We start from the raw sequence: 56,272 nt of genomic DNA on the forward strand, positions 1-56,272 counted from the left end.
CCCCGGCGCTGGCGCAGGCCGATGTCGGCATCGCCATGGGCACCGGCGCCGACGTGGCGATAGAGAGCGCGGGGATCACGCTCGTGAAGGGCAATCTCGACGGCATCGTCCGCGCCCGGAGGCTGGCGCGCGCCACGATGCGCAACATCCGCCAGAACCTGTTCTTCGCGTTCTTCTACAATACGCTTGGCGTGCCGGTTGCCGCTGGCATTCTGTATCCCTTCTTCGGCTTGTTACTGAGCCCGATGATCGCGGCGGCCGCCATGAGTTTCAGCTCCGTATCTGTTATCGGCAACGCCTTGCGGCTGAGAACCCTTAAACTCTAATTTTCCGGAGCACAGACATGTCCAGACCACTTGCTATGAGCGCGCTCGGTGCGCTGATGATTGCAGCCCTGATAGCGGGCGTGATGCTCTTCTCCGCGTCACCCGCAGCCAACGCGCAAACAGTCACTGTACACAAGACGCCATGGTGCGGTTGCTGCGCCGCCTGGGTGGACCACCTGCATGACGAGGGTTTCTACGTCATCGTGAAAGAGGAAGAGGACCTGACACCCATTCGGTCACGGCTTGGTGTTCGGGATGAACTGATGAGTTGCCATACCGCAGAAGTCGACGGATATGTCGTTGAAGGTCACGTTCCCGCTCGGGAAATACGACGCTTGCTCGAAGAAAAGCCTGACGTCAACGGCGTCTCGGTGCCCGGCATGCCGCAAGGCTCTCCCGGCATGGAAACACCGAACGCGCCAGATCGGTATGATGTCATCATCTTCTCTGGAGAGGATGCCAGGACATATGCCTCCTATCGGGGAACGCAATTGGTCTCCGAACAGGCAAGACCATGAGTGAGGATGACTACAAGCAAGGGTCACTGACGCTGGCGGGCACCGTCGCCATGGGGACGGGCGTGATGATCGGTGCCGGCATCTTTGCCCTGACCGGTCAGGTCGCTGAATTTGCCGGCGACCTGTTTCCGCTCGCCTTCCTCACGGCAGCCATCATCAGCGGCTTCAGCGCCTATTCCTATATCAAGGTCTCCAACAAGTATCCTAGCGCCGGCGGCATCGCGATGATACTCCGCCGCGCTTACGGCCCGTCTACCGTGACCGGAAGCGCCGCCCTGCTGATGGCGTTCTCGATGATCATCAATGAAAGCCTGGTCGCCCGCACGTTCGGTACGTACACGCTGCAGCTGTTTGGCGTCGAGGGCGGCATATTCGTCCCCTTGCTGGCAATCGGACTGATTATCCTGGCTTTCGTGATAAATATTGCCGGTAATCAGGTGATCGGCGGCGTATCGAAGGTCACGGCTATTCTCAAGATTGGTGGCATACTGATTTTCGCGCTTATTGCGATCTGGGCTGCCGGATTCAGCTTCCAGCCAGCAGCAGACGGTTTCGCTGACAGCACATCTGCCGGTGGGTTCCTGGCCGGCGTCGCGCTCGCCATCCTGGCCTATAAGGGATTCACCACCATCACGAACAGTGGCGACGAGGTGAAGCAACCGACCCGCAATGTCGGGCGGGCCATCATGATCTCACTTGCGATCTGCACTTTCATCTATCTCCTTGTCTGTTTCGCTGTCGGATCAACCCTCACTGTCTCGGAGATTGTTGCGGCGAAGGACTATGCCCTCGCCGAAGCGGCCCGGCCAGCACTTGGAAACTATGGATTGTGGTTCACAGTAACGATTGCGATCATCGCGACAGCTTCAGGCCTGCTTGCCAGCTTGTTTGCCGTCTCCCGCATGCTCGCCATGCTGACCGACATGAACCTGATTCCGCATAGACATTTCGGCATGCCCGGAACGGTACAGCGTCATACGCTCGTCTATACGGTTGTGGCTGCCGGATTGCTCGCGGCTTTCTTCGATCTCAGTCGCATCGCTTCGCTTGGCGCAATCTTCTATCTGGTCATGGATATCATCATCCATTGGGGCGTCTTCCGGCATTTGAGAAAGGATGTCGGCGCCGCACCCGCAATCCTTATCTGTGCGATAGCGCTCGATGCCGTCGTCCTGATCGCCTTCCTCCTCCTGAAGTGGCAAGCCGATCCAGTCATCATCCTGATCGCGGCTTTCGGCATGGCTGCAGTCTTTTCATTCGAGCATTTCTTTCTGAAACGTCTCCGCGACAATCCTCCCGGAGAGGAGTCCGGAAACGACCAGCACAAAGCCCATTCATGATCATCGCAACCTTGATCGGACTGCTCACTTTTGTGCTGGCAAGCACGGTGCATTATCTCGCACTGGCGCATCTGCACCGACGCCTGAACCATGAAGCGCGTTCAGGTCTCCCGATCGTTGTTTCGGGTATCGTAGGTGCAGGCCTGGCGCACCTCGCTGAGGCAGCGCTCTATGCAACCAGCTTTACGCTACTGGATGCCTTTGACTTGGGTGGTTTCAAGGGCGGCGAAGCGGACGGGTTCATGGACATATTCTATTTCTCCCTCGTCAACTACACATCGCTTGGGCTGGGCGATATCTATCCAACCGGACATTCGCGGTTCCTGGCGGGACTGGAATCACTCAATGGTTTCCTGCTGATTTCGTGCTCGGCATCCTTCATTTTCCTCCTGATGCGAAACCAAATGGATGGTCCAACTTCAGGCGGAATTCAAGCATCGGATTAACTCGGAACCTGTTCACACACTTCTCCGTTAGTCGTGGAAATACCCCACCACTGTATAAGGAGGATGTTGAAAGTGGATATGAAGAACAGTTATTGGCGGTTTGGCGCAATGATCATCACATCGATGATCGTGATGTTTGGGCTGATGTACCTCAACACCTATGCGTGGGAGCATGTTCGCTGGAGCGAAACGCGCTTCTACATGGCCTTCATCATGGGCGCCGCGATGGCCGTCGTGATGCTGAGCTTCATGCTCAACATGTACAAGGACAGCCGGATCAATTTCGGCATTTTCATTGGCGCTGCGGTCGTGTTCGTCCTGGCCCTCTGGCTGGTGCGCAGCCAGAGCACTGTCGACGACCGGTCCTACATGAAAGCGATGATCCCCCACCACTCCATTGCCATCATGACAAGTGAACGCGCCGGCATCGAGGATGTCCGTGTGCGCGAGCTTGCCGACGAGATCATCACGGCGCAGCGCCGCGAGATCAAGGAAATGGAATGGCTGATTTCCGACATCGCGGAAAATGGACCGGCATCGACGGAAAGCGAGGCGGCGAGCCGCCCCGTTCCCCCCTTCGAAGGCACGCTCAATCCAGACGACGCTGCCGGGGCAGCCATCGCGGAGGACTAACGCGCCTTCCACGTCCAGTCAGACCCGTTCGATCCCGAAAAGGAGCGAAACAGAACGAGACTCGAAAAGATCAAGACACAGGGCCTTGCCCACCTTTCCTACTTCCTGAGCGCCGATGGCGAAGCTGCGGTCATTGATCCGCGGCGCCTTCGCGGGCTGGTTGCTGCCAGGCGACAAACCGGTGCTGCTGGTAGCGCGCGATGACGACCAGGCGGTCGATGCGGCCACCACGCTTCAGCGGATCGGCTTCGACAATGTGAGCGGATTTGTCAGCGGCGCCATGCCCGTGGCGGTCCAGAACGGCCCGCTCGACACACTCGACTTCGTCGATACCGAAACCGTCGCCGCGCGCGTGGACAACCCGCCCGCTGGCTGGACCCTGCTCGATGTCCGGGCCATCGACGAATATGAGAGCGGCCATATCAAGGACAGCAAGCACGCTTATGTCGGCAAGCTGCCTGATGCGGCCAGTGACCTCGACCCGGACAAGCCCGTCACCGTCATGTGCGGAAGCGGCGCCCGGGCCACCATTGCCGCCTCGCAGCTCATGCGGAAGGGCTTCTCGAACGTCGATGTCTATATCGGCTCGATGAAGGCGTGGAGCGCAGCGGGAAATGCCATTGAGTGATGACTGTCAGTCCATCTTGGGCTGAACCTTTCGTTTCTGACGCATAAAGAGACTGGAAATTGCTTCACGAGGTCCCCATATGTATACCCTGTATGGGGTATTTGCCATGAAGACTGAAACCAAAGAGGCCGCGACCCGGAGGCTTGCCCGCATCGAGGGACAAGTGCGCGGCATCACGAAGATGGTGTCCGACGACCGGTATTGTATTGATGTCATTCGTCAGGTGCAGGCTGTGAAGGCCGCGCTTGTCGGCCTCGAGGCCGTTATCCTGGATGACCATATTGCAACGTGTGTGGATCATGCCCTGACCGGAAGCAATGTCGATGACCGGCGTGAAAAGGTCGAGGAACTTGTTGCTGTGCTTGGTGGCCGCAAGAAGTAGCGGCCTCACAGTTTGTTGAAATGAAAGTTTTAATCTTTTCACGTATTTGAACAATGATGCAGTTTGTGACCCGCCTCCTGACACTGTTTGCCGCTGCCTTCATGGCGGCTCATCCGGTCATGGCGTGTCCATTGATGGTCGGGGCCTCCGAAACCGCGCCGACTGAAATGAGCAGCAATCATCCCTGTCATGACATGGCGATGGAAGCCATGGCCGACACCGGGCATACAGATCAGGCGTCATCGTCTGATTGCCCCGCGGGATACGACTGTGCACCCATGCTTATCCAGGCGCACAGTGACGCCAATCCAGTTGCACCTGTTGCGAATGTAGACGCAGAATTTGCTGCGGTTCTCGCTAACCCACCAAAGGCATTCCTGCCAGAGCGCGAAACACTAAAGACCGGGCCTCCACCTCGGCTGGATATCGTCCAGCACACGCCAATATCGCTAAAGCAGCGCTTCCTGAATTGAGAGCGATGACCTGCGGCTGCCACAGCAGCCCGTCGTCATCGTCTCACACAATTCAGAAGAGCCTGTTTTATCATGCCCCACATTTCGAGAATGCTGCTGGTCGCAGCGTTTGCCGCTGTGCCCCTTGCGGCGGTTGCCAGCGCTCAGAGCTTTGCCGAGCTTGAAGCCCGTCTCGAGGCCCATCCAAGCCTCTCCGCTCTCGGTTACGATGCCGAAGCCGACCGGGAGCGTGCAGTCGCCTCAACCGCACTCCCGGACCCGGTCGTATCCCTCGGGATCAACAACATTCCGATTTTCGATCCCTCATTCGACAGTTACTTGCCGACCAATAAAGCCGTTGGTATCCGGCAACAATTTCCGAGCTTCGCGGGCCGTGAAGCCCGCGCCGGTGAAGCCCGGGCGATGTCAGCACAGACCGAGGCGGTTCGCGATGCCCGTTATGCGGCCTTGCGCGCCGAACTCATCGCTTTTCTCGCTGACAAGACTAGACTGACCAGGCAGAGATCCCTCGCCGAAGCGCGAAACGCCAAATATGACGAGCTTGTCGACATTGTCGAGGCCGAGATCGACGCGGGCCGCCCGGCCGTCTATCGCCTTGCCGAAATTGAAAGCGAACGGGCAGAAGTTTCCCGGACGCTTGTTGATCTTGATCGGCAGGAAGCCGAGACCGATGCGCGCCTGATCGAACTCGTCGGACTGGTCCCTTCGACCGGCCTCCCTCCCCTGACTGAAAGAGACTGGTCCGGCGCAGCGCTTGAGTTCCATACCGTGCGTGTTGCCGACGCGGCCGTCCGCGTTACCGATTACGGTATCGACGAGGCCCGCGCGGCCTGGAAGCCAGAATGGGGGGCCCAGCTCACTTATCAACAGCGCGATGAAGGCGCGATGTTCGCGGGGGATGACTGGGTCTCCGGTATGGTGACTTTTACGGTTCCGCTCTGGGCCGAAAGGAAGCAGGCGCCGAACTTGCGCGCCGCAAAGGCCGAGCGGGCCGGCGCCGAGCAACGCTACCAGGCCGCCGCACGGAATGCGGCGACCCAGTATGCGTCCCGGGACGCCATTATCCGCGCGGCCGATGCCAGTATCGACGTCCTGCAGGTCAAGATCGCTGCCGTCGAAGACGAAGTCGAGGCCCAGCTGATTACCTATGAATCCGGTGTTGGCGGCTATGCGCCGATCATTGACGGCGAGATCGCCATTCTCAAACTCCGGGCGGAAATCGAAGCTGAAACGGCCCGCAAGGCCGCTGCGATCGCACGCCTGAATGCCCTCCTGGTGACACAATGAAAAAGACATTCCTGATAATGGGCACCGCATCTGCCGCCCTCTTGCTCGCCGCATGCGGCGCACCGGGCGGATCACCGGGCGGCCAGGGTGAAAAGCCGAACGCCTCGAGCGAGACGCAACGATACACCTGCCCCATGCACCCTCACTATATTTCGACCGATCCGGACGGCACCTGCCCGATCTGTGGCATGGACCTGGTGCCTGCCGACAAGGCCCAGGAACCAACGAGCTCAGCAGGCGAAATCCTTTACTACAAGCATCCCATGGGCAAGCCGGACACCTCGCCCGTTCCGAAAAAGGATTCCATGGGCATGGATTACATCCCGGTTTATGCCGATGACACCGGATCGGGCGTGGCCGTCTCGCCGGAAATGATCCAGACCATGGGGATCCGGACAGCACCTGCCGAGACCGGGGATTTCAGCCGTGTACTGAGAGCCTTCGGCACGGTCGAGACCAATGAACGGCTCGAAAATGTTACCGTCTCGCGGCTAGAAGGCTGGATTGAGAATCTGGCGGTCAATGCCGAGGGCGACACCGTCCGCCCCGGCAGTCTCCTCTACCGGATCTACAGTCCGGACCTGATCGCCGCGCAGAAAGATTATCTGAACTCGTTCAAGATCGGCAACGAAGCGCGCATCGCGTCGGTTCGCCAACGCCTGCGCTCCCTTGGCATGCAGAATGCGGCCATCGACCGGCTGACCGAAACCCGCCAGGTCATTGAACGTGTTCCAGTTTACGCAGAAGCCGGCGGCACGGTTGCCGAGCTTCAGGTCCGCAATGGCGACTATGTCAAACCCGGTACACCCATACTGCGCCTGCAATCCTATGCCGATGTCTGGGTCATTGCCTCTGTGCCGGAGAGCGACCTGCCGCTAGTGCAGGCAGGCATGCCGGCCGAACTCGATTTTCCGAGCGCGCCCGATGCCCCCGGTAAAGGCCAGGTCGACTATATCTATCCGACAATCGACCCGAAAACCCGTACAGCCGACGTCCGGATCGAAGTGGACAATGTGTCGGGCTATCTTCGCCCGGGCGCCTATGCGGACATAAGGCTGAATATCGGCGGCCGACCGCGTCTTTCGGTTCCAAGTGAAGCCATTCTGCTTGGTAGCGAGGGCGCCCGTGTCGTCATCGCCGAAGGCAATGGCCGCTTCTCCGGACGCGCCGTGCAAACCGGGACTTCGGCCAATGGCCGGACCGAAATCCTGTCGGGTCTGGAAAGCGGCGACATGGTCGTCGCCAGCGGGCAGTTCCTGCTCGATAGCGAAGCCAACCTGAAAGAAGGCCTTGCTAAGCTGGAAGCTCCAGATGCGAGTGCGGCCAGTCCGGAAACACCGCTCTTCGATATACCGGTGGACAGTAAAGCCCTCGCCGAAGTCGATCACTTCACTGACATGGCGCTCTACTTCCACGAGGCCCTGACAGACGGGTATGACATCGATCCGCTATTCGTGGATCCGGCGCTCGCCCTGGTGCCAGTGCTGCGGGACCGTTACGCGAACACGAAACTGGCACCGGTCATGGATGCTACGCAAACCGCTCTCGCCGCCGCGCAAAACGCCACGGACCGCGAAGACCTTGCCACGCAACTCTCAGACCTGGTCGAGGCCTTGAAACCCTGGCTGCTGGAAGGCGCACCTCAGCATTACAGCGAGGCTGGTCTGGTGCTCTACCGGGACATGGCAACGGGCCGGTACTGGCTGCAGGAAGAAGACAAACCGGCCAATCCGTACAGCGCAGATGGAGCCGAACGGATTGACTGGCCCAACCCGATGGCCGGCATGTCGATGACGACCAATGACGGCGAGACTGGCGCTGACCAGGCCCCTGGGCATTCGGGGGACAGTCATGACTGAACGAAACGACAGAAACCTCGCGGGGCAAGACCCCTCCAAATCATGGGTGGCAAAGCTGATCTCCTGGTCGGTTTCCAACCAGCTCATCGTCCTCATGCTCGCCGCTGCACTGGCTGTGACCGGGTGGATGGCGATCCAGCGCACGCCGCTCGATGCAGTGCCGGACCTGACAGATACCCAGGTCATCATTCGCACCGATTTTCCGGGCCAGAGCCCGCAGATTGTCGAGGACCTCGTCACCTATCCACTATCGACGAACCTTCTCGGTCTGCCGAAGACCAAGGACGTGCGCGGCTCCTCAATGTTCGGCACCAGTTTTGTGTATGTCATATTTGACGATGATGTTGACCTCTACTGGGCCCGCTCGCGCGTTCTCGAAGCCTTGTCCCGGCTGGGATCCGAACTCCCGGAAGGCGCCGTACCCCAGATCGGACCGGATGCAACCGGCGTTGGCTGGGTCTATCAGTATGCCTTGGTCGACAAGACCGGCAAGACCGATCTCGCCGAGCTGCGTTCACTGCAGGACTGGTTCCTGAAACTTGAACTCGCCGGAGTGGAAGGGGTCTCTGAAGTCGCTTCGGTCGGCGGTTTTGTCCGGGAATACCAGGTGCTACTCGATCCCAATCGCCTGAGAAGTTACGACCTGTCGATCACCCGTATCCGTGACGCGGTCCGCGCCGCCTCGAGCGAGGTCGGTGGCCGCGTGCTCGAACAGGGCGAAACGGAATATGTCATCCGCTCATCAGGCTATGTCGATGAGAAACTTGATCTCGAACAGGTCGTGGTCAAGGCAGAGGATGGCACCCCCGTCCAGCTGAGCCATGTCGCCCGGATTGTCGAAGGCCCGGCCCTCCGGCGCGGCATTGTCGAACTCAATGGCGAAGGCGAAACTGTGTCCGGCATCGTGGTGATGCGCGATGGCGAGAATGCGCTGTCGGTGATCGAACGTGTGAAGGAGAAACTTCATAGTCTCCAGCGCGGGCTGCCAGAAGGCGTCGAGATTGTCACTGTGTATGACCGCGCGCCTCTCATCGAGGGTTCGGTCGATTATCTGAAAGACAAGCTGATCGAGGAAGGCTTCGCGGTTGCTCTCGTCATTCTGATCTTCCTCCTCCATGTACGGTCGTCTCTGGTTGCCATCATCACCTTGCCGCTCGGAGTGCTCGGCGCGTTCCTGATCATGTCCTGGCAAGGTGTCACAGCGAACATCATGTCACTTGGCGGGATCGCCATCGCGATCGGCGCCATGGTCGACGCCTCGATTGTGCTTGTCGAGAATGCCAGCCGGAAACTGGCGGATCTGGGACCGAAACCCGATCCGAGCGTGCGCCGCCAAGCGCTGGTCGAGTCGGCTCAGGAAGTCGGCCCCGGCATATTCTTTTCACTCCTCATCATCACGGTCTCCTTCCTGCCGGTCTTTGCCCTGACCGGTCAGAGCTTCAGGCTCTTCAGTCCTCTCGCCTATACCAAGACCTATGCGATGGCCTTCGCGGCCATTCTGTCGGTGACACTTGTCCCGGTTCTGATGCTGTACCTGATGCGGGGTCGGTTCCGGCGCGAGGAAGCCAATCCCCTGAACGCCTTCTTCGTCTGGGCCTACAAACCGCTGCTCCATCTAGCCCTGAGGTTCAAATGGATCACGGTCGCCCTTGCGCTCGCGCTGACGGCCACCGTCATCGTGCCGGTCCAGAGGATCGGCTCGGAATTCATGCCGGCCCTTTATGAAGGCGAGCTCCTCTACATGCCGACCACCCTGCCCGGCGTGTCATCCACCAAGATGCGGGAGATTCTTGGCCAGACAAACCGCGTCATCAAGACCGTGCCAGAAGTCGATCGTGTCTTCGGCAAGGCCGGGCGCGCCGATACCGCAACCGATCCAGCGCCACTCACCATGATCGAGACCTGGATCAAGCTGAAACCGAAGGAGGATTGGCGGCCAGGTGTGACGGTCGAGGACATCACCGATGAGCTCGATGCCAAGCTGCAAATGCCCGGCCTCGTGAATTCATGGGGCTATCCGATCAAGATTCGCATGGACATGGTTTCAACAGGTGTGCGCACGCCCATTGGCATCAAGGTTACGGGCGATGATCTGACAGAGATTGAGACCATTGCCCGGGACATAGAAGCGGCCATTTCGGACGTACCCGGAACGCGCTCGGCCTTCGCCGACAGGGTCATGGGCGGAAAATATCTCGAGATCACGCCGGATAGGGGCGAACTCGCCCGGCGGAATATCGACATGGCAGCCTTCCAGTCCGTGATCCAAACCGCCCTGGGCGGCATGACACTCTCCCAGTCTGTCGAGGGCCGGGAACGCTATGACATCATCCTGCGCTATGATCGGCCATTTCGTGAGAGTGCCACAGACCTGGAAGAGATACTCGTGCCCGCCCCGTCCGGCGCCCATATCCCTCTCAGCGAACTGGCGGACATTTCCTATGCGGAAGGCCCGCCAATGATCCGATCGGAAAATGCCAGGCTGACTGGCTGGGTTTTCGTCGATATCGCGGACCGGGACATGGGCAGCTATGTTGCAGACGCCGGACAGGTGATTGCCAACGCCGTCGACCTGCCTGCGGGATATGCGGTGGAGTTCTCCGGACAGTATGAACAGATGCAGGAAGCGAATGCGCGGCTGAAGATCGCCATTCCAGCTGCGATTGCACTGATCTTCCTGCTGCTGATGCTACATTTCGGTCGGCTCGACCGGACCCTGATCATCATGGCCAGCCTGCCATTCGGCCTGGTCGGCGGAATGTGGGCCGTCTGGTTGGCAGGCTACAATCTGTCAGTAGCCGTCGCGGTCGGTTTCATCGCCCTGGGCGGCATCGCGGTCGAGACAGCCGTCGTGATGCTGCTCTATATCGACGCGGAAGTCCGCAAGGCGAACCCGTCTGACAGGAGCCAGCTTTTCGCAGCTGTCAGCAAGGGCGCGGCCATGCGCGTCAGGCCGAAGTTGATGACGGTCACGACCATTTTTGCAGGTCTTGCCCCGATCTTCCTGACCGACGGCCTCGGATCGGACGTCATGCGCCGGATTGCCCTGCCCATGCTTGGCGGCATGGCCTCAACCCTCATCCTCTCCCTGATCGTGATCCCGGCCATCTACTACATCCGGGTCGGGCTGCAGATTCCATCAGATTTACCCCGGGCCGAACCGGATAACCGGGCCGGCTCATTCACCCCCGAAGGAGAAAAACCATGACGAGACACCTGTTGAAAATTCCGCTTTTGTTTCCACTGCTTCTGAGTAGCGCCATGCTGCCGGCGGCCGCGCAGGATCGCTCATCAGGCAGAATGATGATCGACGGCGGCATGATGGGTGGCGGCCTGTTCGGCACGGTGTTCATGCTGCTTGCTGTGCTCCTCCTCCTGCTCGGGATCGCTGCCCTCATCAAATATCTGAGGTCGAAATAATAGTCCCGTGTCCATCCACCCTATTCCCCCGTCCCGGCGCGCATCGGGGGCCTCTGTTGAAAGCCGCGCCTGACAATCAAAAAGGAAGAAAACGATGAAAACCCTCGTCAGAAAGACAGCAGTCACAGGCGCAATCCTCGGACTGGCCCTGATTGGTCCGGCGCTCGCCCAGGAGGCCGGCATGAAAATGGACAGCATGAAAGACATGGACATGTCCGGCATGAGCTGCTGCGGCGACATGGCGCCCGGCTTTGGCGTCATTAACGGCGTCGATCTGGATGCCCGAACCGTCAATATTTCACACGATCCGATCAAGAAGATCGGCTGGGGTGAAATGACAATGGACTTCGAGGTCGGCGGAATGGTTGCGCTCGACAAATTCGAGAATGGCGACAACGTCCATTTCATGCTCAAGCAGGACGACAGCGACAATTATGATATCGCCATGATGATGCCGATCGGCGGCGATCCGGATGCTTTCAAGCAATCCATGATGTCGATGATGAAAGGCGACGGCATGATGGACTGCAACATGGGCGGACACGGATCCATGTCCGGCATGTCAGGCAAGGATCATGACGACACCGATCACTAGCCGGTCCTCTGTTTCAAGCCAAAAAGATCGTAAATCAGGTTCCGGCCGCGTTCCGCGGCCGGAATGCCTGCGTCTCCCGATAAGTTCACCAGGAAATCCCAATGACTCAAAGAATTCTGATTGCTGCCTTCTTGTTAGGTTCCGTTTCCCTGACAGCCTGCAGTGACCCCGAAAGCCGAACGCCGCCAGCATCCGGCCCTGCGGACCAGACCAGGCCTGAACCGTTCGAACAGGCAGATGAAGCTATGCCCGGCGATACTGGACGGGCCACGGGCAGGATCACATCCCTTGATCGCGACGACGGCCGGGTCACCATCGACCATGGCCCTTTCGAAGGCATCGCCATGGGCGCGATGACCATGAGTTTCGCTTTAATGGGCGATCTTGAGCTGACTGACCTCTCTGAAGGCGATGACGTGATCTTCCAGGTCAAACGGGGCCGGGACGGTTCTCATCGCATCATGGAAATTTGCAGCATTCCCGCGAATGGCCGCGACTGCCCGGACCAAGAAACGGTCTATCCGGACAACCCTCCAGATCAGTAAGGCGGCATACTCCGGCACTGTCCCCGATCGAGCTAAAGGGAAGACGATAAAGACCCGTTTCGCCATAGCGTCAAACTGGCATGCGCGGACCAAAAAGAATAACCGCAGCCCCGATCAGACAGGTTACAACCCCTATCAGATCCCAGCGGTCGGGACGAACCCCCTCAATGGTCCATAGCCAGATGAGCGAGGAAGTTATGTAAACCCCACCATAGGCGGCATAGGCGCGCCCGGCTGCAGACGCTTCCACCAGTGTCAGCAGCCAAGCGAATACAACAAGGGATATCATCCCCGGAACCAGCCAGAAAGCGGACTTTCCAAGCCGCAGCCAGGCCCAGAATGCAAAACAACCGGCGATTTCGGCGGCTGCCGCGCCAGCATAGATCAACAACGTCGCGCGAATATCCATGGCTGGGACGTTACCTGATCTGGCTGGACTGGCGAGGCCCCGTTGCGGTTAAAATTGGTTTCAGCCTGCGCAGCATGAAAGCTTCGCCACGTCCTTGTCGAACGTCTGTGCCGCCAATTTTAACCCTTCAACAGTTGTCAGGTATGGAAAAATTGTCTCGCCAAGCGCCTTGCTCGTCATGCCGAACTTCAACGCCATAGCCAGCGTCTGAATCGCATCAGACCCTTCGGGCGCCGCGATCTGTCCGCCCAGGAGGCGGTCGGTCTTCGCATCCGCGACCAGCTTGATGACGCCGCGGGTATTGCGGGCGGCGGCGGCGCGTGCCACGTGGTCCAGCGTCAGCACGCTGGTCTTGACGTCATGACCGGCTGCCTTCGCCTGCACCTCGGAAAGGCCGACGCCGGCGACCTGCGGATCGGTGAACACGACCCAGGGCATGGCCGCATTGTCATAGCGCAAATCCAGAAGCCCGAGCGCATTGTTGGCCGCCACCTTGGCCCCATAAGCGGCCATGTAGACGAACTGGTCGCGATCGGTGACATCACCCGCTGCCCAGACGCCAGGCCGCGTTGTGGCCATGTCGGCTCCGACCTTGATCGATCCACGCGCATCGGTCTCGATGCCGAACTCGCGCAAGCCGAGGTCTTCGGAATTGGCCACCCGGCCTGTGGTGGCCACAAGCCGCTGCGCGGAGAGGGTCACAGGCTTTCCACTCCGTTCGATTGTCAGCGTGACGCCGCCGTCACTCCGTCTCACCGATCGGTAGGACAGGCCGGTCTCGACCGCGACACCCTCAGCCTTCAACGCGTCGGTCAACGCCTTGGCCACTTCCGGTTCCACGCCGGGCAGAAGGCGCGAACGCGTGACCAGTGTAACCTTGACGCCCAGCCGCGACGCCATCTGCGCCAGTTCACAGCCAATATAGCCGCCGCCCAGGACCAGGATGCTTTCGGGCTGATCGGGCAGGCTGAGAAGGTCCCAGGAATCGAGCGCCTCCACGGTCTCGATCCCGTCAATTTCCGGCAAGAAAGGGCGCGAGCCGGTGGCGATCAGAACCTTCGGTGCAGCGATGATCCGCCCGCCGACCTCAATCCCGCCTTCGATCAGGCGTGCGGCACCTTCCTCGATATAGGTGACATTCTCATAGGAAGGCAGCAGGTCGATGTATTTTTTCTGGCGCATCTCGTCGACCAGATCGGCCGTGCCCTTGACGACCGCCGACCAGTCCACGCTCTGCGCACAGGGCTCAATGCCCGGAAACCGTGCCGCCGCTGTACCAGCATGCACCGCTTCACCGGCCCGTATCATCGCCTTGGACGGCACGCAGCCGACATTGACGCAGGTGCCGCCGATGGTGCCATGCCCAACCATGGCCACGCGCCTGCCGGCCTCGGCCGCGCTAATCGAAGCCGAAAACCCGGCCGAGCCAGCACCTATGACGATGAGGTCATAGCTGTCGTCGCCGTTTTTATTGACGGAGCAGCAATCGCCTGTCTTTACGGTTTGATTCATTATTTCTTCCTTGGCTTGTGACCAGGCATGGCGACGCGGCCTCGATCAAGTATTCAAAATCACACCATCGACCCGATGTCGGAGGCGTGGCCGGGATCAGGTTGAGGCCGCTGTCGCCGCATTCGCCTGCGGCGAAGACCGCGGGATCGCTCGTACGCATCGATGTGTTCACCTGGATGCCCCGCCGAGTGCACTCGGCGCAGGCAGCTTCAAGGTTCAGCCTGTCCATTTTTGGTACCCGGCCGGGGCTGAGGCACATGCTCATTGATGCAAAACAAGAAGGTGTCGCAATGACGGTACCGGCCAGACCCGTTATCAGCAGTTTTCGGTCAGTCCATTTTGACATCAAAGTGAAAGCCTTGTGTGAAAATCTGACGATGTATGCGAACATCGACTGGCAGGTGCCTCATCAGGATATTCCAGATGCNGCGTGTTCAACCGTCCGTAACGCTTGCCGGGTATCCTACATCGGTTGAAGCCGCAGCGATCAGCTCAGGCGTTGTCGCCGCCGTATCGTAAACCACTTCTGCGATCCTGGCCGCATAATCGATATCGACAGATTTAACGCCCTCGACACGCATCATCGCTTTCCTGACAGCAATCGGACATGTCGCGCAGGTCATGTTTCCGATCGTAAAACGGGCTGTCGCCTGTTCGACCTCCACCGAGGCATCCGGAGCATTCTGCGCGCCGGCGACTGCGAGCCCCCCCGCGAGTGCCAGACCTGCCAGTCCGGCGATCATCCATGTGCGTTTCATACTTGTCTCCCTGGCTAGTAAAATAACGGTGCCCATACATCGATGGTCAAGGCCGCCAGCACGACAAGCGCGCCGCTCCACAGGGCGACCTGCTTGACGACTGACGACTGCAAACGGGCGCAATAGCTACCATCCTCGCAGACACTGGTTTTTCGAAAATAGACATCCCAGAACCCAGCCGCGAGAAATCCGATCGCGACCAGAAGAAAAAGGGGCTTGTAGGGTTCCAGCGCCGTCAACTGGCCAATCCACGCTCCGGAAACACCGAGACTGATCAGCACAAGCGGCACGATGCAGCAGGATGATGCAAGGAATGCCCCCAGCATGCCACCGGCAACAAGCCACCTTGAGCGACGCTCATTTGCTGGGCTGTTTTCCGTACCTGCCATGACCAGCTGTTCCCATTGCTTTATTGATCATGATCACGTTACGCTCTGTAGTTGGTACAGACACAAGTGGGTATTTCATCATGGCCATCACATCGCCGCGAGCAGCACTCAAACGGGCTGAACTGGCCGGGCGGCTCGGCTGCAATCTTGAAACGATCCGCTATTATGAAAAGATCGAATTGCTGCCCGAACCAGCCCGCACGGCAAGTGGCCACCGGCTGTATTCGAATGAAGATCAGGTACGACTGCGTTTCATATTGCGAGCCCGCAGCCTCGGCTTCTCCGTGGAAGATGTACGCTCGCTACTTGGCATCAATGATGGCAGGCCGAGCTGCGCGGAGGTCAGGGCGCTGGCAGAAGCACATCGGGGCGATATCCGTAAACGCATCGCCGATCTGAAGCAGATGGATCGACGGCTCGGCGAGATCATGGCTGGTTGCACCGGCGCTGAAACACCCGATTGCGCACTCACCGACAAACTGTTCGAAGATAGCTGACAAAAGGGGCTCCTGCATCTGCCGGAGATGCAAATGATGGACATCCACGACACCATCACCGCTCCGCATCGCCTCAATGACGGTACCGATGTCAATGTCCGGCGGACTGCCTAGCCACAACATGTGGATCGGCCCGCCGATTTCGCGGAACGACAGGCAGAGAATGTTACCGCGATACCGATCGTCACGAACGGATCGAACAGTATTCAGTCATAGATGAGGATGAGCGCGTCGCCCGCAACCACGGCTACAGATGCGAGTGCGTCGGACAGATTGTGAAGGAGGAGCGCCCGGATATTCACGCTCCCATTCTGCACCGAATAGATCAGGAGGGCTGTAAGCTCTGCAATGACCAGCGCAACACCGCCAAGAATAACGATCGTCCAGCCACCAACGGCGGGCGGATCAGTGATCCGTATGACAGTCTTATTGACCAGATGGCAATGGAGACCCGACGATCATCGCTCGCGGGATCAAGATCGTCATGATCATGTGCGTGGCTCAGGATCGGCCTGCTCTTCCAGCACCTTGCGCTTGCACTCGAGATACGCGCGTCGCCGCGCGTGTACCGCGTTTTTTGCGCGGCTCTTTGGTGGTATCAGGCCGCATTCCTCCTGCACCTTGGCCGCCTGCTCACTTGAAAGGGCCCCCATCACGTTGTCGAGACTCTCGCAGCCGGCCAGGGCTGCGAGAGAAACGGACATGACCGCGAAGCGAAGTTCACGATGGATGAACATGCTCGGCCTCCAACAAGGAATGGTGCGCGTCGGGCTTTGGTGCGAACCAGCGGTGAAGGGCGGGTAGCACCAGCAAAGTTAGCACGGTCGAGGAGACCAGCCCGCCCATGACCACCGTGGCCAGTGGCCGCTGCACTTCAGCACCGACACCACTTGCGAAGAGCAGCGGCGCAAGGCCGAGCGCCGTCGTAAGGGCGGTCATCAGCACAGGACGTGCCCGCAAGCCTGCCGCCTCGACGGCAAGTTCATCGCGACCACGGCCCTCCCTGGCAAAATCATCCATGAAACTGACCAGCACCATGCCATTGCCGAGCGCGATACCGAACAGGGCAATAAAGCCGACCGTCGCAGGCACCGAGATCGGCAGGCCTGCAATCCAGAGCGCCATCGCCCCGCCGGTCAGCGCCAGCGGAATGTTGAGCAGGATCAGGATGGCCGATTTCATGCGCCCGAACGTCAATAGCAGGATCAGGAATACGATACCGAGCGTGATCGGGATCACGACCGCGAACCGCGCATTCGCTTCCTGCTGGAGTTCGAACTGTCCGCCCCATTCGACGCGATAACCAGCCGGCAGGTCGAGCTGGCTGGCGACCGATTGCTGCGCATCAGCGACATAGCTGCCAATATCGCGTCCTCTCACATTGAGCTGAACGGTGATGAATCGCTCACCATTCTCGCGCGTGATCTGACGTGGACCGACAATCTCCCTGATGTTTGCCACGCTTTCGAGTGGAACCCGTGCGCCGCTGGACGATTCCAGAATAATCCGTCCGATGGCCGCGGGCGTGTTGCGGTCCTCTTCGGCATAGCGCACGATGACGGGAAACTGGCGCACTCCCTCAAAAACGGCACCAGCCTCTGCCCCGCCGACGCCGGAACGCAAGGCATCGAGCGCCTCCTCCACGCTCAGTCCATACCGGCCGAGCGCAGGACGGTTGAGCGAGACCACAAGCTGCGGCGCGCCGGTGATCTGATCGGCCTGGACGTCGGTCGCCCCAGGAATTTCCTGAAGAATGGACTGCAAGTCCTGCGAGCCTTCGAGCAGGACCTCCGTATCCGGACCGAAGATCTTGACCGCCAGCTGCGCCTTTGTGCCGGTCAGGAGCTCATCAACCGACATGGCGATTGGCTGGCCGACATTAACCCTGACGCCTGGAAAGCCGCCGAGATTCTCGGAGATCGACGCCCGGAGTTCATCCGGGCTGATGCCATTGCGCCATTCGCTTCGGGGTTTGAGCGCCACGAAGGCCTCGATACTGTTCACCGGGTCGGCATGCGCGCCGACTTCCCCACGGCCGATCCGGCTGACAATGGAACTGATCTCGGGGAAGGCTTCAAGCAGTCTTGTCTCGATGCGGGTCGACGTTTCCTTTGCTTCGGTTAGCGAGATGGACGGCGCCATCGTCACACGCAACAGGACATCGCCTTCCTCCAGCGCAGGCGTGAACTCCGAGCCAAGGCGTGTCGCTGAGAGGCCCCCAACCAGAAGCAGGACGCCTGCTAGCCCGACCGCCGCGAGACGTCGCCGGACGAAGAAGGCCGCAAGCGGCTTGATCAGCGAAACAAGCCGGCTGTCGCTCTCCTGGCTATTGCTCTTGGGCGGACGCATGAGGCCGAGCGCCATCGCCGGAGCGATGAGCGCGGCATAGATCAGCGACCCTGTCATGGCGAGCGCGGCAGAAGCGGCGAGCGGCCGAAACGTCTTGCCTTCAGTGCCCTGTAGCGAAAAGAGCGGCAGGAAGACAATGATCACCACGAGGACGGCAGCAATCAGCGGCGCGATCACTTCGGCGCTCGCTCGCGCGACCGTCGTGCGGCTATCTTCACCCTCGCGTCGTTCGCGCAAGCCGCGATCCACGTTCTCGGCGATGACGATGGCGCCGTCGACCATCATCCCGATGGCGATCGCCACCCCGCCCAGCGTCATCAGATTGGCCCCGATGCCGAGGAATTTCATCGCGATGAAGGCAAAGCCGACCGAGAAGGGTATGGCCATGACAACCACGAGGCTTGGACGCCAGCCGCCGAGGAACAGGAAGACGATGACGGCGACCAGGAGCGCGCCCTGCCAGAGCGCGGTCGTCACGGTCGCAGCCGCCTTTTTCACCAGCGTGCCCTGATCATAATACGGAACGGCTTTGACGCCATCCGGAAGCGACTGGTTGATCTCGTCGAAGCGCGCTTGCGCGTTCTCGATCACCTCAGACGTGTTTGTGCCATAAAGTTTCAGGACGAGACCGGCGACGGTCTCCCCTTCGCCATTGGCAGTTGCGAGCCCCTGCCGGACGCCGCCGCCGATGGCGACTTCACCGAGGTCGTTGACGCGGACGGTTCGTCCATCCACGGTCTTGACCGGCGTTTCACGCAGATCATCGAGAGATCGAGCGAGCCCGACCCCGCGCACCGTGTACTGTTCGGCGCCAATTTCGATGAATTGCGCGCCGGCCGTCCGATTGGCGCTCTCCAGGGCGGCAATCACCTCGCCGACGCTGAGGTCATAGGATGTCAGCTGATCGGGATCGAGGCGGACCTGGTACTGCTTCTCGAACCCCCCTAGTGACAGAACCTCCGTCACCCCTTCAACCGACTGGAGCGGATACTTGATCATCCAGTCGGCAATCTCGCGCAGCTCAACCAGCGACCGCTCGCCGGTCTCATCGACGAGCCGATAGTACATGATGATACCAAGGCCGGTCGAAATCGGCCCCATCTTGGGTGTGCCGAAACCGTCGGGAATGGCGTCGGCGGCCTCGCCGAGGCGCTCACCGACGACCTGGCGGGCAAAATAGACGTCCGTGCCGTCCTCGAAATAGATATTGATGACAGACAGGCCAAAATTGGATGTCGAGCGGATCTCGTCGACCTTGGGGAGGCCGGACATGGCCGTCTCGATCGGATAGGTGACATAGCGTTCGACCTCTTCGGGCGACAGGCCTTCAGTTTCGGTGAAGACTTGGACCAGAGAAGGTGAGGGATCGGGAAAAGCGTCGACAGGCAGGCTGCGAAAGGCAAACAGCCCCCCGATCGACAGGGCGAGTGCGGCAATGGCGGCAAGCAGCCGGCCACCCGCAAGGCGGTGCATCAAATTGATCATTTTGCGGGTCTCCTAGTGTGCGTGGCCGTCGCCGAAAGCGTCTTTTTCAAGCTGCGCTTTCAGGGTGAAGGCGCCCTCGGCAACGAATGCTTCGTCGGCCTCGAGCCCGGAAATGATCTCGGTATAGCTGCCTGCACTCTCTCCTGTCCGGACCTCGCGCGGTTCGAACCCGTCATCCGTCGGGACGAAGACCGACATCCTGTCTTCAACACTGACAATCGCATCGGAGGGAACGCGCACGACGGGGCGCCCCTCTCCCGTGTCGATCCGCGCCGTTACGAACTGACCGGGCTTCAGCCTGTGTTCGGCATTGTCGACAATGACCCGCGCGGTCGCGGTGCGGGATGCCTCATTGATGACAGGCAGGACATTTGAAATTGTCCCTTCGGCCAGGACGCGGCCATCTTCCTGCTGGAAGGTCACGGTCTGGCCTTCGCTGACCTTGCCGAGATCTTCCTTGTAGACGGCGATGTCGGCCCAGACGACGCTATCATCGATGATGACAAAGATGGGCGCGCCGCCAGCCGATACGGTTTCTCCAAGAGAAACGCTCCGCTGAATCACCTCTCCGGCAAGGGGAGCCGTCACATAGGCTTGTGCAAGCGACCCGTCCGCAGCCTCATTAAGCTTGTCCAGTGTGCCATGACCAATGCCGATCGCATGAAGCCTGTTTTCAGCAGCTTCCCGGCCGGCATTGGCTGCGGCGAATGCCGCACGCGCCGACTGCAGATCGGCCTCGGCGGTGATTTTCTGCTCCCAGAGGTTTTCCTCACGCTCAAGCTCGGCTTGCGCGAGGCGCTCGGCGCTCAGGGCATTCAGATAATCGGCCTTTAGGCCGGCGAGTTCACGACTGGTCAGCCGGGCAAGCGTGGCGCCGGCTTTCACGATATCGCCTTCGCCTGCATAAAGTTGGGCAACGGTGCCCTCGACCTGTGGCGAGACCCTTGCGACACGGTCCGCATCGAAACGGATCTCGGCCGGCAGTTCCAGCTGGCCCGAAACCGCTCCGGTCTGGGCTCGCCCGGTCCGGATACCGGCAGCTTCCGCCTCTTCGGCGGTCAGCTCGACATGATCGCCGCCATCGGCATCATCATGGCTTTCATGCTCCTCATCACTACCGTCTTCGTGGTCGTCATGGCCATCTTCGGCTTGTGGGGGCGTCCGGTTTGCACCAGACGAATCGGAGGCGTCATTGCCGCAAGCACTAAGATACAAAAGCGCTGGCGAAAGCAGCGCCGCATAGAATAAATTCAGTTTCATTGGATCTCTCCTTCGAACGGCGCGGCGCCAATCAGCGCACGCAACCGCAGCGTGTATGTCTGGAGCGCCAGCCGGGCATCGATTACGGCGGCGCGGGTTTCAATCAGACTGCGCCGCGCGTCGAGCGTGGCGGTCAGGTCGAACTTGCCAACCCGGTAGCCCTCTGCCGCAGCTGTATAGGCTTCTTCTGCGAGCGGCAGCGCTTCGCCCTCGAGACGCTGCAAGCGAGACTTCGCAGCCCGCACCTGCGCGGCGAGGCTCGCTTGCTCGGCCCGCAACCTTGCCTCAACAGTCTGTGCTGATAGCTCGGCACTCTGGGTACGTAATCCCGCCGCCCGCGTTGCGTCCTGATTGCGGTCAAAGACCGGCAAAGGAACACTGACACCCGCCAGAAACGCGCTATCGCCCGTGTCCTCAAATCTTCGGACACCAGCCGATACGGTTATATCAGGCCATGCGCCGGCGCGGGCCCGGTCCGTCGCCGCGCTACGAGCCGTCGCTCCGGCCTTAGCCGCCGCAAGTGACGGATGAACGCCAGAATCTGGTTGAGCCGACCCACCCGCCGGATCTGTTACGATTTCCGCAGTGCCAGACAAGACAAAGTCGATCTCTGGACTACCCCAAACGGACGCAAGCGCTAGCCCTTTGGCTTCGACCTGGCCCCGCGCACCATCCGCAACCGCCTGAAGCGCTGCTGCTTCAGCCCGCGCGCGCAGCAACTCAGGCGGAGCCGACGCTCCAGCGTCCACGCGACGCTGGACGACGCCAGAGAACTCGGATGCGAGATCGGCTGAGGCCTGAGCGACCTCGGCCATGTCGTAAGCGGCACGAAGTTCCAGATAGAGTTCCCCTGCGAGTTTCTGAGCTTCCAGGCTTCGTACAGAACATTCGGCACTCGCCAATGCGGCTTCAGCTCTGGCGGCCCGCTCGGAAAGTCTTCGTTTATCGCCAAGCTGTAAGGTCTGCGCCACTACCAGGGTCGTCTCGTAGGCATTGAAGCCTTCAAGCGATCCGCTGCCGGCAAAGTTCTCGGTTTCGACAGACAGAGATGGATTAAGCCAACGGCTCGCCTGATCGGCGTCGGCCGATGAAGCTTTCGCCTCGAGAGCCGCCGTCAGAACTTCAGGCGAAGCATTGGCGGCGCGAGCAATAGCCGCGTCGAGCGTCAGTGGTCGGGATTGATCATAGTCAGTCGCGCCGACATAGACAGAACTACACCCTTGCGCATAGGCCGTACCGGCCATGACCGGCAGGGCGAGCGCGGTGATCGCGCTGCATATAAGAATTTTCATTTTTGCTGGTTTCCTCGTCCAGATTCAACGACAGCGAGGCCGTAGCCACGCAAAATATTCCTGTGTCGTTGGTCTAGGCGCGAGGAGGACGGTAAAGACCGTCTGGGCGGAGGTTCTCGAGAAAAGAACCGCCAGGCAACAAATGTTTTGTCTGCACGACAGACTTCGGAGCGCCGCTTAGATCGCCGCCGCCTATCAGATGGAAATGACAGCTTCCGCACTGATGCGCGGTATGGTCATGACCTTCATGCGATGGCTCCTTATCAGGGGCATCTTGGGCCAGCTCACTCGTAGAACATTCCTCTGCGGCCTGATCGCCCGGATGCATGATATCCGCCGCAGCCGTCATCGGCGCAATAACAAAAGCTATCGCCATCACCATGACGAGCAACCTTCGTAAACACGTTATGACTTGGAACGGAAACATGATTGCTGGGCTAGCTACTTTCTTTTATGATCGGGTAAACAGGCTCACTCTCTTTTTAGCACCTCCAGTCACTGGAGGGTCAAGCGCCTTTTGACGGAAGCCCTGCAAGCACCTCGGCGCCATCATGCTGTTCGTGCAAGCAATTCTCGTGCTGGCCAAGGGCAGCGAGTACAGAGCAGGTCCCGATCTTGCCGCCTTCGCAGGCGCGGATCATGCGCTTGAGCTCGGCCTCGAGCGCCTCCAATTGGGTCAGCCTGCGGCGAACCTCGTCAAGCTGGCGACGTGCAATCTGGTCAACCAGGACGCACTCCCTGCCTGGCTCTACCTGCAGCGAAATCAGTTCCCTTACCGCTGAGACGGGAAACCCCAGATCCCTTGCATGACGTATAAAACGGAGACGCTCTACAGAGGCCCCTGCGTACAACCGCTGTCCGCTTGCGCTGCGTTGCGGCTCGTCGAGCAGGCCAATGGATTCATAATAGCGGATTGTCGTGACTTTTACGGCCGTCGCCCCTGACAGTTTTCCGATCGTCATCAAGGCCATGATAGCGCCCCTTGCCCCTCTAGTTACTGTAGACTGCAGGAAATAACCCTGACGGCTGAAAACACAAGCGCAGGAGGCAACATGAGTGGTGATACGACAATCCAGATACTCGGCATTGCCACAGGTGGCGCAGTTGCTGTGATTCCTATTTGGTCTGCAGCCTTCCCCGCGCAGAGAATTTGGCTCCCGCAGCGTTATTCGCGTTTCGTGGCACCAATCATCTGGAAGGGTACGATCACGAATTTCGGAGCGGCGCTGTCGATTGGGGCTTCAGGTAGGGCAACCGCTCCCGTACCCTGCTGGGCGATATTCGGCCTCGGGTTTGCCCCTCTCATCATCGCGAATATGGTGGTTTGGCGCGCAGATTTCCGGTTCGGTTTCGACGAGACACCAGGAGCCAAGGGCACACTTGCCACCACAGGGCCCTACCGCTACTCCAGCTATCCTCAATACGCTCGCAATACAAAGCTTTCTAACGGAGACGCTTCGATAAAATTCTTACGGTGCATCTCCCCTCACCGACAACGCATGGTAAAATCATAGGATGGGTAGCGAAGACTTGAAAATCGAGACGTCAGACGAGCGCCGAACTCTTCAAATCGTACTATGGCTAAACATACTCATAGCCATTGGCTTTTTTGTCACAGGCTGGTTCGGCGACTCCAATGCCCTCCTGGCGAACGGGCTGGATAATTCCTCGGACGCGATTGTGTATGGCTTGAGCCTGCTTGCACTTACACGTTCGCAGATCTGGAAACGCAACGCCGCTCGACTGTCAGGTGGAATGCTTCTTGTATTTGCCGTCGGCGTCGCCGGCGACGCAATCCGTCGATACTTTGAAGGATCTGAACCCCTCGGTCTCATCATGCTGGCAATGGCCGCGATTGCAGGTGTTGTAAATCTGATCTGTCTCTGGCTTTTGAAAAAAATAGAAAAGAAGGATGTAAACCTGCGAGCCGCTACAACATTTAGTTTCAATGACTTCATCTCGAATGGGGGGATCATTCTCGCGGGCGTAATCGTACTGTGGACTGGGTCCAACTGGCCAGATCTGCTTGTCGGATTGGGAGTCGCGGCGATTGCGGTATATGGTGGAATCGATATTCTGCGCGATGCGCATGCTGATAAGCATCAGTCAGGATGATGCCCCAAACCCGGAATGAAACAAGTGCGTAAAATTCTCAAAATGGTGCGCGCGCAGCGTCACTGGGCCTCGCATGATGGGTTCCCAAGCGTTACCGTAACAAATATTTACTCGATCAACTTTCTATTCCGGCATTGAATTTGCTTTCCCTGTTGAGTTGAATCTCTCTTGGGAAACGAGGACAAATGTCCCGGCTGGCAGATCATATAAGTGCTTATGACTACACATGGTTGTTGTCAGACAGCAGATGGGCCTGGGAGTTCCTGCGCCGAAACCGCCGGTTTCTTGAGGACTCGTCGCTTCCTTCCGCGAGTGAGCTTAGTTTCGCTCCCGCCTGCCATCAGATCACCCTCGTGCGCCCTAGAGCCCCTCAGGCGCTTGCTGAGCGATGGGGGCTCGCCTTCTTCCCGGATCCAGAGGATAGCGGCCTTGAAGCCGACGCGTTCTGGTCGGGAGGTCTCTATCCGAGGCGGGTTCACATGCAAGTTTCTCCGAGTGGTCCTAATGAATCCTGTGAATTCTATGATCGCACTGTTGGCATCTGCAGGATAACGCACTTCACCGACCTCGCCGGCCGCGAACAATTTCTTCTCAAGGGAAATGGCTGCGTCATTCAGGTGTTCTGCACGGGCATGTCACTTCTCGCCCGCGAACCTGTCAAGCTTAGCTTCATCATCGACAGTCTCGACGAATTCCAGGCCAAGCTGAAAACGCTCCAGCGCGCCCAGCGTGTCTATGACCCGCAAGCAGAGGCGGATATCCCGGAATGGACTCGCCATTCCTTGGCCCTTCGCAATGCACTGGTCGCACTCGATTGTCATGATGCCCAACTCTCATATTTTGAGACGGCGCGGTTTATATATGGCGAAGAACGGGCCCGCGAAGCTTGGCACAGCCCAAGCCGAGCGATGAAAGACGAGATGAGACGTGCCCTTGCCCGCGGCCGTGACCTGCGGGACGGCGGTTATGCAACGCTTCTCGGACCCGTCGAAAACGCGCTTCTTTTAGCCTGAAGTAGAATTTTGGCACCTCTTTTGCAGCACCCGCTTGTGAAGGAGGCACCTGATGAGTCCCGCCGACACACCCTCGGTCCGTATTGATCTGGATGACTACGCCTATACTTGCCGACTCTCCAGAAGTCGCTGGGCTTGGGAATTTCTTCGGCGAAATAGCGAATTCAGGCAAGCCGCCCTGCGGGCTGGCGACTCACAGATATCTGAAAAGCCAGCCTGTCACGGCATCCGGCTGCTCCGGCCGCTATGCGACCAGATCGACGCTGAGAAATTCGGCTTGGTTTTTTTTCCCGACATAGACGCGAATGGCTACGAGGCCGACGTCTTCTGGATCCCTGCCCTCTATGCTCGCGCCCTGACCATGCAGGTCGTACCGCGTCATCCGAGCGAGCGCGACGATATTTTCGATCAGACGATCAATGTGTGTGAAGTCACCCACCTCACAGATCGCGTCGGCCGGGAATACCTGATGATCCGTGGGCACGGCCACAGCATCCAAGTCGCTTGTTCTGGTCTGTCACTACTCAGCGTCGAACCCGTCCGCATGAAACTGATCATCGATAATGTGTCGAGCATGGACGAAACACTTAAAGTCATCGGCAAGGCTCAGCGTATTCTTGGCAAGGACGATCCGAGTTTCAACGACACCTGGACACGCTCATCGCTTGCGTTTCGCAATGCGCTCATTGCGCTCGATGCGCATGAGACCGGTCTAACTTATTTTGAAACCGCTGCCATCATCTATGGCGAGGATCGCGCCACCGAAGCCTGGCAGAGCCCCAGCCGGGCCATGAAAGACGAAAATGCGCCGCGCCCTCGTGCGAGGACGTGAACTCCGGGATGGCGGATACAGGGACCTCCTGACTGCACAGACCTGAGCAGATCCAATTTGGCATCAGACCTTGATCCGGCGATCACCCCTCGCTGACGCGAGGGGGCTGTTTCGCGGGCGGCACGCCGCCAGCGGCCCGGCTCGTCTCCGGACCTCTGGTCTGCCCTTCCGGGCAGCCCAGCGGCATGCGGGTGTCTCGCCGGTGATCGCGCCAGCCTGCGCTTGTCTTAGAGATTCCTGGTCTTCTGGTTAGAAAAGAACCGCTGGTGGGGACTGCGCAATTTCCCCGCCGGCGTAGAGGAACGGATCGTGCCTGCGCTGGCTGAGTAAGTGCCGTTGGGAAGTTTGATCGTCCTCTTCATTTCCATGCGACCTGAACGGATACGAGGGCATCTAGGCCCGTACGACAAGCAAAGGATCTGGAATGTCCATCGAACCAGTTCGCCAGCATATCGGCGTCGATATTTCAAAGAGCACTCTGGATGCGCACATGTATCCTGAGGGCAGGACCATAACTGTCCCGAATGATAAAAAAGGATTCAGGCAATTGCTGACCTGGATGGCAGGATGTCATCTTGAACAGCTACTCTATGAACCGACCGGGCAGTATCATCTTGCCTTCGAGAAGTTCTTCCTGAAAGCCGAAATACCTCTCGGCAAGGTCAATCCACGGCAGGCTCGACGATTTGCGGACGCATTGGGTGTGTCGGCGAAAACAGACACGATCGATGCCGGGCTTATCGCAAAATACGGGGCGATGATTTCTGTGCGCCGCGTCAGCGACAGAACGATCAAGTTCAATGAAATGAAAGAGCTACAATCGGCTCGGCGCGCTCTGGTGAAAGACAGGACACGCGCGTCCAACCGGTCTTCCGCCCGGATAGCTCCCTTGTTGCGGCGCCAGGCACGGGAAAGGATTGAGCAGATCGACCGTCACATGAAAGCAATCGACGCGGCTCTTCGTTTGCTGGTCCGTGATGATGAATTCCTGAAAGCCAGATTCGACATTCTACAGACTATTCCTGGCATTGGAGAAACAACCGCGATCATGCTTCTGACCGAGATGCCCGAACTCGGCTTCATCGATCACAAGGCGGCCGCCAGTCTTGCAGGACTTGCTCCGATCGCTCGGGACAGCGGCACGTTTCGAGGCAAGCGATACATACAAGGTGGAAGAGCACATTTGCGACAGGCGCTCTATATGCCCACCCTCGTTAGCATAAAGCATAATCCGGAATTCAGCGCGAAATACCAGATGATGGTCGCCACCGGAAAAGCGCCAAAACTGGCCATCACAGCCATAATGAGAAAGCTTATCGTCCTGGCGAACAGTCTGCTTCGCGATAGCCGAAACTGGGTTCCAAGCCGGACTTGACGAAGACGGATACTTCCCACTGACAAGCAGAGGGGTCGGAGGCTGCTCGGCCTGCATGAGCATTATGAGGCCGCTGGCTCAGGGGGTGTTCGGGTCGTTCAGCCATTTCCCGAATACGGTCACATCCTGGGCTTCATAACCGAGCGCCCCGTAGAAGGCTTCGGCATCGGCATTGCCGATGCGGACCATCAACTGGACTTTTCCGACATTCCGGCTTGCGAGCCACAGCTCGGCTTCGGCCATCATTTCGCGGCCATGACCATGACCCTGTCGCTCCGGTTCGACGGCGAGATAGTAGATCCATCCCCGGTGCCCGTCATGCCCGACCATAACTGACGCGATCAGATCATCCTCCCTGTAACCCACCATCAGCGTCGCTTCGCGGCTACGCACACACAGATCGATATCGGCCGACGGATCGTTCCACGGCCGCGTCAGGGCGCAGCGTTCCCATAGCGCAATCACAGCGTCGCGGTCCTGCTCGCGATAGGTGCGGATGTGTAGGCTCATATAGTCTGTCTTGCGGGATTCGGCTCGGTTGGCGCGTCCCGCGGCCTGCAACCGTCCGCCCGGCGTCCAGGACAGTCCCCCAATCAGACGAAGGTGGGCGGACGACCGGTCTGCCCGGACCCGCCGCTTGCGCAAGGCGACGGGGCTGAAGGCGTCTGGAAGTGGTCTCAGCGTCCTACCTTTCCGCCTTGCGCAACCGGCTAATGGGTCCGGCCTGCCGGCCTTCTCGCCGCCCACCCCCGCCTGATGCGGGAGGGACATTTGGGCGGGGAGACGAGACTGACGCCATGACCACACCGCAACCTTCAGCCCCCCTTGCGGCAGACGCTGCACCCACATCTCCAGACCGGCCCCGTATCTATGTGGCCTGCCTTGCCGCCTACAATAATGGCTGCCTGCACGGGCGCTGGATCGACGCGACGACACCTGATGAGGTGATGGCCGAGGTTCGCGCCATGTTGGTGACGTCGCCGCTGCCGGACGCCGAAGAGTGGGCGATCCATGACTATGAAGGCTTCGAAGGCGCGCAGCTTTCCGAATATGCGAGCTTCGGGACAGTCTGTAATCTGGCCGATTTTATTGCCGAACATGGCAGGCTCGGCGCGCTGGTCCATCGCCATTTTGGCGACGACCTTGAGCAGGCCGTGGCGGCTTTCGACGATTACGCAGGCTGCTTTTCGAGCCGGGCAGACTTCGCCGAAGAACTCCACCGCGACACCGGGACGGAAATCCCCGCAGCCCTCGAATACTATATCGACTGGTCAGCGCTCGCCCGCGACATGGAGCTGAATGGCGACATCATGGTGTTCGAGACAGGGTTCGAAGACGTTCACGTTTTCTGGACGCGTTGAACGCCATGACCTTCACCCAGCACTTCAACACCTACGCCTGCGAAGGCGATACGATCAGCTGCGAAGCCGAGGGCTTCACGGTCACGGCCCGGATTGTTGCCGACGATTGCCCCGACGCGCCGGACCAGCGGCAGGACGGATTCTGGCCCTCGCTCTACAAGGACGCGCCCGGTTTTATTGGGCCGGGAAACGGATTCCGCCAGCGCTTCGCCGAGGCGCAGGCCAAGGCCGAAGCCGTGATGGAAGCATGGCGCAAGGGCGAGTGGTTCTATTGCGGGATCGTGCTTTCGGTCGAGCGCGACGGAATCGAACTGGATCACCACGCCGCCAGCCTCTGGGGCGTCGAGTGGAATTATCCCGGCACGGACAATTGCTACCTCACCACTGTTGCGAACGAGCTGTTATCCGAGGCGCTGGACGCAGGCCGCGCCGCTGCGGCCCGGCTTGCTGCGACCGTGACGGGCTGGGCTTCGACATGAGCGTTGCCCGCACCGTCACTGAATTGCTTGGCCCAAGGCCGCGCATGACGCTCGTCATTGCCGAGGCCCAGGTCGCCGAAATCTGGGTCGAGGGCCGCGCGCCCCTGATCACGATCCGCGACTATGACTGGGGCGAGACCGACCCAGAAGCCTGCCGCGACAGCGAGGGCTTTCCCTTCACCAAGATCAACTGGAGAGGCCCTGCATGGGCGCTGGGTCTCTCGCTTCACCCGCCAGAAAAGGAGACCCCCATGGCACAGCCCGACCTTAGACACATCCCGCTCGACGAGCTTCGGATTTCAAAACTCAATATGCGTCATGGACGAAAGAAACCGGACGTGTCCGACATCCTGCCATCAATCCGCGAGAGCGGTTTGCGGCAGACTTTGCTGGTCCGCCGCGAGGGCAAGTATTATGGCGTCATCGCCGGACGCCGCCGCTTCTTCGCGTTGAAAGAAATAGCCAAGGAGACAGGCGAGACGCCGCTGGTCCCCTGCGCGATCATGACCGAGAAGGATGCGGCGTCCGCGATTGCCGCCTCCGTCATCGAGAATGTCGGACGCCTGCCAGCGACAGAAATGGAGCAATATGAAGCGTTCAAACGGCTGCATGAGGAAGGCAAGGCAGTGGAGGATATCGCCGCCTTCTTCGGCGTGACCGAGCTTATGGTGCGGCGTGTGCTCGCGCTTGCTTCGCTCGCCGAGCCGATCCGCAAGCTCTACGCCGAGGACGAGCTGGACCGTGAAACGATCCGCGCGCTGACGCTCGCCACGCCCGACCAGCAGGCCGAATGGCTTCGCCTCTTCGAGAGCGAAACCGAACGCGCCCCGATGGGCCGGTCGTGCAAGGCATGGATAACGGGCGGGACCACGATCACCACCGACAAGGCCTTGTTCGATCTTGATGCCTATGAAGGACAGGTCACTGCCGACCTCTTTGGCGAGCATGGCGTCTTTGCGGATGCGGATCAGTTCTGGCAGGCACAATCCGCCACGATTGCCGAGCGGGTCGAGGCCTATAAGGCAGACGGCTGGAGCGATGTGATCTGCCTCGAACGCGGGGCGTATTTCCATCGCTGGGACCATGTCCAGTGCGCCAAGCAGGATGGCGGCAAGGTCTTCATCGAAATCCGGCATGACGGCACGACGACCTTCCATGAGGGGCAGATCAGCTCAGTCGAGGCCCGCAAGCGTGAGCGCGCTGCGAAGGGAGAAAGTGATGCTGTTGCCGCCGCCATCCGCCCTGAAATGTCCGGCCCGCTTGCGGAATATATCCTGCTTCACCGCCATGCCGCCGCACAGGCGAGCCTTGCCACGTCGCCCGCAATTGCCCTCCGCCTGATGGTCGCGCATGCCATGGCTGGCAGCGCGCTGTGGGATGTCCGGCCTTTCGAGCTGCGTACCCGCAAGGATGAGACGCAGGCGAGCGTGGAAGGCTCGACATCTGTGGCGGCCCTTGTCGAAGCGACGGCGCAGGCGGATGCCCTGTTCAAGGCCCTTAACGTCAGTCCCGCGCTTCGCCGGAATGGCGACGACTACCGTTTGTGCGAGCTTTTCTCGGCGCTTCTCGCCATGTCAGACGAGGAAGTCCTGACGGTTCTGGCAAGTGTCATGGCCCGGGCGCTCGAGGCCGGGAATGGCATTGTCGAAGCCGTCCTGCATGTCTGCGGCACCGACCTTTCGGCGGCGTGGAAGCCCGACGATGTGTTCTTCGATCTCACGAAGGACAAGCGCGCCATCAATGCGATGATCGGAGATATTGCGACCCTGTCGCTCGCGGAATCGTGCCGCGCCGAGACGGGCAAGGCGCAGAAACAGGAGCTTGCGAACCGGATCAGCGGGGAGGGTTGCGAGGCCAATCCTGACTGGCGACCGGGCTGGATGCAGGTGCCACCGACCCGCCTTGTCGACGGGGCCGGATCACCGCCCGCCGATGCGTGGACACGGATTGCGAGCCTGTTCGAAGCGGGGGCGGAAAACGCGTCCGATGAGACGCCTGAGCATCAGGACGCTGCCTGAATAATCGTCTCCTGTTCAGCCAGCTTGAGGAGCCGCCCGGTGCCTGTCACCGGGCGGCTTTCCGCTTTCTGAGGCTGGGGATTGTGGCTCCGATACCTGGGCGACCCATGAAAATGCCTTCAAAAAAAATCGCGCGTCTTGAGGTCTCGATGGACAATCGAGACGCGTGTGATGAGGGGTCTGATTTCTTCCCGAAAAGCGTGTCACTGACCCCTTGTTTCCGTCTTTGCCTTGAAGACCTGGACGCGGACTGAGCGGCCATAAAACCGCCTGCGGCGAAGAAATTTCCCCGCCGCTTTGCGGCTCCTCGCGCAGCAAATTTCATCGCCCCAGGCGGTGCTCCGCATGCGCTTCGCCCCTATCGGGTTCTAGCCGCTCAGCCCCCGTCCGGGCGGTCCGGCGTCGACGGGGACAAGGGGTCCCCGGGAGACACGCCAAGGAAAGAAAAGGAGACCCCTATGGCAAACGCACTCGGATATGTCAGCGAGACCAAGTCCGGCTTTGAAGGCACCCTCGCAATGATGAACCTCTCTGCCGCAATCCGCATCGAGAAGAATGCAGAAAAGACCGAAGAAGGACATCCGGACTACCGCATCTATGCCGGTGAAACCTCGACCGAAATCGGCGGCGGCTGGATGCGCAAGTCGAAGGCATCGGGACGCGACTATGTCTCGCTGACGCTGGCAGACCCGCAGATCGGACCGCGTCGGATTTTCGCAAACCTCGCCCCGGTCAAGGGCAAGAAAGGCCGGCACGTCATTCTCTGGAACGCGCGCGACTAGGGTAGATCACAGCCTTGCCAAGCCGCTCCGGAGACACCTCCGGAGCGGTCTTCTTTCATGCCGAAAGGGTCTGCAACGAAGGTGCTGATACGCCTATCAGCGCTGCATTCTAACGTGAGGGTTCTTTGGGGATTCAAGGGTGTCGCGAGCGTGTGGTGCAAGTTAGACACTCTTAATCTGAGGATGAGTTGGCAGTCTGTCAGGGCTTCGAGTTGCGTAGAGGAAAGGAGAAGCAACGCTATGACAGAGACAAATAGAAGTGGAGAGGAGCTTCGACCCAAATCAAACCTCCCAACCCCGACCGAATGGATGAACACGGATGAAACCGCTGACCATCTCGGCCTCAAACCGAAGACCCTGGTCAATATGCGTTCGCTGGGAACAGGCCCGGTTTATCACAAGATCGGCGCCAAGGTCTGGTATCGCGGCAAGGACATCATCGCTTACACCAATGGACGTAGGTTCATGGGGACAGGCCTTCGCGATGAGTCGTAGAATCGCGTTGTTAGGCATGGGATGCGGGCTAGGCCTCATGGTCTCCGCCAGCATTATCAACCGGTCCGACTTCATCTGGAACCGGACGGAAAGCATGCCCAAGGGCCTTTACTTTGTTGACCGGTCGGCGCGAATTTCGACAGGCGATCTGGTAGCGTTTGCGCCCTCGGATGAGGTTCGACATTGGCTGAACGATGAGGGAATTGTTGGCTCCGACTGGCCCTTGTTGAAGCATGTTGCGGGCCTATCCGGTGACGAGATTTGCAGATGCGATACGCAGGTCTCCATCAACGGGATCACATCTGTTGATGCGCTCAAAGTAACCGAGTCCGGCAGCGCCCTTCCCGTCTGGCAGGGCTGTCAGACCCTCAAAGCCGGCGACGTTTTCCTGCTCAACTCTCATCCCCTGTCAGTCGATGGACGATACTTCGGCGTTCAGGACGGCGCGCGCATCATTGGCGTCGCCAGGTCCATATGGACTTATGGCAACCGGTCGGCTGAGGATCAGGCGACCGTCAAAGCGATAGATAGCGGGACGGGAATGGCTTCTGTGTCCCGGAGGGCAAGATTAAGGGAGTGTCACCCAGCGACACATAACCCATTGTCTGCACATCCTTTTTCATGTGACCCGGCGCCGGAAGCCGGGTGCACGGATTTGCAATCCGCTGCACGCTTGGAGCCGTGAGCGACGATTTCGACTTCGTTCCGCGCCTTGGAAAGATCAGGTCGCAGGGCAAGGTAAAGACCCAGCTGAAGCGGCTGAAACGTGTCGTCGCGAAGGGGCGGCTTGGAACGCGCGGCCGCAAGTCTCTGGCACCGGGAGCGGTGCGTCACGCGGGGCGTGGAAAAGTACAGGCCGCGCTCGCACGGCACTGGTCCAACCAGCGGACCCGGCGCGTCATTGTGAAGGTGCATATTGCGCGGGCAGGTCCAAGCGGCGCGGCGAGCTTTGCAAAGCATGTCGCCTACATCCGCCGGGAAGGTGCCGGGCGCGAGGGTGAGCGCGGAAAGCTCTATGACCGGAGCGTGGATGAAGCGGATGCAAAGGCGTTCAATGATCGGGCTGATGAGGACAGGCGGCAGTTCAGGCTGATCGTCTCGCCGGAAGACGCAGATCAGATGAAGGATCTGACGCGGTTCACGCGGGAGTTCATGAGCCAGGTCGAGAAGGATCTCGGCCGCCGGCTCGATTGGGTCGCGGCCAATCATCACGACACCGCGCAGCCGCATGTGCATATCGTGATCCGCGGTGGGAACACGCGGAATGGCGAACTGCTGATCGACCGCAAATACATCACGCAGGGATTTCGGGCGCGGGCGCAGGAGCTGGTGACGCTCGAACTTGGCCAGAGGCGGCTTCGGGAAATGGCGGCGGCGAGGTCGAACGAGGCCGAGCGCGAGGCGCTGACTGCGATCGATCATGACATTGCACGGTCGCTGGCGGATGGACGTTACACGCCGGAGACTCAACGGGGCGGATTGTCGAGGTTCGATGGCGCGGTCGTTAATCGCCGACTTCGGTTCCTTCGGACGCTCGATCTTGCAGCACGACACAAGAATGGCAGCTGGGCCATGCAAGATGGTTGGCAGGATACGCTGCGGGCACTGGGCAGACGTGGGGACATCATTCGGTCACTCGCCAACCTCGAGGGTCGCAATATCGATGCGTCACGTCTGTATGCCCTACCCCGTGAATTGGGCTCTGCTGGCGAAGTGCTGGGGCGCCTTGCCGCCACCTTGCCGGGTGACGAATTGCGGAACGGCACGACGGCGCTGATCGAAGCGCTCGACGGACGGGTCTGGTCAATCGAGATGACAGAGCAAGAAGCGGCTCAATTGCCGAAGCCTGGCGGGATTGTTTCGGTTTGGCGGAAACCAATCGAGCCGAAGCCGGCGGACCGGACGATAGCAGCGATCGCGGAGCGTAACGGTGGGGTGTACTCGGACGAGTTGCATGGGGCCGCGGATCCATCGAGTTCGCCGGCGTACCGGCTTGCTCACAAACGTCGGCTGGAGGCGCTGAGGCGGCTTGGTGTTGTGCAGCGGAATACGGATGGCACCTGGGTAGTCCCAGCAGACTTCCAGGAACGTGCGTTGCAGGCCGATGCGAGAAAGCACGGCCTCGTCGTCGATGTTCGCTCCTGGCTGCCGATTGGAGCGCTTGTTGAACGACAAGCAGAGACGTGGCTGGATCGGATGAACGCTGATGTGTTGGATGGCGCAGCAGGTCCATTCGCGGCCGAGCTACGAAAATCGGTAAACATCCGGAGGGCTTGGCTGCGAAGCGAAGGCTACGCGCTTGATCAGAACGGCCAGCTGATACGAGCAGTCGCAGATCGCCTCAGGAAAGAGGAGTTTCAAATCGCAGCGAAAGTGGAAGCGGCACGCCTCGGACTGCCACACATTCAGCCGGAAAATTGGACCAGTTTTTCAGGAATCTATTCGCGGAAAATCGAGTTAGCTCAAGGAGAGTTCGCAACTATTGTGGGGCGCGACAGTTTTGCGCTGGTTCCTGTACCCCGTCAGCGCTTGGACTGGCATCGGCGCGCAATTTTGCTGAATCACGCAAATCGATCGATTCGGTGGCGCTTGGGCAGAGATACATCGCGAAGCACTTGATATCCCAAGTTCGCAATTCCGAGTTCGTTCGATTATGCGGTTTGGCACTGGGGAAATTGCAGAGACAGACTATGGCAATGAGTGTCTTTATTCGGATGTTATCGCCGCGACCAGAAACCGATGCTCATGATCGGCATAGTACTATTGCGTTGCATACCGAAGAACATGGTGGAACCGTCGCAGTTTAACTTAGTTTGACGGTCCTTCGCTCCGTTCAGCAGATTGTAACCTAACAATTGCCGCAGTGATTTTCGCTACTTATTTGCCGATACGTTGGCATTGCGATTCATTTTGGACGGACGTGGAATGATGATTATCCGCTCGATGCCGCCGAGTTGCTCTAATCCAGCCTTTAGCGTTTGATACTCTTCAGTTTGCCGCGTCTCATCCCAAATGAATGCAAGCATGCGAGTGAAACCGGTCCCTGGTCGAAGGTATAAGGAATGGTCTGCGGCAATTTCATCAGTGATATCTTTCAGCGCTGCCTGACCTCTCTTACGCAGGAACTTGACCTCAATTATTGTGCTTAGGCTCGGAACACCGAGATCATATCGCGGCGACGTGTGGCCAATCTTCTTTAAGGTTTCCTCATCGACAAGATCCGGAAAAACAGGCCGTAGAATTGTCCAAAGAAGATTTTGAACGTGGTACTCATGGTCAATCTCCCATTTTTGCGGCGCGACGTTCTGAACCCTTTGCTTCTTTTCATACGTCCAGTGTCCCATAGATCGAGAAACTCCCTCGAGTATCTCAATTAGCTCTCGAACACCGGCACCACGTATTGGCAGCCGCGCCAACGCTGATGCACATGCCAGAAACGTTCCTTGGAGCGCTGCTCGCCGACTTGGGTCGCTGTCTTCGATATCCTCAACAAGCCGAGTCCAAGCACGTTGACTGAGATCTTCATCGATGAGCATTCCAAAGCGCTCACAAATAGCAACATGCAGCGTCGGATCAATTTCGGCGATCTCGATGTTGGGATCGAGTGCGAATTGTGCGGACCGCACTAGACTCCATTGCCAATTATCCCCTTTAAGCGCGGTAGCTGACCTTTCTAGTATTTCCTGCAGCCACGCATGATCCAAATTGTGCGCAGATAGCGATCGATATCCAATAGCGAGTCCAAACAGCGCCACTCCGTCCATTTCCAAAGATGGCGCGCGCCCTTGTGCGAAAGGAACGCGTCCGGACAATTGCATTGCGCCTTCGACGAACGCCGTAGCCAGCGCTTCATTCTGCGAGGACGCGCTCAGCGCGAACCCCATCGTGGCCACATCGCGATAAGAACCGTTCGAAGTTACCTGCTGTAGATTGCTTAGATCGCCCCACCATGGACTCAAGAACCGTGAACAGGCTTCTACGTGAGTTGGAAGTTCATGAGCCTCAAAGAGGCGCTGGCTCAGCGTCGTCTTGATAGCTGCAATATCCATCACAAAAACCAAGGAGCTCTGCCGATATTTCGAAATCGTACGGCATCATCATCCCAGCTCTCAATTTCTTTAAGCCCAGCAAGTCGCTCGGCAATCAGATCAGAGTACTTTATCGTGATCGGAAATGGTTCCGGAGTCATAACTCGCCACGAATGGGCGGTGAAATCAAACGCCTGACGTGCGAGGTATGTCATGTCCGTGAATGTGGAATGGCGGTGAAGCTTAAGGAGGCAAGCGCGGGGCATTCCGTGTGCCGCCTGCTTCAGTTCGTTCACACCGGCAAACACAACAAGCGACTCAAAGTCCCCTAGCTTAATATGGACCCCTCTTGAAGGTCCGAGCGCACCTTTTCGCTTTGAAGGATCCTTTTGCCACTGCGGCAACCCTTGTTGATTTCGATCAAAAATCAAGAATGGATGGCGCTCTACCACATGGACGAAAGCGAAAACCACATTCTCAAGATCGAGAGCCTCCACTGCGTCCTTAATGGCTTCAGCTTCTATATTTTTTATCTGCTTGAATGCGTGAAAAACCAGCCGCACTCTATCCGTATTCTTCCAATTGTCCTCACGACGTACGCGCTCAATCGTTCGGGTAAGCGTATCCGTTAATTCACGTGCATATTCTTCGAATCGCACCACACCGGTTCGTTCGCTGAGGTGGTATCCTCCATCGCTAGAGAACACAGTTGTGATGCCTACATATCGAACGCTCTCGTCGAATCGCGATTTTTGTTCCGTATGTGAACCAAGACCAATCACAAGCTCATGCGTAACCGCCTGTTGAGCGCTCAATAACCAAGGCCGACCGCCGAGTTTCGCATACGCAGCCAAGCTTATCTGGTTCATTGTATAAATGAGGCTGGCGTCGGCATCGCGCATAGTTTCGATGCGAACATTTTGAACTGCAACATCGTTGCGAAGCAGCATAGACTTCGACGCAAAGTAAGGATTTTCTCGCCCCGGCAAAGCCTTGAATTCTTCTTCGATTTGCACAATCGCCAAATCCCATCTGAATCCATTGTCGGCGGCGTGCTTCAGTGCAGCTTTGCATGCCTCCTCATAACCCATTCTCGTTGCAGAGGTCGTGCGGAAGGTTTGAACATTGGCGCGCTCAAGACGGAAACGGCTTAAGAAGCCGTCATCGTAAGGCTTGCGACCATTTCTGAGTTCAACATCTGGCATACCGTCAAGAAACTTGCCCATGAACCGGTCCACTTGGCCTTCATACCGACCTTGGCAAATGACCGCGATGTTGAGTTGCTTCGGCGAAAATGTTCGTTGGTCATGAGGGCCATGGGCTTTGATTCCCCGCTCATTCCAAGTGTCATTTGGACGCCCTGATGGGTGAAATACTAGCGTGGGCTTGTCGATGATCTCTGTTCCTGGGAATCCCGCGTCCGAACTCGACAACCATTCGCCCAATTCAAAAGACACACCGGGAACCGCCTCCAACCCCGCGGTTCTTAGATAATCGGCTGTTTGACTGATCAGATTCAGTCTTCCGGGGCCTTGATTTAGCGCGCTGATTGCTGCTCGGGCCTTGGCCAAGGTCGCCTCGCCGTCGTGAGGAAGAAGTGAGTTCACGCACCAGTCGAAATCAGAAAGGTTTCCCGTCAATCTCGCTTCGTTGGCTTTCACACGTTCAAAGCCATCTCGATGATCATCGAGAATTAACGCATCCCCGTCGATCGATGCCACTCGACCGACTGTCAGTTGTCGGGGATTCAATCGAAGGTCTTTCTGAGGCAATTCAATCTGCACATAGCGTCCCAGCGGAGAAAGACCGATATCCAACAATTGATCGCAGCTAGCCAAAAGTTGGTGACGAGTCCTCGCATTACAAACGAGCCCAAATCGTGGGCCTTGTTTTGTGCCATACAGGGTCCGTGAATCGAATTCGAGCAAAGGCAAAACTCGGATCCAATCTGGCAGGTCCGAATGCGCTATAAAATTGCTTCTGGGGTTTCCGAGAACACTTACAGGATAGTCGTGTACTATTTCTCTTTGGCCCGCAAAAACGCGCAAAAGCGCAGCGTTCAGCAATGGCTTCCAGAGCCAAGGAGCTTTCGCTAGGTCCTCTTCAGCTGACGTGTTTGAAAGTGGCTCCGCCCCGGTGATAACGGGGATCTCCAAAATAGTGTTGTCCTCGTAGTTTCGTTTGAAGACGTGGCTTTGACCAAATTCTTGCCGCAACTCTTCCAGCGTTTCCTGCTCATAGGGCCGATAACCTACGAAAATGCGTGTTTCGCCCCGCAGCGCGACGGGCAGGAAGTTTAGCAGTAATGAAGAAACAGACATCGACCTTCAAGAGCAATCAAGACAAACCTCTTTGAGCAGCATGATTCTTCGGCAACTGGAAGTCTAAAGACATTAACGATGTACAAGTCGAAGCTCAAATGTTGACCTCCTCAGAACGCCCCCAATATCCCATCGCATTTCCTAGCCCGAATGACACTATGGAGCCACGCGTCGGCGGAGGTGCCCAACATTACTCCAACCAAGTTTCTCCTGGGGCAGTTCCTGCTGACGCTGTTACTGATCACCTGTTCGGTGTGGATTGCGACGCAGTGGGTCGCTGGCGTTCTCGATCATCAGCCTCGTTTGGGTGGTCCATGGTTCGAGCTTGCGGGTCAACCAGTATACAAGCCGTGGCGGCTGTTCCAGTGGTGGTATGCCTATGACGCTTACGCGCCAGATGTGTTTGCGCGTGCGGGTTTGATTGCCTCGCTGGGCGGTATCGCCGGGATTGTGATGGCAATCATCGCATCGCTGTGGCGGGCTCGGCGCGAGAAGAATGCGACGACTTATGGCTCGGCGCGCTGGTCTTCGGTTCGGGATGTTCGGCGATCTGGTCTGCTTGGTTCGTCAGGTGTCGTGCTCGGACGGTTCAAAGGCCGGTATCTTCGACATGCAGGCGCCGAGCATGTCATGGCCTTCGCGCCAACCCGGTCAGGCAAGGGTGTTGGGTTGGTGATCCCGACTCTTCTTTCATGGACGGGCAATGCGATCATTCATGACATCAAGGGAGAGAACTGGGCGCTCACGTCGAAATGGCGGTCGGACTTCTCTCGATGCGTTCGGTTCGATCCGACAGACTTGTCGAGTTCACGCTTCAATCCCTTGCTGGAAGTGCGGCTCGGGGCACATGAGGTCCGCGACGCGCAGAATGTGGCGGACATTCTGGTCGATCCTGATGGCTCCCTGGAGCGGCGTAGCCATTGGGACAAGACGGCCCATTCACTGCTCGTTGGCGCCATCCTGCATGTTCTTTACGCCGAAGATGACAAGTCGCTCGCAGGCGTGGCGACAATGCTGTCTGATCCGGCCCGGCCGATCGGTGACACGCTGGAGCGCATGCTTGAGACGAACCACCTCGGAAGTCGCGAACGGCCTTTGACGCATCCGGTTGTGGCGGAAGCGGCGCGTGAGCTCTTGAACAAATCAGAGAATGAAAAGTCGTCGGTCGTCTCGACGGCGATCTCGTTCCTAGGGCTCTATCGTGACCCAGTCGTCCAGCGAGCGACTTCAGGCTCAGACTGGCGGATAAAGGATCTGTTTTGGGGTGAGATGCCAGCGTCGTTGTATTTGGTGGTTCCGCCCTCTGATCTCTCGCGGACCAAGCCTCTCGTGCGATTGATCCTCAATCAGATTGCCCGGCGGCTTTGCGAAGAGCTGCCGGATGGAAAAGACCGCCGGCAGACGCTGTTGATGCTTGATGAATTCCCTGCGCTTGGGCGGCTCGACTTCTTCGAGAGTTCACTCGCCTTCATGGCGGGCTATGGAATCCGCGCCTTCCTGATTGCGCAGTCCCTGAACCAAGTCGAGAAAGCCTATGGCCAGAACAATTCTATCCTCGACAATTGCCATGTCCGGATCGCCTTCGCGACCAATGACGAGCGCACGGCCAAGCGCATCTCCGACATGCTCGGCACCACGACGGAGCAACGAAACCAGAAGAATTATACCGGGCACCGGCTCGCGCCCTGGCTCAGTCATGTCATGGTCTCGCAACAAGAAACCCAACGACCTCTTCTGACACCCGGCGAAGTGATGCAGATGCCAGCCGATGACGCTCTGATCTTTCTAGCGAGCCATCCGCCGATCCGGGCGAAGAAACTCCGCTACTACGAAGATCGTAATTTCACGGAGCGGGTCGGCGCTCTGCCGATTGCCTCCGCCGGCTCGGATACGTCTCGGCTGGGCGGATATCATCGATCTGGACCATCGCCCTCGGACGATAATTCCGGCGGGCTGGCGCGAGCGGTGGGACCGGACATCGGCGATGAGGATGAGATCTCGCAGGATATTGCAAGTGAGGAAGAGCGCGCGCCGCAGCAGCGCGGCGGAATACAGGACCAGATCGCGCGCTACTACCTTCAAGCCCAAGAAAATGGCGGACGGGAACTTTAGGACATGGCGCGCAATCCCAGGCTGCACATTCGCGTCTCCGAAACGAACCATCGCAAGGTCAAGCAGTTCTCTGCTGAGCATGGTGTCCACGTCGGCAACCTGATCGACGAAGCACTGACCCTGCTGTTCACGCCGCCTGAGGACAGGCCCGATGCGGCGATCATCCAGCGGCTGGAACGGGTCGAAGACCAGATCGAGAAGCTAGCAACCGGCACAGCGTTCCAGACGGATCTGCTCATCGAGTTCATTTTCGAATGGCTGAGGCAGCGGCCGGGCAAGAACCCGCTCGAAACGCCAGCAGATGCAGCGCGCGCACGAACTGAGTTGGAGGCACTTACGAAACGCGTCGTCGACCGGTCCAATCCGCACATCTGGAACTAGCATCGGTGATTTATGGCCGTCACACCACGTATTGCGGACCGTAAATGGCGTTGAAATCGACGTACTCGCAATCAGTGATTATGCACTAAAAATCGGTGGGTCTCGCTCAAAGCAAAAAGACAAATCAGTCAACCTATGGCTAAAGTAGTTTCGACCGTCAAAGTCACTGGAGAAACGCGTGGCCAAATCGAAAACTCAGTCCCCCGTCGTCGATCAAGTAATCCAAGCGTACGCCCTTGCCATGAAGGAGGCTGGGATCATGCCAGAGGATGCTCAAGGGCGTCTAGTTGATGTCCTTTTGGGTGATAACGTCCCTACCCCAAAAAGAGTTGAGGATGCGCTCTTCCCGGAGAAAGACGAAGAGGTCGATCCTTGATCAAGATCGAGAGCCTAAAGATATCCCACTTCCGGGGCATCAAAGATCTGAGCTTGAACCTTTCGCAGGCCAGGTTTGGTGTGTTCGGTCCAAACGGCACCGGCAAAAGCGGCGTCGTAGATGCAATTGAATTCGTTCTGACGGGATCGATAACTCGTCTTACTGGTGCTGGCACAGATGAACTCAGTGTGAGCAAGCATGGGCCGCATGTAGATGCCGGCGCTGCCTCTGACAAAGCCGTCGTCGTGGTTGAAGGCGTTCTAACGTCGAGCGGAAAGAAGTTCAAAATTGAGCGCTCTGTAGCCCGCCCGAGTAAGCCCAAAATCGCACCTGACGACGAAGAGACCAACGCAGCGTTGGCGGAGGTGGCACGGCATCCCGAGTTCGCATTATCGCGTAGAGAAATCGTCAAATACATTATCACGGCCCCGGGAAAGAGGGACGAGGATGTAAAAGCCCTGCTCCGACTAGATCGGTTGGACGCCATACGAAAATCGCTCACGACTGTGGCGAACAGTGCTGCGACCACTTCAAGAAATGCAGACACTGCTGCAAAAGCAGCGCAACGCAGCTTTGCCGAAGGTCTCGGGATATCGGACATCAAGGCCGAGACGATCTTGTCGAAGGTGAACCTGCATCGGGAAACTCTCCAGCTTCCTCATATCACCACGCTTTCATCAAAAACCGACTTCAAGGATGGCTTAAAAGCAGCCGACGGGAAAAGGCCTTCGCCTCCAAAAGACGTGGCGCTCAAAGAAACACAAAGTCTTCAGGCAAGCCTAAAGGCTGAAACTTTGGCCCAAACGAAAGGCCGAAGCGACGCAACAGAGGCCCTAAATCAGCTCTCAGCGGATCTGACGGCGTGGAGAGCCGTGCGACAAAAAGCACTCATTCAGGCCGGACTTCCATTGGTCGACGAAAATGGTTGTCCCCTGTGTGATGCGGCTTGGAATGAAGAGGACCTGCGCGCTCACCTCGAAGTCAAACTGGAATCAGCAAAGGCTGCAGACAAGTACCTAACAGAGATCGCGGACAAGATATCAAGTGTGCACCTACAGATCACAGAATGTCGAACAGCACTCTCAAGAGCCATTCAGTACTGTGAGCAATTGGATAGGCAAATTGAGAAGCAAAAGCTGAGTGAAGCAGTATCGAATATTGAGACCGTCGACAAGCTCCTCGATAATGCAACTGGATCTACCGAGGCTTTGGCTGAGGCCGTTTCGGCACTTGCAAAACCATGGGCGATTGGAGACCAAGCTACCCTCGGCGCGCTAGAAGTTTTGCAAACTGAAATCCAAAAGCTGCCTGAACTGTCAGACGCAGACAAAGCTGAAGAGCAGCTTATCCTAGCTCAGGAAAGGTACGGCATTTGGGTAACCGCTGTCGATGTTTGGCGAGGCGCAACTGAACGCGCAAAAATCGCCAAACATGCGAAAGACACATTCGACGCAATTAGCGTCGCAGAACTCAATGATATCTACGAGGCAGTTCAGAACGATTTTGCTTCTTACTACAAACAATTGAACAAGGGCGACGAGGAAGACTTCGAAGGTCTCCTCACTCCAGGCCCAGCAAAGCTAAATCTTGATGTCGACTTTTACGGGCGGGGAAAGTTTCCTCCCGGAGCATTTCATTCTGAGGGTCACCAAGATGGAATGGGGCTTTGTCTTTACTTGGCGCTGATGAAGCAGACACTGGGCGACGACTTTCGCTTTTGCGTGCTTGATGATGTTCTGATGTCAGTTGATGCAGGACACCGCCGACAGGTTTGCCACCTCCTTTTGAAGGAGTTTGCAGACACACAGTTTGTACTTACAACGCATGACCGCGTGTGGCTCAATTTCATGCGAGCTGAAAATCTCATTGCGCAAGCAGTGACTTTCGGAGGATGGACCGTTGATACGGGACCATTGGTTTACGACGATTTGGATATGATGGACCGGGTCCGAGCGGCGCTGACGGCAGGAGATGTTCAAACTGCCGCCGGTCGGCTGAGACATTACCTGGAACATATTGGATATCTGTTGGCAGACGGACTGCGCGCTGCGGTACCCTTTCACGCAGATGGTCAGTACACCCTTAACGACACCTTGCCTCCTGCATTGGCTGCAATCAGAAAGCGCATGAAGGAAGCACTGGCGGCGGCAAAGAGTTGGGGAAAGACAGAGTCGGAACAGTCAATAGCTGCAACACTGTCGGCATTCGAAGGTGCGGTTGCGCAAAGCAAAGTCGAAGAGTGGGGTGTAAATCCGGCAGTACACTTCAACGCGTGGCAAAATTTTGAGCCGAAAGAATTCGAGAAAATTGCAGCCGCATTTGAAGCCGTTCTCGAGGCAGCCAGATGCAACGTATGCAAAGGTCTCTTAAGGCTGTCATATTCCGGGCCAACACCACAGGCGCTCAATTGCCTTTGCGGCGAAGTGCGCTTCGATTTGAACAAAAAGAAGCAAGGCTAAGCTTTAGTCCTTTTCCGCCAGAAGTTTCCGCAATGCATCTTCGAGTGTGCGGGTTCCAGTTTTTTCAAGGATCGCTTCTGTGTATGCTTCTGACAGCGCTGTTCGAATGCCACTTCGTTTAGCGCCTATGAGGTAGCTGATACCATCCTTCCCCGCATCGGCGATTGAAACACTCTGGATGGCGAGCTCGGCGAGCTTTGCGGCAGAAGGACTTTCGATATTTTGATCAAGGTCCGTATACAGCACTGTGGGAACCCCACAAAAATCTCGCAGCTGTTTCACCCTTACTCTGCCCGTGACACTTTCTGGGGGAATAGTATAGCGCTTACCGGACCCAACGGCCTGAATTTCACGTCGATAGAGCATGTCGACTGCGTCATCGATTGACGCTTTCAATAGAATTATTTTGCCAATTACCTTTGCGCCTCCGGTTGCCACCGGAACTAGCGTCGGAGCCCCACCTCGTTTGGCGCCACTCTGTCGAGCGAACTCTACAGCGAACGGTGTTTCCGCATTTTCTATTATGCCTATCTTAGATGCATCAATTTCTTCGCCCGGATCGACGATTAGAGATCCATAAGCCAGAATGCCTGTTCCGGGATTAGCGTGGTTACCCACTTCAGTTCCCCTTCATCGCTTTGGCCAACAAACTCTCTCGCGGGGTCCGGCGGGTTGCTAAGACAAATCTAGAACGAGCGCCGCTGATCCGGGCTATTCGAAGCAGAAGAATATCAAATGTGGCATTAGTTGATGTCGTCTCGGGTACTATGATTCTCGTGTATTTCCGATCCGACCGTTGTCCACTTCACAGACAAGTTGGCCTCTTGAGTTGAGTTCCTCTCTAAACCAATTGGCATCCTGCTCTGACCTGAACATGTAGCGAGCTGTGTGCTCGCCCTTCTCCAGATGGCTGTGCGAACGCCAGTCGGGACCGATATTGGTGTTGAGCCAGGCGGCGATGATGTCGAGACGTTTGCCGAGGCCGAAGGGAGGGATAGGCAATTCGACATGGTGCGGGAAGTCCCGCGCATCCTTTTCGGCCATGAGAACGGATTTGTAGCGACCCATAGGCTTCTCCTTGGTGTTCGTGTTTTGTTCTATTCTTGCTTTCCGGTCCGATATCAATCCGTGCGGCGCGATTTCCTGTGAATTGCCCCTCTGCGTCCTCGTAGGTCCCGCAGGCGCCTTTCTTGTCCTCCTGCCCCAACTGTGCGGCAGCATTTGATGCCCTGATGCTGGCCCCATCACTGATGAGGACCACGCCTAACCATGTCTGCCCTGCCCCAGACCAGCGAGACCGAGACCCGCCGCACAGCGATGCTCCGCACGGCTTTTGACGGGCCGGTTGGGGCAGCACTGGCCGCGCCCGATACAATCGAGATACTCGCCAATCCTGACGGCTCGGTCTGGGTCGAGAAGGCGGGTTTCGGCTTGCGCCGTGCATCCGAGACGCTCGGCCGCGCCGAACGCGAACGGATCATCCGGCTGGTCGCATCTTCTGTCGGCGAAGCCTGCGACCGGGCCTCCCCGATTGTGTCTGCCGAACTGCCAGGCTCCGGCGAGCGGTTCGAAGGCATCCTGCCGCCTGTCTCGGAGTCGCCATGTTTTGCGATCCGGAAACCTGCGGGCCAACCCATCGCGCTCGATACCTATGTCGAGACCGGCGCGCTGACACCGGCGCTCTGTGTAGGGCTCCGGCAGGCGCTTGAAGACCGGCTCAACATCGTCGTCGCCGGCGGGACGTCGTCGGGGAAGACGACCTTTGCCAATGCCTTATTGTCCGAACCGGCTCTTTCAGAGGACCGGATCGTCATCCTCGAAGATACGCGGGAGCTTCGCTGTTCCGCCGAGGATGTGACGCAGCTCAGGACGCACCGGTCCGGCATCACACTCCGCGATTTGGTGCGCTCGACCATGCGGCTCCGGCCTGACCGGATCATTGTCGGCGAAGTACGCGGCGGCGAAGCGCTGGACCTCCTCAAGGCCTGGAATACCGGCCATCCGGGCGGGATCACCACGCTGCATGCAAATTCCGCCTCCGGCGCACTCACCCGGCTCGAACAGCTGGTCGAGGAAGCAACGACCGCCCTTCCCCATGCCCTGATCGGCGAGGCGGTCGATGTGATCGTCTTCATGTCCCGCGCGAGCGGCGCGCGCCGCGTTGAGCAGGCACTCCGCATTACCGGCTTTGACGGCACCGAATACCGGACCGAGCCGCTCGCCGCCCCCTTTCTCAACATCGTCAACTAAGGAGACCGACGGATGTTCTACGACCAGATCAAGGCCCTCAACCGATCGCTTCAGGCCGGCGTATTGCTGGCATCGGTGAGTGTGTTGTCACTGCCTGCGCATGCCGCCGGCACAGGCATGCCCTGGGAAGGCCCGCTCGACCAGATCCTGCAATCGATCGAAGGCCCTGTCGCCCGGATCGTGGCGGTGATCATCATCACGCTGACTGGCCTGACGCTCGCCTTCGGGGAGACTTCCGGCGGGTTCCGCAAGCTGATCCAGATCGTGTTCGGCCTGTCCATCGCCTTTGCGGCGACCAGCTTCTTCCTGACCTTCTTCTCCTTCGGCGGCGGCGCGGTGCTCTAGTGCTGGACGGCTACGAAATCCCCCTCCACCGCTCGCTCGCCGAACCCATCCTGATGGCAGGCGCGCCTCGCTCGGCCGCCATCGCCATCGGGACGATCGCGGCAGCGTTGGCCCTTGGCCTCCGGCTCTGGATACCGGGGCTGGTGGTCTGGGTGGCGGGACACTCGCTCGCTGTCCTCATGGCCCGGTCTGACCCCGACTTTCTCGCCGTCGCGATCCGGTCTGCCCGTCACAAGGAATATCTTTCATGCTGAATCTTTCCGAATACGCGGCAAAACCGGCTGGGCTCCCAGACTACCTCCCCTGGGCGTGCCTCGTCGCGCCGGGCGTCGTCCTCAACAAGGACGGCGCCTTCCAGGCAAGCTTCCGCTATCGGGGTCCCGACCTTGAAAGCTCGACGGAAGCCGAACTCGTGGCGGTCACCGCACGGGTCAACAATGTGCTCCGCCGGTTCGGGTCCGGCTGGGCTTTGTTCTTCGAGGCTGTGCGAGCGGAAGCGGTCTCGCTGGAAGAGAGTACATTTGAGTGTCCAGCCGCTTGGCTGATAGAGCAGGAACGGCGGGCAGCCGCCGAAGAGACCGGCGCCCGGTTCGAGAGCGCCTATTATCTCACCCTACTCTGGCTGCCGCCGGCCGATGCGACGGGACGGGCCGAGAAGGCGCTGATCGAGCGGCCAGAAAAGCGCGACGGCGAGGACTGGCGCCAGCGGCTGGAGCATTTCCAGACACGCGCCGCGCAGACTCTGGATCTTCTCTCGACGGCCCTGGATGAAATCCATCCGCTCTCGGACGAGGAGACCCTCACCTATTTGCACGCCTGCATCTCGTCGAAGCGGCATGCCGTATCGGTTCCCGAACTGCCTGTCTTCCTTGATGCCGTGTTGGCTGATGAGAGTTTTGCGGGCGGGCTCGAGCCGCGGATTGGCGAGGCGCCTCTCGCGACACTGACCCTGCTGGGCTTTCCGGCCTCGACCCTGCCTGGGATGCTGGACGAGCTCAACCGGCTTGGCTTTTCCTATCGCTGGACGACCCGCTACATCGCGATGGACAAGGCCGAAGCCGAAAAGCTCCTCGCGAAGAAGCGGCGGCACTGGTTTGCGAAGCGCAAATCCGTCGGCGCAGTCCTGCGGGAGACGCTGTTCAACGAGCAGGCCGCCCTGCTCGACAATGATGCCGACAACAAGGCCGCCGATGCCGATGCGGCGCTGCAGGAGCTCGGCTCGGACCTTGTCTCTTATGGCTATGTCACCACGACGCTGACGCTCATGGGCACTTCGCGCGAAGAGGTCGAGGAACGCACCCGCGCGGTCGAGCGGGTAATCAACGGGCGCGGGTTCACAACCATCCGCGAGACGCTGAACGCCGTCGAAGCCTGGCTTGGCTCCCTGCCGGGGCATGTCTATGCCAATGTCCGCCAGCCGATCCTGCACACACTGAACCTCGCTCACCTCGTGCCGATCTCTTCAGTCTGGGCAGGCGAGGCGTGGAATGACCATCTGTCGGACCGCGCGCTCATAGAAGCGCAAACGGAGGGCACGACGCCGTTCCGGCTGAACCTGCATGTCGGCGATGTCGGCCATGCGCTGATCATCGGGCCGACGGGATCCGGCAAGTCGGTGCTCCTGTCGCTGCTCGCGGCGCAATGGAAACGCTATGAGGGCGCGCAGGTCTTCTTCTTCGACAAGGGACGGTCGGCGCGGGCGGTGACATTGGCTTTGGGTGGCACCTGGCTGCCGCTGGCCGGCGATGAGCGTCCGGCCTTGCAGCCGCTTCGGGACATCAATACAGACCGCGGCGCGAGCTTTGCGGCCGACTGGTTGCTCGGCCTGATCGAAGCTGAGGGCGTGACCGTTACGCCAGACCTGAAGTCTGTCTTGTGGGACGCGGTGCGGTCGCTGGCTTCGGCGCCTGTTGCCGAACGCACGCTAACGGGGCTCAGCCTGATCCTGCAATCCGATACGCTGAAGGCGGCGCTGCACCCCTACACGCTGGAAGGCGCCTACGGGCATCTGCTCGATAGCGATTCAGAAGCCTGCGACCTCTCGTCGGTTGCCTGTTTCGAGATGGACGAGCTGATGCAGACCCCGTCTGCGGTCGCGCCGGTCATCACCTATCTCTTTCATCGGCTAGAGGGCCGGTTCGATGGCCGCCCGACCCTGCTCATTCTCGATGAGGCCTGGCTCTTCCTGGATCATCCCGTCTTTGCCGCACGCCTCCGCGATTGGCTGAAGACGCTGCGCAAGAAGAATGTGGCGGTCGTGTTTGCGACCCAGTCGCTTGCCGACATTGAGGGGGCGTCGATTGCACCGGCCCTGATCGAATCCTGCCCGACACGGATCTTCCTGCCGAATGAGCGGGCGCTCGAGCCGACTGCCCAGGCGATCTATCGGCGGTTCGGACTCAATGACCGCCAGATCGACATTCTCGCCAAGGCCATCCCGAAGCGGGACTATTACTATACCTCGCCGCTTGGCTGCCGGCTCTTCGAGCTTGGCCTTGGTGAAGTCGCCCTCGCCTTCTGCGGGGCGGCATCACCTGCCGACCAGAAGCTCATGGATGGGCTACTCGAAGCCGACGCAGAAACGGGCTTCGCCCGCGGCTGGCTGCAGCTGAAACAGCTCGGCTGGGCAGCAGACCTGCTGGCCGGGCAGCCCGATGCAACCCTCCCACAAATCGCCGCTGAATAGGAGCCCCCAAATGAAAGCCCTTCTGTCTTCCGTCGCGCTTGTTGCCATTCCGCTATCTGGCCTAATGGCCCCGCCCGCCTCGGCGCAGCTTGCTGTCTACGACCCGGCCAACCACGCCCAGAACATCCTGCAGGCCGTGCGAGCGCTTCAGGAAATCGATAACCAGGTTCGCCAGCTCACCCATGAGATCGACATGATCGAGAAAATGGCGCGGGATTTGGAAACCCTGCCTGTCGAAGTTGCCCGCGCCATCATTGCCGACCGCATCCGCCGCATCGGAGAACTCATGCGCGACGCCGAAGGGATTGGCTACGGCGTCGAGGAGGTCGAGGAGGAGTATGAGAACCTCTATCCTGAAACCTATGGCGACACACCGCCTCAGTCCGATGTACTTGTAGAGGATGCGCGCGCCCGCTGGCGCCAGTCGCGCAATGCCCACAAGCACACGCTCCTCATGGTCGCTGAGACCGTGCGCAACAATGCCGAGGATTCCGAGGCACTGACCGGCTTGGTGGATGAGAGCCAGACAGCCATCGGCAATCTCCAGGCCCTGCAGGCCGGCAACCAGATCGGTGCACTCTCGGCCGAACAGCTGATCCAGATGGAAGCGCTGATGGCCGCCCATTACCGGGCCATAGCCTTCGACCGGGCACGTGAGCTTGAAGAGGCCGAACGCGGCCGGGCCCGTCTTAAATCCTTCCTCGGAGACTGACCCGTCATGGAAGAGATGGGCGTCATCGACCGGTTCCTCGAAACCTTCATTGCCTATATCGATTCAGGCTTCGGCCTGCTTGCCGGCGATGTCGCTTACCTGACAACCACACTGATAGTCATAGACATCACGCTCGCCGGTCTCTTCTGGGCGCTGTCGCAGAATGCCGACGTCATGTCGGGCCTCCTCAAGAAGGTGCTCTATGTCGGCTTCTTCGCCTTCATCATCGGCAACTTCACCCTGCTCGCCAACATCGTGTTCGAGAGCTTCGCGAGCCTCGGTGTGAAGGCGGGCTCCAGCACGCTGACGGCAGGCGACCTTATGCGACCGGGCTATATTGCCGGGGTCGGGTTCGAGGCGGCAGAACCCTTGCTGGCCGAAATCGGCGACATGCTTGGTCCAATCAGCTTCTTTCACAATTTTATCCTGATCGCTGTCATGTTCCTGGCCTGGGCGATCATCCTCGTCGCCTTCTTCGTGCTCGCGGTTCAGCTCTTCGTGGCGATCCTGGAATTCAAGCTGACGACGCTGGCCGGGTTCGTACTGATCCCGTTCGCGCTCTGGAACAAGACCAGCTTCCTCGCTGAACGCGTGCTCGGCAATGTCGTCACCTCGGGCATCAAGCTGATGGTGCTCGCTATCGTCGTCGGGATCGGCTCAACGCTCTTTGCTTCGATCACCGATGCTTTCACCGGGCCGGGCGATACGACTCTGGCGCAAGTGATGGGCACCGTGCTTGCCGCCATCGTCTTTCTCTGGATGGGTGTGTTCGCGCCGGGAATTGCGTCAGGCCTTGTCACCGGGGCGCCGCAGCTTGGCGCCGGTTCGGTCGTCGGCACAACAGCCGCTGTGGGTGCGGGCGCGATCCTCGCAGGCACAGGCACAGTCGCTGCTGGACGCGCCGCAATTGGCGGGGCGTCGGCAGCGGTCAAGGCCGGGGCCTCAATGTCGGGCGCGGCTCGCACCTCGTATGACCTTGGACGGCTTGGTTCCGGCGCCACCGGCTGGCGCGGGCATCTCGCTGGAGCCACAGGTATGGCGCAGGCTGGCTCGGACGCCATGCGGCGCATGGCCGGACGGCCCTTGCAAGGCGCCCGAAATGCTTACAGGCGCGGCAGTGAAGCCGCCTTTGCGGCAACCGGCGGGAGCACAGCATCTACGGGCGTCAGCGATGCCGGAACCAGCGGTTCAAGCCCGGCCTGGGCCCGGCGCCTGCGCACAGAACAACGCCTGCAGCATGCCGGCGCGATCACTGTGCACGCTCTGAAAGATGGCGACCGCGGCATGGCTGGTGAGAACCCGAAACTTCAAAGAGACGAGGACTGATCCCATGTTCAGGCGAACTTCCACCCATTACGGGCAAAGCCCGCATCCCGAAACGCCTTACCAGAAAGCCGGCCAGATCTGGGATGACCGGATCGGATCTGCCCGCGTACAGGCCAGGAACTGGCGGCTGATGGCACTCGGGTTGCTGGTCCTTCTGACGGCCTCTTCAGCCGCCCTTGTTTGGCGCAGCCTGCAATCCACAGTGACGCCATATGTGGTCGAAGTGGACGACACAGGCTCTGTGAAAGCCGTCGGCCCTGCCCTCGCCAATTACGACCCGACCGATGCGCAAGTCGCCCATCACCTCGCCAACTTCATCTCCGATGTCCGCAGTCTTTCCATCGATCCGGTCATTGTCCGGCAGAACTGGTTGGCGGCCTATGACTATGTGACCGACAAGGCCGCCATCACGCTCAGCGATTATGCCCGCGACAATGACCCCTTCGCCGAGATCGGACGTCGCTCGCGCAGTGTCGATGTCGTAAGTGTCGTCCGCGTCTCGGACGAGTCCTTCCAGGCGCGCTGGCTTGAGAAGACCTACGAGAATGGCGCGCTGACCGGCGTCAAACGGTTCACCGGCCTCTTCACCCTGATCCACTCCCCGCCGCGCGATGCGCCGACGCTCCGCGCCAACCCGCTCGGCCTCTACATCCACAGCCTCAATTGGGGCGAAGACCTTGTCACAGGAGACAACCCATGATCCGCACTCCCACACTGGTATCCACACTGGCCCTTGCCACCGCCTGCGCCAGCGTTCCGGAGGCCGCGCCGATCGAGCCGGAACTGTTTGTCGCCGCCGCGCAGGTCGAGGACGCAGAGCCCCGTCCTGTCGAGATCGTCGAAACACCAACACCTTTGCCGCTTCCCGGCCAGATGAAACCGGTCGACGGGGTCAAGCGCACGGTAACCCGTGTCTATACCTCGCCCTCCGAGACGATCCGCAAGGGCACATCAGAAGCCCGGATCGAGCCGTCCGTGGACGGCTATGTAAATGCCATTCAGGTCTATCCCTATACAGAAGGGGCGCTGTACAGATTGTATGCCGCGCCGGGACAGGTCTCCGACATTGCGCTGCAGCCCGGCGAGACGCTGGTCTCTGTCTCGGCTGGCGATACGGTGCGCTGGATTGTGGGAGATACATCCTCCGGTTCAGGCGGAACAGCACGCGCACATGTTCTGGTCAAACCGATCGGCGCCGGCCTCTCGACCAATCTCATGATTGCGACAGACCGGCGGACCTATCATCTGGAACTGGAGAGCGGTGACGGCACCTATATGGCGGCGTTGTCTTGGCGCTATCCGGCCGACGAGCTCTCGCAACTCATCTCTCGCAACAGCGTAGCGCTCGCGCGGGAAGAGACATCAATCATGCCGGGTGTTGCACTCGACCGGCTGGACTTTGATTACCTGATCGATGGTGACCGTCCAGACTGGCGACCCGTCCGCGTGTTCGATGATGGGCGGCAGGTTTTCATCCAGATGCCGGAAGGGTTGTCGACTATGGAGGCCCCGCCCCTCTTTGTCCTTGGCGTTTCTGGCGAGGCCGAACTCGTCAATTATCGCCTCAAGGGCAATTACTACATTGTCGATCATCTCTTCCGGGCCGCTGAGCTTCGCCTTGGTGAGAAATCCCAGACCGTGGTGCGGATCCGCAAACGCGAACCGAGGTCTGGTCTCGCGAGCCTGTTCGGGAGCAAGGGATGAGCGAGCCAGCCCCTTTCCCGCAGCAGGCCGATGCCCTGAAACTGCGCGCGCGGCCGCGACCCGTCACACGGATCAACCGGAAAGTCCTGATGGTCGGCGCCGGGCTCGGTGTGCTGGGGCTCTTTGCTGCCGCCTCCATTGCGCTCGATCCGCCCAAGGCCGCCGATCCCGCGGATCGCCAGGAACTTTACAACACGGCCACGAAGCGCGCGCCGGATGGACTGGCAGAACTTCCCTCGTCGTATGCGACCTGGACGCCGTCGCCCGGAACGCCAAAGCTTGGCGCACCCATGGCCGGCGACCTCGGCGGGACAGTGGTTTCGGAGGAACGCGAATGGGGGCTCGATCCGGAGTGGGATGTCGCAGCCTCGGATGATTTCAGGCCCTCGCCTGAAGATGAAGCCCTTCGGGCCGAACGTCTTGTCGCGGCTAAGCTTGCCGACGCAGCGGGCAAATCCTCCGTATTCTTTGACATTGGCGCTGGGCCGAGCATCGGGCCGGCATCCCTGCCGTCTGCCGGAGTTCCGGCCTCGTTCGGCTCTGAGCTGCTGGCGCTCGCTAGCCAAAGCGCCGGTGCCTTGCCGACAGGTCCAGGTAAGGATGACAACTTGCAAGCCCGCAAGATCGCCTTCGCGGACGAGGCACGCGATGGGGCGATTTACAACCCGCATGATCTCGAGACACCGGTCTCGCCCTACCAGGTCATGGCGGGCACGCTTATCCCGGCTTCGCTTGTGACAGGCCTCAACTCGGATCTGCCAGGTTCGGTCATCGGGCAGGTCACCCAGCCGGTCTATGACACCGTCACCGGAGCTTATCTTCTCATTCCGCAGGGTACCCGGCTGATCGGGCGCTACCAGTCCGAAATCTCATTCGGCCAGCAGCGCGCACTATTGATCTGGGACCGAATGATCTTCCCGGATGGCAGTTCTGTGCAGATATCTGAACCTGCCGCAGACAAGCAGGGTTTTGCGGGCCTTTCTGACCGCACAGACCATCACTGGGACCGGGTATTTGTCGCCGCTGGTCTTGCGACCGTTCTCGGCATCGGCGCGGAACTAGGATCAGACGAGGATGATATCGAACGTGCCATACGGCGCGGGTTCGGCGACAGCGTGTCTGAGGCCGGGGAGCGCGTCGTTGATCGCAACCTCGGCATCCAGCCGACCCTTCGTATCCGGCCCGGCTGGCCGGTGCGGGTCATCGTGACGCGTGATCTCGTGCTGCGGCCTTATTCTCAGGGAGGCCGCTGATGAGCCTTCGCATTGCCCAACTGCCGGATCGCACGCCGGTCAAACTGACCCTCTCTGTTGAACCCGATCTCGCGTCCGCGCTTGCCGACTATGCGGCGATCTATGCCGAGACCTATGGCGCCGAAGAGAAACCCGAAACCCTGGTTCCTGTCATGCTGGAAACCTTCCTCGCATCGGATGCCGGGTTCAAGCGGGCCCGCAAGGCCCTTCATGCCAGAGCCAGCAAAGGAGAATAGCAATGGCGACAATTGGCACCTTCAGCCAGAAGGATGGCAAATGGACCGGGACGATCCGGACCATGACAATCAATGTGAAAGCCCAGATGGTCCCGGTGACCGAGAAAGCCGAAGGCGGCCCGGACTACCGGATCTTCGCCGGAGGCGCAGAACTCGGCGCCGCCTGGCGCGAGGAAAGCAAGGATGGCGAAACTCCATACCTTGCCGTCAAGCTGGATGATCCGGGGTTCGAGAAGCCACTGAGAGCTGCCTTTTTCGAGAAGGAAGAAGATGGCAGCGGCGTGCTGGTCTGGAACCGTCAGAAGCTGAACTAGATCAGCTTCTGCCTATCGGACCGTGAACCGCAAATACCCCAAACTCGTGTCTCGCGGTCGCCTTCCAAAGGCGATCGCGAAGCCAACTGAACCTCCCGAGGACGAATTTTCTGGGGAAATAGCCCCATCTTGGGCGATTGATCTCGCCGAAGCGCTTGCGCGATATCATGCGAGGTTGGCATATCGGAAAGGGTCATGACCCTAAAAGCCGCCATCTACGCCCGCTACTCGTCGGACCTTCAGTCTATTCGTTCAATCGAAGACCAGATTGCTCTTTGCCGACAACACCTAGAACAGAAATCCTGGACCGAAACCGTCGTCTATTCAGACCGCGCGATCTCGGGCGGCGCAATGGTTACGCGCCCCGGTATACAGGATCTGATTAGGGGCGCCGCGAACGGTCACTTCAATGTCGTTGTATCAGAGGCGCTCGACCGCATTTCCCGCGACCAAGCCGACACAGCCACAATCTACAAGATCCTCGCCTTTCACGGCGTGTCGATCGTCACGCTTTCCGAAGGAGAAGTCGACTCGATGCATGTCGGCTTCAAGGGCGTGATGAATGAGATGTTCCTGCGCGATCTGGCGAAGAAGACGCGCCGCGGTCAGACTGGTGTTGTGAATTCAGGTAGATCGGCCGGAGGACATTGCTACGGTTACGACATCCTACCGGGTGAACAGAATGGCATCCTGACCATCAACGACGAAGAAGCTGAGACCATCAGACGGATCATGCGTCTGTTCGTTGAAGGAAAATCTCCGCGAAGCATCGCGGCCATGTTGAATCAGGAAGGTGTCGCAGCACCGCGCGGTTCAGATTGGCGCGCCTCAACGATCAATGGACAGGTGCATGCCGGCAACGGCATCCTGAACAACGAACTCTATATCGGTCGCCG

Annotated in this window: 58 protein-coding genes and 2 pseudogenes (1 of these 60 cut by a window edge); 42 read left to right on the top strand and 18 right to left on the bottom strand. The window is 58.9% G+C overall.

Annotated elements, in window-relative coordinates; translation table 11 throughout:
• From B2P82_RS13890 to B2P82_RS13955, 14 genes and pseudogenes are all read left to right on the top strand, one after another.
• A pseudogene (locus B2P82_RS13890) lies at positions 1 to 326 on the top strand (copper-transporting ATPase); the annotation flags it as partial.
• A 17-nt stretch (positions 327 to 343) separates the two neighbouring features.
• Positions 344 to 844, top strand: coding sequence for a DUF411 domain-containing protein (locus B2P82_RS13895; protein WP_034827461.1), 501 nt, complete (start codon positions 344 to 346; stop codon positions 842 to 844).
• Complete coding sequence (locus B2P82_RS13900; RefSeq protein ID WP_290497560.1) at positions 841 to 2,184, top strand: APC family permease; 1,344 nt, start codon at positions 841 to 843, stop codon at positions 2,182 to 2,184. The genes B2P82_RS13895 and B2P82_RS13900 overlap by 4 nt, the downstream gene beginning before the upstream one ends.
• On the top strand, positions 2,181 to 2,630 hold the full coding sequence (locus B2P82_RS13905; protein WP_034827464.1) for an ion channel: 450 nt from the start codon (positions 2,181 to 2,183) through the stop codon (positions 2,628 to 2,630). Before B2P82_RS13900 ends, B2P82_RS13905 begins: the two co-directional genes overlap by 4 nt.
• Positions 2,631 to 2,708: 78 nt before the next feature.
• Positions 2,709 to 3,263, top strand: coding sequence for a DUF305 domain-containing protein (locus B2P82_RS13910; protein WP_084396446.1), 555 nt, complete (start codon positions 2,709 to 2,711; stop codon positions 3,261 to 3,263).
• Between the two features lie 115 nt (positions 3,264 to 3,378).
• Positions 3,379 to 3,891, top strand: coding sequence for a rhodanese-like domain-containing protein (locus B2P82_RS13915; RefSeq protein WP_290497561.1), 513 nt, complete (start codon positions 3,379 to 3,381; stop codon positions 3,889 to 3,891).
• Between the two features lie 106 nt (positions 3,892 to 3,997).
• Positions 3,998 to 4,273 carry a metal-sensitive transcriptional regulator gene (locus tag B2P82_RS13920; RefSeq protein WP_034798806.1) on the top strand — a complete coding sequence of 92 codons (276 nt, stop codon included), beginning with the start codon at positions 3,998 to 4,000 and terminating at the stop codon, positions 4,271 to 4,273.
• Between the two features lie 56 nt (positions 4,274 to 4,329).
• Positions 4,330 to 4,746: a hypothetical protein gene (locus B2P82_RS13925; RefSeq protein ID WP_198019773.1), complete on the top strand. Its 417-nt coding sequence runs from the start codon at positions 4,330 to 4,332 to the stop codon at positions 4,744 to 4,746.
• 72 nt (positions 4,747 to 4,818) lie between these two features.
• Positions 4,819 to 6,033, top strand: coding sequence for a TolC family protein (locus tag B2P82_RS13930; protein ID WP_290497562.1), 1,215 nt, complete (start codon positions 4,819 to 4,821; stop codon positions 6,031 to 6,033).
• On the top strand, positions 6,030 to 7,892 hold the full coding sequence (locus tag B2P82_RS13935) for an efflux RND transporter periplasmic adaptor subunit (RefSeq protein WP_290497563.1): 1,863 nt from the start codon (positions 6,030 to 6,032) through the stop codon (positions 7,890 to 7,892). The genes B2P82_RS13930 and B2P82_RS13935 overlap by 4 nt, the downstream gene beginning before the upstream one ends.
• Positions 7,885 to 11,100 carry an efflux RND transporter permease subunit gene (locus B2P82_RS13940; protein WP_290497565.1) on the top strand — a complete coding sequence of 1,072 codons (3,216 nt, stop codon included), beginning with the start codon at positions 7,885 to 7,887 and terminating at the stop codon, positions 11,098 to 11,100. The genes B2P82_RS13935 and B2P82_RS13940 overlap by 8 nt, the downstream gene beginning before the upstream one ends.
• Positions 11,097 to 11,312, top strand: a complete 216-nt coding sequence (locus tag B2P82_RS13945) for a hypothetical protein (protein ID WP_013301490.1) — start codon at positions 11,097 to 11,099, stop codon at positions 11,310 to 11,312. Before B2P82_RS13940 ends, B2P82_RS13945 begins: the two co-directional genes overlap by 4 nt.
• A gap of 94 nt (positions 11,313 to 11,406) precedes the next feature.
• On the top strand, positions 11,407 to 11,907 hold the full coding sequence (locus B2P82_RS13950; RefSeq protein WP_084419942.1) for a copper-binding protein: 501 nt from the start codon (positions 11,407 to 11,409) through the stop codon (positions 11,905 to 11,907).
• A 101-nt stretch (positions 11,908 to 12,008) separates the two neighbouring features.
• A complete protein-coding gene (locus tag B2P82_RS13955; RefSeq protein ID WP_290497569.1) occupies positions 12,009 to 12,452 on the top strand; it encodes a copper-binding protein in 444 nt (147 codons plus the stop codon).
• A gap of 70 nt (positions 12,453 to 12,522) precedes the next feature.
• On the opposite strand, the gene B2P82_RS13960 is transcribed toward B2P82_RS13955, so the two are convergent.
• From B2P82_RS13960 to B2P82_RS13980, 5 genes are all read right to left on the bottom strand, one after another.
• On the bottom strand, positions 12,523 to 12,861 hold the full coding sequence (locus tag B2P82_RS13960) for a YnfA family protein (RefSeq protein WP_084419943.1): 339 nt from the start codon (positions 12,859 to 12,861) through the stop codon (positions 12,523 to 12,525).
• Between the two features lie 60 nt (positions 12,862 to 12,921).
• The gene (merA, locus tag B2P82_RS13965) at positions 12,922 to 14,373 is read right to left on the bottom strand and encodes a mercury(II) reductase (protein ID WP_290497571.1); all 1,452 of its coding nucleotides are present in this window, start codon (positions 14,371 to 14,373) and stop codon (positions 12,922 to 12,924) included.
• Positions 14,330 to 14,764 (bottom strand): FAD-dependent oxidoreductase, encoded by a 435-nt coding sequence (locus tag B2P82_RS13970; RefSeq protein WP_084333201.1) that lies wholly within the window; start codon positions 14,762 to 14,764, stop codon positions 14,330 to 14,332. Before B2P82_RS13970 ends, merA begins: the two co-directional genes overlap by 44 nt.
• A gap of 43 nt (positions 14,765 to 14,807) precedes the next feature.
• A complete protein-coding gene (locus B2P82_RS13975) occupies positions 14,808 to 15,131 on the bottom strand; it encodes a heavy-metal-associated domain-containing protein (RefSeq protein ID WP_290497572.1) in 324 nt (107 codons plus the stop codon).
• Positions 15,132 to 15,145: 14 nt separating this feature from the next.
• Positions 15,146 to 15,520, bottom strand: a complete 375-nt coding sequence (locus B2P82_RS13980) for a mercuric transporter MerT family protein (protein WP_034813607.1) — start codon at positions 15,518 to 15,520, stop codon at positions 15,146 to 15,148.
• Between the two features lie 80 nt (positions 15,521 to 15,600).
• Between B2P82_RS13980 and B2P82_RS13985 the strand changes: the two genes are divergently transcribed.
• On the top strand, positions 15,601 to 16,017 hold the full coding sequence (locus B2P82_RS13985) for a MerR family transcriptional regulator (protein WP_034798637.1): 417 nt from the start codon (positions 15,601 to 15,603) through the stop codon (positions 16,015 to 16,017).
• 9 nt (positions 16,018 to 16,026) lie between these two features.
• Here the strand turns inward: B2P82_RS13985 and B2P82_RS16995 are convergent.
• The 8 genes and pseudogenes from B2P82_RS16995 to B2P82_RS14015 all read right to left on the bottom strand — a co-directional run.
• Positions 16,027 to 16,433 (bottom strand): annotated as a pseudogene (locus B2P82_RS16995) (cation efflux transmembrane domain-containing protein); the annotation flags it as partial.
• A 72-nt stretch (positions 16,434 to 16,505) separates the two neighbouring features.
• Complete coding sequence (locus tag B2P82_RS13990; RefSeq protein WP_119405126.1) at positions 16,506 to 16,754, bottom strand: hypothetical protein; 249 nt, start codon at positions 16,752 to 16,754, stop codon at positions 16,506 to 16,508.
• On the bottom strand, positions 16,738 to 19,851 hold the full coding sequence (locus B2P82_RS13995; RefSeq protein ID WP_119405127.1) for an efflux RND transporter permease subunit: 3,114 nt from the start codon (positions 19,849 to 19,851) through the stop codon (positions 16,738 to 16,740). The genes B2P82_RS13990 and B2P82_RS13995 overlap by 17 nt, the downstream gene beginning before the upstream one ends.
• A 12-nt stretch (positions 19,852 to 19,863) precedes the next feature.
• Complete coding sequence (locus B2P82_RS14000; protein WP_084399038.1) at positions 19,864 to 21,111, bottom strand: efflux RND transporter periplasmic adaptor subunit; 1,248 nt, start codon at positions 21,109 to 21,111, stop codon at positions 19,864 to 19,866.
• Positions 21,108 to 22,403, bottom strand: coding sequence for a TolC family protein (locus tag B2P82_RS14005; RefSeq protein WP_034798621.1), 1,296 nt, complete (start codon positions 22,401 to 22,403; stop codon positions 21,108 to 21,110). The genes B2P82_RS14000 and B2P82_RS14005 overlap by 4 nt, the downstream gene beginning before the upstream one ends.
• A gap of 73 nt (positions 22,404 to 22,476) precedes the next feature.
• Complete coding sequence (locus B2P82_RS17075) at positions 22,477 to 22,830, bottom strand: DUF2946 family protein (RefSeq protein ID WP_411710428.1); 354 nt, start codon at positions 22,828 to 22,830, stop codon at positions 22,477 to 22,479.
• A 79-nt stretch (positions 22,831 to 22,909) separates the two neighbouring features.
• The gene (locus B2P82_RS14010; RefSeq protein WP_119405131.1) at positions 22,910 to 23,374 is read right to left on the bottom strand and encodes a MerR family transcriptional regulator; all 465 of its coding nucleotides are present in this window, start codon (positions 23,372 to 23,374) and stop codon (positions 22,910 to 22,912) included.
• A gap of 194 nt (positions 23,375 to 23,568) precedes the next feature.
• Entirely contained in the window at positions 23,569 to 23,781 is a 213-nt protein-coding gene (locus B2P82_RS14015) for a hypothetical protein (protein WP_290497575.1), read from the bottom strand.
• Positions 23,782 to 23,918: 137 nt separating this feature from the next.
• Between B2P82_RS14015 and B2P82_RS14020 the strand changes: the two genes are divergently transcribed.
• From B2P82_RS14020 to B2P82_RS14035, 4 genes are all read left to right on the top strand, one after another.
• Positions 23,919 to 24,518: a cation efflux transmembrane domain-containing protein gene (locus B2P82_RS14020; protein ID WP_013301506.1), complete on the top strand. Its 600-nt coding sequence runs from the start codon at positions 23,919 to 23,921 to the stop codon at positions 24,516 to 24,518.
• 185 nt (positions 24,519 to 24,703) lie between these two features.
• Positions 24,704 to 25,531 carry a DNA -binding domain-containing protein gene (locus B2P82_RS14025; RefSeq protein ID WP_084399035.1) on the top strand — a complete coding sequence of 276 codons (828 nt, stop codon included), beginning with the start codon at positions 24,704 to 24,706 and terminating at the stop codon, positions 25,529 to 25,531.
• A 52-nt stretch (positions 25,532 to 25,583) separates the two neighbouring features.
• A complete protein-coding gene (locus B2P82_RS14030) occupies positions 25,584 to 26,363 on the top strand; it encodes a transcriptional regulator domain-containing protein (RefSeq protein WP_290497577.1) in 780 nt (259 codons plus the stop codon).
• Between the two features lie 424 nt (positions 26,364 to 26,787).
• Positions 26,788 to 27,738 carry an IS110 family RNA-guided transposase gene (locus B2P82_RS14035; protein ID WP_084396263.1) on the top strand — a complete coding sequence of 317 codons (951 nt, stop codon included), beginning with the start codon at positions 26,788 to 26,790 and terminating at the stop codon, positions 27,736 to 27,738.
• A 78-nt stretch (positions 27,739 to 27,816) separates the two neighbouring features.
• Here the strand turns inward: B2P82_RS14035 and B2P82_RS14040 are convergent, their stop codons facing one another.
• Positions 27,817 to 28,248, bottom strand: a complete 432-nt coding sequence (locus B2P82_RS14040) for a GNAT family acetyltransferase (RefSeq protein ID WP_084397230.1) — start codon at positions 28,246 to 28,248, stop codon at positions 27,817 to 27,819.
• A 287-nt stretch (positions 28,249 to 28,535) separates the two neighbouring features.
• Between B2P82_RS14040 and B2P82_RS14045 the strand changes: the two genes are divergently transcribed.
• The 7 genes from B2P82_RS14045 to B2P82_RS14075 all read left to right on the top strand — a co-directional run bounded on the left by B2P82_RS14045 (position 28,536) and on the right by B2P82_RS14075 (position 35,492).
• Positions 28,536 to 29,099, top strand: a complete 564-nt coding sequence (locus B2P82_RS14045; protein WP_084391400.1) for an antirestriction protein ArdA — start codon at positions 28,536 to 28,538, stop codon at positions 29,097 to 29,099.
• 5 nt (positions 29,100 to 29,104) lie between these two features.
• On the top strand, positions 29,105 to 29,578 hold the full coding sequence (locus B2P82_RS14050; protein ID WP_290497582.1) for a hypothetical protein: 474 nt from the start codon (positions 29,105 to 29,107) through the stop codon (positions 29,576 to 29,578).
• Positions 29,575 to 31,596 carry a ParB/RepB/Spo0J family partition protein gene (locus B2P82_RS14055; RefSeq protein ID WP_290497584.1) on the top strand — a complete coding sequence of 674 codons (2,022 nt, stop codon included), beginning with the start codon at positions 29,575 to 29,577 and terminating at the stop codon, positions 31,594 to 31,596. The genes B2P82_RS14050 and B2P82_RS14055 overlap by 4 nt, the downstream gene beginning before the upstream one ends.
• A gap of 458 nt (positions 31,597 to 32,054) precedes the next feature.
• Complete coding sequence (locus tag B2P82_RS14060) at positions 32,055 to 32,378, top strand: DUF736 domain-containing protein (RefSeq protein ID WP_013301513.1); 324 nt, start codon at positions 32,055 to 32,057, stop codon at positions 32,376 to 32,378.
• A gap of 240 nt (positions 32,379 to 32,618) precedes the next feature.
• Entirely contained in the window at positions 32,619 to 32,873 is a 255-nt protein-coding gene (locus B2P82_RS14065; protein ID WP_013301514.1) for a helix-turn-helix transcriptional regulator, read from the top strand.
• Positions 32,863 to 33,558 (top strand): S26 family signal peptidase, encoded by a 696-nt coding sequence (locus B2P82_RS14070; protein WP_290497586.1) that lies wholly within the window; start codon positions 32,863 to 32,865, stop codon positions 33,556 to 33,558. The genes B2P82_RS14065 and B2P82_RS14070 overlap by 11 nt, the downstream gene beginning before the upstream one ends.
• Entirely contained in the window at positions 33,555 to 35,492 is a 1,938-nt protein-coding gene (locus B2P82_RS14075) for a DUF3363 domain-containing protein (protein WP_290497587.1), read from the top strand. Before B2P82_RS14070 ends, B2P82_RS14075 begins: the two co-directional genes overlap by 4 nt.
• A 254-nt stretch (positions 35,493 to 35,746) precedes the next feature.
• Here B2P82_RS14075 and B2P82_RS14080 read toward each other — a convergent pair whose 3' ends face one another.
• The gene (locus tag B2P82_RS14080) at positions 35,747 to 36,922 is read right to left on the bottom strand and encodes a PD-(D/E)XK nuclease domain-containing protein (RefSeq protein WP_290497588.1); all 1,176 of its coding nucleotides are present in this window, start codon (positions 36,920 to 36,922) and stop codon (positions 35,747 to 35,749) included.
• Positions 36,922 to 39,222, bottom strand: a complete 2,301-nt coding sequence (locus tag B2P82_RS14085; protein WP_290497589.1) for an argonaute/piwi family protein — start codon at positions 39,220 to 39,222, stop codon at positions 36,922 to 36,924. The genes B2P82_RS14080 and B2P82_RS14085 overlap by 1 nt, the downstream gene beginning before the upstream one ends.
• A 189-nt stretch (positions 39,223 to 39,411) precedes the next feature.
• Here B2P82_RS14085 and B2P82_RS14090 point away from each other — a divergent pair, with 189 nt between their 5' ends.
• From B2P82_RS14090 to B2P82_RS14105, 4 genes are all read left to right on the top strand, one after another.
• Positions 39,412 to 41,334 (top strand): IncP-type conjugal transfer protein TraG, encoded by a 1,923-nt coding sequence (locus B2P82_RS14090; RefSeq protein ID WP_349679752.1) that lies wholly within the window; start codon positions 39,412 to 39,414, stop codon positions 41,332 to 41,334.
• 3 nt (positions 41,335 to 41,337) lie between these two features.
• Entirely contained in the window at positions 41,338 to 41,715 is a 378-nt protein-coding gene (locus B2P82_RS14095) for a hypothetical protein (protein WP_290497592.1), read from the top strand.
• A gap of 178 nt (positions 41,716 to 41,893) precedes the next feature.
• A complete protein-coding gene (locus B2P82_RS14100; RefSeq protein ID WP_290497593.1) occupies positions 41,894 to 42,091 on the top strand; it encodes a hypothetical protein in 198 nt (65 codons plus the stop codon).
• A complete protein-coding gene (locus tag B2P82_RS14105; protein ID WP_290497594.1) occupies positions 42,088 to 44,550 on the top strand; it encodes an AAA family ATPase in 2,463 nt (820 codons plus the stop codon). Before B2P82_RS14100 ends, B2P82_RS14105 begins: the two co-directional genes overlap by 4 nt.
• A 3-nt stretch (positions 44,551 to 44,553) precedes the next feature.
• On the opposite strand, the gene B2P82_RS14110 is transcribed toward B2P82_RS14105, so the two are convergent.
• Together B2P82_RS14110 and B2P82_RS14115 are read right to left on the bottom strand one after the other, a co-directional pair.
• Entirely contained in the window at positions 44,554 to 45,168 is a 615-nt protein-coding gene (locus B2P82_RS14110; protein ID WP_290497595.1) for a hypothetical protein, read from the bottom strand.
• A gap of 147 nt (positions 45,169 to 45,315) precedes the next feature.
• Positions 45,316 to 45,618 carry a hypothetical protein gene (locus tag B2P82_RS14115; protein WP_290497597.1) on the bottom strand — a complete coding sequence of 101 codons (303 nt, stop codon included), beginning with the start codon at positions 45,616 to 45,618 and terminating at the stop codon, positions 45,316 to 45,318.
• Positions 45,619 to 45,819: 201 nt separating this feature from the next.
• Here B2P82_RS14115 and trbB point away from each other — a divergent pair, with 201 nt between their 5' ends.
• The 12 genes from trbB to B2P82_RS17080 form a co-directional block, all read left to right on the top strand.
• Positions 45,820 to 46,800, top strand: a complete 981-nt coding sequence (gene trbB / locus B2P82_RS14120; protein ID WP_290497598.1) for a P-type conjugative transfer ATPase TrbB — start codon at positions 45,820 to 45,822, stop codon at positions 46,798 to 46,800.
• Between the two features lie 12 nt (positions 46,801 to 46,812).
• Complete coding sequence (locus tag B2P82_RS14125) at positions 46,813 to 47,145, top strand: TrbC/VirB2 family type IV secretion system protein (protein ID WP_084397268.1); 333 nt, start codon at positions 46,813 to 46,815, stop codon at positions 47,143 to 47,145.
• Positions 47,145 to 47,399, top strand: coding sequence for a VirB3 family type IV secretion system protein (locus B2P82_RS14130; RefSeq protein WP_290497600.1), 255 nt, complete (start codon positions 47,145 to 47,147; stop codon positions 47,397 to 47,399). The genes B2P82_RS14125 and B2P82_RS14130 overlap by 1 nt, the downstream gene beginning before the upstream one ends.
• Positions 47,393 to 49,831: a conjugal transfer protein TrbE gene (trbE, locus tag B2P82_RS14135; RefSeq protein WP_290497602.1), complete on the top strand. Its 2,439-nt coding sequence runs from the start codon at positions 47,393 to 47,395 to the stop codon at positions 49,829 to 49,831. Before B2P82_RS14130 ends, trbE begins: the two co-directional genes overlap by 7 nt.
• A gap of 10 nt (positions 49,832 to 49,841) precedes the next feature.
• Complete coding sequence (trbJ, locus tag B2P82_RS14140) at positions 49,842 to 50,543, top strand: P-type conjugative transfer protein TrbJ (RefSeq protein ID WP_084393368.1); 702 nt, start codon at positions 49,842 to 49,844, stop codon at positions 50,541 to 50,543.
• Between the two features lie 6 nt (positions 50,544 to 50,549).
• The gene (gene trbL / locus B2P82_RS14145) at positions 50,550 to 51,869 is read left to right on the top strand and encodes a P-type conjugative transfer protein TrbL (RefSeq protein ID WP_290497603.1); all 1,320 of its coding nucleotides are present in this window, start codon (positions 50,550 to 50,552) and stop codon (positions 51,867 to 51,869) included.
• 4 nt (positions 51,870 to 51,873) lie between these two features.
• Complete coding sequence (gene trbF / locus B2P82_RS14150) at positions 51,874 to 52,569, top strand: conjugal transfer protein TrbF (RefSeq protein ID WP_035552024.1); 696 nt, start codon at positions 51,874 to 51,876, stop codon at positions 52,567 to 52,569.
• Positions 52,566 to 53,573 carry a P-type conjugative transfer protein TrbG gene (gene trbG, locus B2P82_RS14155; RefSeq protein WP_290497604.1) on the top strand — a complete coding sequence of 336 codons (1,008 nt, stop codon included), beginning with the start codon at positions 52,566 to 52,568 and terminating at the stop codon, positions 53,571 to 53,573. The genes trbF and trbG overlap by 4 nt, the downstream gene beginning before the upstream one ends.
• On the top strand, positions 53,570 to 54,826 hold the full coding sequence (locus B2P82_RS14160) for a TraB/TrbI/VirB10 family type IV secretion system protein (RefSeq protein WP_290497606.1): 1,257 nt from the start codon (positions 53,570 to 53,572) through the stop codon (positions 54,824 to 54,826). Before trbG ends, B2P82_RS14160 begins: the two co-directional genes overlap by 4 nt.
• Positions 54,826 to 55,062 (top strand): DUF2274 domain-containing protein, encoded by a 237-nt coding sequence (locus B2P82_RS14165; protein ID WP_084393364.1) that lies wholly within the window; start codon positions 54,826 to 54,828, stop codon positions 55,060 to 55,062. The genes B2P82_RS14160 and B2P82_RS14165 overlap by 1 nt, the downstream gene beginning before the upstream one ends.
• 2 nt (positions 55,063 to 55,064) lie before the next feature.
• Positions 55,065 to 55,376: a DUF736 domain-containing protein gene (locus B2P82_RS14170; RefSeq protein WP_013301538.1), complete on the top strand. Its 312-nt coding sequence runs from the start codon at positions 55,065 to 55,067 to the stop codon at positions 55,374 to 55,376.
• A 195-nt stretch (positions 55,377 to 55,571) separates the two neighbouring features.
• A protein-coding gene (locus tag B2P82_RS17080) for a recombinase family protein (RefSeq protein WP_367173547.1) crosses the window boundary here: on the top strand, positions 55,572 to 56,272 show its start. It continues 886 nt past the right edge of the window; 701 of the gene's 1,587 nt are visible here — the first part of the coding sequence; its start codon is at positions 55,572 to 55,574; its stop codon lies beyond the right edge, outside the window.

It is taken from the genome of Hyphomonas sp. UBA4494 (genome assembly GCF_002388935.1).
Lineage (GTDB): Bacteria > Pseudomonadota > Alphaproteobacteria > Caulobacterales > Hyphomonadaceae > Hyphomonas.

Excerpts from the sequence above, each read along its gene's own strand:
- B2P82_RS13895 (WP_034827461.1), top strand. The coding sequence starts at position 344 with ATGTCCAGACCACTTGCTATGAGCGCGCTCGGTGCGCTGATGATTGCA.
- B2P82_RS13900 (WP_290497560.1), top strand. The coding sequence starts at position 841 with ATGAGTGAGGATGACTACAAGCAAGGGTCACTGACGCTGGCGGGCACC.
- B2P82_RS13905 (WP_034827464.1), top strand. The coding sequence starts at position 2,181 with ATGATCATCGCAACCTTGATCGGACTGCTCACTTTTGTGCTGGCAAGC.
- B2P82_RS13910 (WP_084396446.1), top strand. The coding sequence starts at position 2,709 with ATGAAGAACAGTTATTGGCGGTTTGGCGCAATGATCATCACATCGATG.
- B2P82_RS13915 (WP_290497561.1), top strand. The coding sequence starts at position 3,379 with ATGGCGAAGCTGCGGTCATTGATCCGCGGCGCCTTCGCGGGCTGGTTG.
- B2P82_RS13920 (WP_034798806.1), top strand. The coding sequence starts at position 3,998 with ATGAAGACTGAAACCAAAGAGGCCGCGACCCGGAGGCTTGCCCGCATC.
- B2P82_RS13925 (WP_198019773.1), top strand. The coding sequence starts at position 4,330 with ATGCAGTTTGTGACCCGCCTCCTGACACTGTTTGCCGCTGCCTTCATG.
- B2P82_RS13930 (WP_290497562.1), top strand. The coding sequence starts at position 4,819 with ATGCCCCACATTTCGAGAATGCTGCTGGTCGCAGCGTTTGCCGCTGTG.
- B2P82_RS13935 (WP_290497563.1), top strand. The coding sequence starts at position 6,030 with ATGAAAAAGACATTCCTGATAATGGGCACCGCATCTGCCGCCCTCTTG.
- B2P82_RS13940 (WP_290497565.1), top strand. The coding sequence starts at position 7,885 with ATGACTGAACGAAACGACAGAAACCTCGCGGGGCAAGACCCCTCCAAA.
- B2P82_RS13945 (WP_013301490.1), top strand. The coding sequence starts at position 11,097 with ATGACGAGACACCTGTTGAAAATTCCGCTTTTGTTTCCACTGCTTCTG.
- B2P82_RS13950 (WP_084419942.1), top strand. The coding sequence starts at position 11,407 with ATGAAAACCCTCGTCAGAAAGACAGCAGTCACAGGCGCAATCCTCGGA.
- B2P82_RS13955 (WP_290497569.1), top strand. The coding sequence starts at position 12,009 with ATGACTCAAAGAATTCTGATTGCTGCCTTCTTGTTAGGTTCCGTTTCC.
- B2P82_RS13960 (WP_084419943.1), bottom strand. The coding sequence starts at position 12,861 with ATGGATATTCGCGCGACGTTGTTGATCTATGCTGGCGCGGCAGCCGCC.
- merA (WP_290497571.1), bottom strand. The coding sequence starts at position 14,373 with ATGAATCAAACCGTAAAGACAGGCGATTGCTGCTCCGTCAATAAAAAC.
- B2P82_RS13970 (WP_084333201.1), bottom strand. The coding sequence starts at position 14,764 with ATGTTCGCATACATCGTCAGATTTTCACACAAGGCTTTCACTTTGATG.
- B2P82_RS13975 (WP_290497572.1), bottom strand. The coding sequence starts at position 15,131 with ATGAAACGCACATGGATGATCGCCGGACTGGCAGGTCTGGCACTCGCG.
- B2P82_RS13980 (WP_034813607.1), bottom strand. The coding sequence starts at position 15,520 with ATGGCAGGTACGGAAAACAGCCCAGCAAATGAGCGTCGCTCAAGGTGG.
- B2P82_RS13985 (WP_034798637.1), top strand. The coding sequence starts at position 15,601 with ATGGCCATCACATCGCCGCGAGCAGCACTCAAACGGGCTGAACTGGCC.
- B2P82_RS13990 (WP_119405126.1), bottom strand. The coding sequence starts at position 16,754 with ATGTTCATCCATCGTGAACTTCGCTTCGCGGTCATGTCCGTTTCTCTC.
- B2P82_RS13995 (WP_119405127.1), bottom strand. The coding sequence starts at position 19,851 with ATGATCAATTTGATGCACCGCCTTGCGGGTGGCCGGCTGCTTGCCGCC.
- B2P82_RS14000 (WP_084399038.1), bottom strand. The coding sequence starts at position 21,111 with ATGAAACTGAATTTATTCTATGCGGCGCTGCTTTCGCCAGCGCTTTTG.
- B2P82_RS14005 (WP_034798621.1), bottom strand. The coding sequence starts at position 22,403 with ATGAAAATTCTTATATGCAGCGCGATCACCGCGCTCGCCCTGCCGGTC.
- B2P82_RS17075 (WP_411710428.1), bottom strand. The coding sequence starts at position 22,830 with ATGTTTCCGTTCCAAGTCATAACGTGTTTACGAAGGTTGCTCGTCATG.
- B2P82_RS14010 (WP_119405131.1), bottom strand. The coding sequence starts at position 23,374 with ATGGCCTTGATGACGATCGGAAAACTGTCAGGGGCGACGGCCGTAAAA.
- B2P82_RS14020 (WP_013301506.1), top strand. The coding sequence starts at position 23,919 with ATGGGTAGCGAAGACTTGAAAATCGAGACGTCAGACGAGCGCCGAACT.
- B2P82_RS14025 (WP_084399035.1), top strand. The coding sequence starts at position 24,704 with ATGTCCCGGCTGGCAGATCATATAAGTGCTTATGACTACACATGGTTG.
- B2P82_RS14030 (WP_290497577.1), top strand. The coding sequence starts at position 25,584 with ATGAGTCCCGCCGACACACCCTCGGTCCGTATTGATCTGGATGACTAC.
- B2P82_RS14035 (WP_084396263.1), top strand. The coding sequence starts at position 26,788 with ATGTCCATCGAACCAGTTCGCCAGCATATCGGCGTCGATATTTCAAAG.
- B2P82_RS14040 (WP_084397230.1), bottom strand. The coding sequence starts at position 28,248 with ATGAGCCTACACATCCGCACCTATCGCGAGCAGGACCGCGACGCTGTG.
- B2P82_RS14045 (WP_084391400.1), top strand. The coding sequence starts at position 28,536 with ATGACCACACCGCAACCTTCAGCCCCCCTTGCGGCAGACGCTGCACCC.
- B2P82_RS14050 (WP_290497582.1), top strand. The coding sequence starts at position 29,105 with ATGACCTTCACCCAGCACTTCAACACCTACGCCTGCGAAGGCGATACG.
- B2P82_RS14055 (WP_290497584.1), top strand. The coding sequence starts at position 29,575 with ATGAGCGTTGCCCGCACCGTCACTGAATTGCTTGGCCCAAGGCCGCGC.
- B2P82_RS14060 (WP_013301513.1), top strand. The coding sequence starts at position 32,055 with ATGGCAAACGCACTCGGATATGTCAGCGAGACCAAGTCCGGCTTTGAA.
- B2P82_RS14065 (WP_013301514.1), top strand. The coding sequence starts at position 32,619 with ATGACAGAGACAAATAGAAGTGGAGAGGAGCTTCGACCCAAATCAAAC.
- B2P82_RS14070 (WP_290497586.1), top strand. The coding sequence starts at position 32,863 with ATGAGTCGTAGAATCGCGTTGTTAGGCATGGGATGCGGGCTAGGCCTC.
- B2P82_RS14080 (WP_290497588.1), bottom strand. The coding sequence starts at position 36,922 with ATGGATATTGCAGCTATCAAGACGACGCTGAGCCAGCGCCTCTTTGAG.
- B2P82_RS14085 (WP_290497589.1), bottom strand. The coding sequence starts at position 39,222 with ATGTCTGTTTCTTCATTACTGCTAAACTTCCTGCCCGTCGCGCTGCGG.
- B2P82_RS14095 (WP_290497592.1), top strand. The coding sequence starts at position 41,338 with ATGGCGCGCAATCCCAGGCTGCACATTCGCGTCTCCGAAACGAACCAT.
- B2P82_RS14115 (WP_290497597.1), bottom strand. The coding sequence starts at position 45,618 with ATGGGTCGCTACAAATCCGTTCTCATGGCCGAAAAGGATGCGCGGGAC.
- trbB (WP_290497598.1), top strand. The coding sequence starts at position 45,820 with ATGTCTGCCCTGCCCCAGACCAGCGAGACCGAGACCCGCCGCACAGCG.
- B2P82_RS14125 (WP_084397268.1), top strand. The coding sequence starts at position 46,813 with ATGTTCTACGACCAGATCAAGGCCCTCAACCGATCGCTTCAGGCCGGC.
- trbE (WP_290497602.1), top strand. The coding sequence starts at position 47,393 with ATGCTGAATCTTTCCGAATACGCGGCAAAACCGGCTGGGCTCCCAGAC.
- trbJ (WP_084393368.1), top strand. The coding sequence starts at position 49,842 with ATGAAAGCCCTTCTGTCTTCCGTCGCGCTTGTTGCCATTCCGCTATCT.
- trbL (WP_290497603.1), top strand. The coding sequence starts at position 50,550 with ATGGAAGAGATGGGCGTCATCGACCGGTTCCTCGAAACCTTCATTGCC.
- trbF (WP_035552024.1), top strand. The coding sequence starts at position 51,874 with ATGTTCAGGCGAACTTCCACCCATTACGGGCAAAGCCCGCATCCCGAA.
- trbG (WP_290497604.1), top strand. The coding sequence starts at position 52,566 with ATGATCCGCACTCCCACACTGGTATCCACACTGGCCCTTGCCACCGCC.
- B2P82_RS14160 (WP_290497606.1), top strand. The coding sequence starts at position 53,570 with ATGAGCGAGCCAGCCCCTTTCCCGCAGCAGGCCGATGCCCTGAAACTG.
- B2P82_RS14165 (WP_084393364.1), top strand. The coding sequence starts at position 54,826 with ATGAGCCTTCGCATTGCCCAACTGCCGGATCGCACGCCGGTCAAACTG.
- B2P82_RS14170 (WP_013301538.1), top strand. The coding sequence starts at position 55,065 with ATGGCGACAATTGGCACCTTCAGCCAGAAGGATGGCAAATGGACCGGG.